The sequence below is a fragment of the Pseudomonas sp. HS-18 genome, assembly GCF_020401845.1.
Classification (GTDB): Bacteria; Pseudomonadota; Gammaproteobacteria; order Pseudomonadales; family Pseudomonadaceae; genus Pseudomonas; species Pseudomonas nitroreducens.
The window spans coordinates 6,385,669-6,441,728 of the sequence record NZ_CP084413.1 but is presented as its reverse complement, the minus strand read 5'-3'; the positions used below and the strand labels follow the sequence as shown (position 1 = coordinate 6,441,728).

At 66.6% G+C, this 56,060-nt stretch carries 49 protein-coding genes and 1 pseudogene (1 of these 50 running past the window's edge); 30 read left to right on the top strand and 20 right to left on the bottom strand.

The features are described from left to right. Both LDJ84_RS29875 and LDJ84_RS29870 read right to left on the bottom strand, forming a co-directional pair. Positions 1–247: the 5' portion of a DUF1348 family protein gene (locus tag LDJ84_RS29875; protein ID WP_226045688.1), read on the bottom strand. The gene continues 224 nt to the left of window position 1, outside the view; only the first 247 of its 471 coding nucleotides appear in the window; it begins with the start codon at positions 245–247; the stop codon falls past the left edge of the window. Positions 248–443: 196 nt separating this feature from the next. Continuing rightward, complete coding sequence (locus tag LDJ84_RS29870) at positions 444–1,403, bottom strand: GlxA family transcriptional regulator (RefSeq protein ID WP_226045687.1); 960 nt, start codon at positions 1,401–1,403, stop codon at positions 444–446. A 224-nt stretch (positions 1,404–1,627) separates the two neighbouring features. On the opposite strand from LDJ84_RS29870, the gene LDJ84_RS29865 reads away from it, so the two are divergent. From LDJ84_RS29865 to LDJ84_RS29840, 6 genes are all read left to right on the top strand, one after another. Next, positions 1,628–2,566, top strand: a complete 939-nt coding sequence (locus LDJ84_RS29865) for a choline ABC transporter substrate-binding protein (protein WP_226045686.1) — start codon at positions 1,628–1,630, stop codon at positions 2,564–2,566. A 73-nt stretch (positions 2,567–2,639) separates the two neighbouring features. Next, on the top strand, positions 2,640–3,524 hold the full coding sequence (locus tag LDJ84_RS29860; protein WP_226045685.1) for a 3-keto-5-aminohexanoate cleavage protein: 885 nt from the start codon (positions 2,640–2,642) through the stop codon (positions 3,522–3,524). Between the two features lie 127 nt (positions 3,525–3,651). After that, a complete protein-coding gene (locus LDJ84_RS29855; RefSeq protein WP_038803446.1) occupies positions 3,652–4,617 on the top strand; it encodes an L-carnitine dehydrogenase in 966 nt (321 codons plus the stop codon). An 81-nt stretch (positions 4,618–4,698) separates the two neighbouring features. Further along, entirely contained in the window at positions 4,699–5,172 is a 474-nt protein-coding gene (locus LDJ84_RS29850) for a thioesterase family protein (RefSeq protein WP_169889362.1), read from the top strand. Between the two features lie 7 nt (positions 5,173–5,179). After that, positions 5,180–6,109, top strand: coding sequence for an alpha/beta hydrolase (locus LDJ84_RS29845; protein ID WP_226045684.1), 930 nt, complete (start codon positions 5,180–5,182; stop codon positions 6,107–6,109). A gap of 262 nt (positions 6,110–6,371) precedes the next feature. Beyond that, the gene (locus LDJ84_RS29840) at positions 6,372–6,623 is read left to right on the top strand and encodes a hypothetical protein (protein ID WP_024766693.1); all 252 of its coding nucleotides are present in this window, start codon (positions 6,372–6,374) and stop codon (positions 6,621–6,623) included. A gap of 24 nt (positions 6,624–6,647) precedes the next feature. Here LDJ84_RS29840 and LDJ84_RS29835 read toward each other — a convergent pair whose 3' ends face one another. From LDJ84_RS29835 to LDJ84_RS29825, 3 genes are all read right to left on the bottom strand, one after another. Then, positions 6,648–8,105, bottom strand: a complete 1,458-nt coding sequence (locus tag LDJ84_RS29835; RefSeq protein WP_226045683.1) for a hypothetical protein — start codon at positions 8,103–8,105, stop codon at positions 6,648–6,650. A 161-nt stretch (positions 8,106–8,266) separates the two neighbouring features. Further along, positions 8,267–9,373 (bottom strand): GlxA family transcriptional regulator, encoded by a 1,107-nt coding sequence (locus tag LDJ84_RS29830; RefSeq protein WP_024766695.1) that lies wholly within the window; start codon positions 9,371–9,373, stop codon positions 8,267–8,269. Between the two features lie 383 nt (positions 9,374–9,756). Beyond that, positions 9,757–11,133, bottom strand: coding sequence for an L-serine ammonia-lyase (locus LDJ84_RS29825; RefSeq protein WP_024766696.1), 1,377 nt, complete (start codon positions 11,131–11,133; stop codon positions 9,757–9,759). Positions 11,134–11,467: 334 nt separating this feature from the next. Here LDJ84_RS29825 and LDJ84_RS29820 point away from each other — a divergent pair, with 334 nt between their 5' ends. The 4 genes from LDJ84_RS29820 to choV all read left to right on the top strand — a co-directional run bounded on the left by LDJ84_RS29820 (position 11,468) and on the right by choV (position 15,660). Next, a complete protein-coding gene (locus tag LDJ84_RS29820) occupies positions 11,468–12,406 on the top strand; it encodes a choline ABC transporter substrate-binding protein (protein WP_024766697.1) in 939 nt (312 codons plus the stop codon). A gap of 237 nt (positions 12,407–12,643) precedes the next feature. Next, positions 12,644–13,582 carry a choline ABC transporter substrate-binding protein gene (locus LDJ84_RS29815; protein ID WP_037010356.1) on the top strand — a complete coding sequence of 313 codons (939 nt, stop codon included), beginning with the start codon at positions 12,644–12,646 and terminating at the stop codon, positions 13,580–13,582. 54 nt (positions 13,583–13,636) lie between these two features. Next, complete coding sequence (choW, locus tag LDJ84_RS29810; RefSeq protein WP_038803445.1) at positions 13,637–14,476, top strand: choline ABC transporter permease subunit; 840 nt, start codon at positions 13,637–13,639, stop codon at positions 14,474–14,476. A gap of 5 nt (positions 14,477–14,481) precedes the next feature. After that, the gene (gene choV, locus LDJ84_RS29805; RefSeq protein WP_024766699.1) at positions 14,482–15,660 is read left to right on the top strand and encodes a choline ABC transporter ATP-binding protein; all 1,179 of its coding nucleotides are present in this window, start codon (positions 14,482–14,484) and stop codon (positions 15,658–15,660) included. Between the two features lie 423 nt (positions 15,661–16,083). Here choV and LDJ84_RS29800 read toward each other — a convergent pair whose 3' ends face one another. The 4 genes from LDJ84_RS29800 to LDJ84_RS29785 form a co-directional block, all read right to left on the bottom strand. Then, complete coding sequence (locus LDJ84_RS29800) at positions 16,084–17,094, bottom strand: alpha/beta fold hydrolase (protein WP_226045682.1); 1,011 nt, start codon at positions 17,092–17,094, stop codon at positions 16,084–16,086. Positions 17,095–17,313: 219 nt separating this feature from the next. Beyond that, entirely contained in the window at positions 17,314–18,183 is an 870-nt protein-coding gene (locus LDJ84_RS29795; protein ID WP_024766701.1) for a helix-turn-helix transcriptional regulator, read from the bottom strand. 53 nt (positions 18,184–18,236) lie between these two features. After that, positions 18,237–19,655 carry an aminotransferase gene (locus LDJ84_RS29790; protein WP_193452920.1) on the bottom strand — a complete coding sequence of 473 codons (1,419 nt, stop codon included), beginning with the start codon at positions 19,653–19,655 and terminating at the stop codon, positions 18,237–18,239. Positions 19,656–19,880: 225 nt separating this feature from the next. After that, the gene (locus LDJ84_RS29785) at positions 19,881–20,984 is read right to left on the bottom strand and encodes a polyamine ABC transporter substrate-binding protein (RefSeq protein WP_024766703.1); all 1,104 of its coding nucleotides are present in this window, start codon (positions 20,982–20,984) and stop codon (positions 19,881–19,883) included. A gap of 157 nt (positions 20,985–21,141) precedes the next feature. On the opposite strand from LDJ84_RS29785, the gene LDJ84_RS29780 reads away from it, so the two are divergent. The 15 genes from LDJ84_RS29780 (at position 21,142) to LDJ84_RS29710 (ending at position 40,316) form a co-directional block, all read left to right on the top strand. Next, entirely contained in the window at positions 21,142–21,789 is a 648-nt protein-coding gene (locus LDJ84_RS29780; RefSeq protein ID WP_037013083.1) for a TetR family transcriptional regulator C-terminal domain-containing protein, read from the top strand. Between the two features lie 110 nt (positions 21,790–21,899). After that, positions 21,900–22,646 (top strand): response regulator, encoded by a 747-nt coding sequence (locus tag LDJ84_RS29775; protein ID WP_089285798.1) that lies wholly within the window; start codon positions 21,900–21,902, stop codon positions 22,644–22,646. A gap of 3 nt (positions 22,647–22,649) precedes the next feature. Further along, positions 22,650–23,435 (top strand): substrate-binding periplasmic protein, encoded by a 786-nt coding sequence (locus tag LDJ84_RS29770; RefSeq protein ID WP_226045681.1) that lies wholly within the window; start codon positions 22,650–22,652, stop codon positions 23,433–23,435. Further along, positions 23,432–25,675, top strand: coding sequence for a hybrid sensor histidine kinase/response regulator (locus tag LDJ84_RS29765; RefSeq protein WP_065083766.1), 2,244 nt, complete (start codon positions 23,432–23,434; stop codon positions 25,673–25,675). Before LDJ84_RS29770 ends, LDJ84_RS29765 begins: the two co-directional genes overlap by 4 nt. Before the next feature lie 414 nt (positions 25,676–26,089). Then, positions 26,090–27,517 carry an amino acid permease gene (locus LDJ84_RS29760; protein ID WP_226045680.1) on the top strand — a complete coding sequence of 476 codons (1,428 nt, stop codon included), beginning with the start codon at positions 26,090–26,092 and terminating at the stop codon, positions 27,515–27,517. 391 nt (positions 27,518–27,908) lie between these two features. Beyond that, positions 27,909–28,697 (top strand): enoyl-CoA hydratase/isomerase family protein, encoded by a 789-nt coding sequence (locus LDJ84_RS29755; protein ID WP_065083765.1) that lies wholly within the window; start codon positions 27,909–27,911, stop codon positions 28,695–28,697. Positions 28,698–28,714: 17 nt separating this feature from the next. Continuing rightward, positions 28,715–29,875 (top strand): acyl-CoA dehydrogenase family protein, encoded by a 1,161-nt coding sequence (locus tag LDJ84_RS29750; protein ID WP_038803444.1) that lies wholly within the window; start codon positions 28,715–28,717, stop codon positions 29,873–29,875. Positions 29,876–29,885: 10 nt separating this feature from the next. Continuing rightward, positions 29,886–31,973 (top strand): acetate--CoA ligase family protein, encoded by a 2,088-nt coding sequence (locus LDJ84_RS29745; RefSeq protein ID WP_226045679.1) that lies wholly within the window; start codon positions 29,886–29,888, stop codon positions 31,971–31,973. Between the two features lie 93 nt (positions 31,974–32,066). After that, complete coding sequence (locus LDJ84_RS29740; RefSeq protein ID WP_226045678.1) at positions 32,067–33,677, top strand: 5-guanidino-2-oxopentanoate decarboxylase; 1,611 nt, start codon at positions 32,067–32,069, stop codon at positions 33,675–33,677. 55 nt (positions 33,678–33,732) lie between these two features. Continuing rightward, positions 33,733–34,923 carry a pyridoxal phosphate-dependent aminotransferase gene (locus tag LDJ84_RS29735; RefSeq protein ID WP_226045677.1) on the top strand — a complete coding sequence of 397 codons (1,191 nt, stop codon included), beginning with the start codon at positions 33,733–33,735 and terminating at the stop codon, positions 34,921–34,923. Next, positions 34,916–36,334, top strand: coding sequence for an aldehyde dehydrogenase family protein (locus LDJ84_RS29730; protein WP_024766825.1), 1,419 nt, complete (start codon positions 34,916–34,918; stop codon positions 36,332–36,334). Before LDJ84_RS29735 ends, LDJ84_RS29730 begins: the two co-directional genes overlap by 8 nt. A gap of 229 nt (positions 36,335–36,563) precedes the next feature. Further along, the gene (locus LDJ84_RS29725) at positions 36,564–37,268 is read left to right on the top strand and encodes an NAD(P)H-dependent oxidoreductase (RefSeq protein WP_038803440.1); all 705 of its coding nucleotides are present in this window, start codon (positions 36,564–36,566) and stop codon (positions 37,266–37,268) included. Between the two features lie 331 nt (positions 37,269–37,599). After that, positions 37,600–38,535: a LysR family transcriptional regulator gene (locus LDJ84_RS29720; RefSeq protein WP_037007681.1), complete on the top strand. Its 936-nt coding sequence runs from the start codon at positions 37,600–37,602 to the stop codon at positions 38,533–38,535. A 193-nt stretch (positions 38,536–38,728) separates the two neighbouring features. Continuing rightward, positions 38,729–38,923: a hypothetical protein gene (locus LDJ84_RS29715; protein WP_024766827.1), complete on the top strand. Its 195-nt coding sequence runs from the start codon at positions 38,729–38,731 to the stop codon at positions 38,921–38,923. Positions 38,924–39,311: 388 nt separating this feature from the next. Beyond that, a complete protein-coding gene (locus tag LDJ84_RS29710; protein WP_226045676.1) occupies positions 39,312–40,316 on the top strand; it encodes a hypothetical protein in 1,005 nt (334 codons plus the stop codon). Here LDJ84_RS29710 and LDJ84_RS29705 read toward each other — a convergent pair. Further along, a complete protein-coding gene (locus LDJ84_RS29705; protein WP_065083757.1) occupies positions 40,298–41,632 on the bottom strand; it encodes a sigma-54-dependent transcriptional regulator in 1,335 nt (444 codons plus the stop codon). The two genes, LDJ84_RS29710 and LDJ84_RS29705, sit on opposite strands and share 19 nt — an antisense overlap. Beyond that, positions 41,629–43,392 (bottom strand): sensor histidine kinase, encoded by a 1,764-nt coding sequence (locus tag LDJ84_RS29700; protein ID WP_037012776.1) that lies wholly within the window; start codon positions 43,390–43,392, stop codon positions 41,629–41,631. Before LDJ84_RS29700 ends, LDJ84_RS29705 begins: the two co-directional genes overlap by 4 nt. A 103-nt stretch (positions 43,393–43,495) precedes the next feature. On the opposite strand from LDJ84_RS29700, the gene LDJ84_RS29695 reads away from it, so the two are divergent. Together LDJ84_RS29695 and LDJ84_RS29690 are read left to right on the top strand one after the other, a co-directional pair. Continuing rightward, entirely contained in the window at positions 43,496–44,374 is an 879-nt protein-coding gene (locus tag LDJ84_RS29695) for an alpha/beta fold hydrolase (protein WP_226045675.1), read from the top strand. Further along, positions 44,371–44,724, top strand: a complete 354-nt coding sequence (locus tag LDJ84_RS29690) for a hypothetical protein (protein ID WP_024766832.1) — start codon at positions 44,371–44,373, stop codon at positions 44,722–44,724. Before LDJ84_RS29695 ends, LDJ84_RS29690 begins: the two co-directional genes overlap by 4 nt. Here the strand turns inward: LDJ84_RS29690 and LDJ84_RS29685 are convergent. After that, entirely contained in the window at positions 44,721–45,185 is a 465-nt protein-coding gene (locus tag LDJ84_RS29685) for a DUF3301 domain-containing protein (RefSeq protein ID WP_205896325.1), read from the bottom strand. The two genes, LDJ84_RS29690 and LDJ84_RS29685, sit on opposite strands and share 4 nt — an antisense overlap. Positions 45,186–45,332: 147 nt before the next feature. On the opposite strand from LDJ84_RS29685, the pseudogene pdxY reads away from it, so the two are divergent. Then, positions 45,333–46,196, top strand: a pseudogene (gene pdxY, locus LDJ84_RS29680) (pyridoxal kinase PdxY); the annotation flags it as partial. Between the two features lie 237 nt (positions 46,197–46,433). On the opposite strand, the gene LDJ84_RS29675 reads toward pdxY, so the two are convergent. The 6 genes from LDJ84_RS29675 to LDJ84_RS29650 all read right to left on the bottom strand — a co-directional run bounded on the left by LDJ84_RS29675 (position 46,434) and on the right by LDJ84_RS29650 (position 53,568). Further along, positions 46,434–47,018, bottom strand: a complete 585-nt coding sequence (locus LDJ84_RS29675; protein WP_024766834.1) for a YqaA family protein — start codon at positions 47,016–47,018, stop codon at positions 46,434–46,436. Positions 47,019–47,022: 4 nt separating this feature from the next. Beyond that, complete coding sequence (gene ybaL, locus LDJ84_RS29670) at positions 47,023–48,726, bottom strand: YbaL family putative K(+) efflux transporter (protein ID WP_024766835.1); 1,704 nt, start codon at positions 48,724–48,726, stop codon at positions 47,023–47,025. Positions 48,727–48,935: 209 nt separating this feature from the next. Then, positions 48,936–49,415, bottom strand: coding sequence for an acyl-CoA thioesterase (locus LDJ84_RS29665; RefSeq protein ID WP_024766836.1), 480 nt, complete (start codon positions 49,413–49,415; stop codon positions 48,936–48,938). A gap of 201 nt (positions 49,416–49,616) precedes the next feature. Further along, positions 49,617–50,375, bottom strand: coding sequence for an SDR family NAD(P)-dependent oxidoreductase (locus LDJ84_RS29660; protein WP_024766837.1), 759 nt, complete (start codon positions 50,373–50,375; stop codon positions 49,617–49,619). Positions 50,376–50,672: 297 nt separating this feature from the next. Further along, on the bottom strand, positions 50,673–52,040 hold the full coding sequence (locus LDJ84_RS29655) for a glutamine synthetase family protein (protein WP_226045674.1): 1,368 nt from the start codon (positions 52,038–52,040) through the stop codon (positions 50,673–50,675). Positions 52,041–52,173: 133 nt separating this feature from the next. Beyond that, positions 52,174–53,568, bottom strand: coding sequence for an aspartate aminotransferase family protein (locus LDJ84_RS29650; RefSeq protein ID WP_226045673.1), 1,395 nt, complete (start codon positions 53,566–53,568; stop codon positions 52,174–52,176). Between the two features lie 127 nt (positions 53,569–53,695). Between LDJ84_RS29650 and LDJ84_RS29645 the strand changes: the two genes are divergently transcribed. Continuing rightward, complete coding sequence (locus LDJ84_RS29645) at positions 53,696–54,484, top strand: SDR family NAD(P)-dependent oxidoreductase (RefSeq protein WP_065083751.1); 789 nt, start codon at positions 53,696–53,698, stop codon at positions 54,482–54,484. Between the two features lie 72 nt (positions 54,485–54,556). Beyond that, positions 54,557–55,222, top strand: a complete 666-nt coding sequence (locus LDJ84_RS29640) for a GntR family transcriptional regulator (protein WP_280048095.1) — start codon at positions 54,557–54,559, stop codon at positions 55,220–55,222. 8 nt (positions 55,223–55,230) lie between these two features. On the opposite strand, the gene LDJ84_RS29635 is transcribed toward LDJ84_RS29640, so the two are convergent. Together LDJ84_RS29635 and LDJ84_RS29630 are read right to left on the bottom strand one after the other, a co-directional pair. Then, positions 55,231–55,443: a YgdI/YgdR family lipoprotein gene (locus tag LDJ84_RS29635; RefSeq protein ID WP_017521498.1), complete on the bottom strand. Its 213-nt coding sequence runs from the start codon at positions 55,441–55,443 to the stop codon at positions 55,231–55,233. 103 nt (positions 55,444–55,546) lie between these two features. Then, positions 55,547–55,948 carry an SMI1/KNR4 family protein gene (locus tag LDJ84_RS29630; protein ID WP_024766840.1) on the bottom strand — a complete coding sequence of 134 codons (402 nt, stop codon included), beginning with the start codon at positions 55,946–55,948 and terminating at the stop codon, positions 55,547–55,549. Between the last annotated feature and the right edge of the window lie 112 nt (positions 55,949–56,060).

Here is a 56,060-nt window from a genome sequence, read left to right as displayed (position 1 = left end):
CGGTAAACGCCCAGAGTTCCTTGATCAGCCGGTACTGCTGCTCGCGCACCCATTTGGCGGTGAGGAACTGGACGATCTGCTCGCGGCCCTGGACGAAGGTCGCGCGGTTGCGCCAGCGGCTGTCCGCTGTGTAGGCCAGCGACACGCGGTGCGGATCGCGGCTGTTCCAGCCGTCCTCGGCGAGGCGGACTTTCTGGATGGCGGTTTCGCGGGTGAAGGGCGGAAGAGGGGGACGGGCTTCGCTCATGGTGGCCTCCGAAAGGCAGTGGGGTTTGGAGCCTGGTCTCCATACTCCGCCCGAGCTGCCATGGGGTAAATGACGGTAATCCCACAGATATTGCCAATCGCTTTTGCTCTTTGTAGGAGCGAGCTTGCTCGCGAACAGCGTCAACCGGCGGCGCTTTGGTTGGGCGGTTCGCGAGCAAGCTCGCTCCTACGGGTTTTCAGGCCTTGGCCACCGCCTTGCGCAACCCCACCCGATCCTGGCTCGGGCACACGCCGAACTTTGCCCGGTAACTGCGCGACAGGTAGGAAGGCGTCTCGAACCCGCAGGCCACGCCGATCTCCAGCACGCTCATGTCGGTCTGGCGCAGCAACTGGCGCGCCTTGTCCAGGCGCAGGCCGAGGTAGAAGTTCGATGGCGTGTCGTTGAGGTGCAGGCGGAACAGGCGCTCCAGCTGGCGCCGGGTGACCTGGATGCGTTCGGCCAGCTCCAGCGTCGTCAGCGGTGGCTCGGTGTGGCGCTCCATCTCGCCGATCACCTGCACCAGCTTGCGGTTGGAGACGCCATAACGGCTGGCGACCTGCAGGCGCTGGTGGTCCTGGCGGGGGCGGATGCGCCCGACCACGAACTGCTCCGACACCTGCACGGCCAACTCCGGCCCATGGTCCTGGGCGATCAGGTCGAGCATCAGGTCGATGGACGCGGTGCCGCCGGCGGAGGTGATGCGCGGGCCGTCGATCTCGAACAGCTCCTGGGTCGCCTGCACCTGTGGATAAGTCTCCCGGAAGGCGTCCAGCGCTTCCCAGTGCACCGTGCAGCGCTGGCGCTGCAGCAATCCGGCCTCGGCCAGCGCGAAGCTGCCGGTGTCGATGCCACCCAGCGTCACGCCGTCACGATCCAGCCGTTTGAGCCAATGCAGCAGCGCCGGCGTGCAGGCGCGCAGCGGGTCGAAACCGGCCACCACCAGCAGCGTATCGCCTTCGCGCAGCGCTTCCAGGCCGCTGTCGGCGTTCATCGACATGCCGTTGCTGGCCAGCACCGGGCCGCCGTCCAGGCTCATCAGGTGCCAGCGGTACAGCTCGCCGCGGAAGCGGTTGGCCACCCGCAGCGGCTCGACGGCGGAAACGAAACCCATCACCGAAAAACCGGGCAACAGCAGGAACCAGAAGTCTTGGGACATGGCGGGTACCGTGCGATTGGAGGGCGGCGTAGTGGCAGCCTGCCCATGCTTATGGACCATGGACGTCGCCCTGGCAATCGGGGAGGTCGCTGCTGTGCAAGAGCTGGTCGCCACTGTGCGACTCACCGGGGCGGCGCGTGCGTAATTTGTTCTCCAGCCCCCGTGAGGGCCGCATGACGTACAACAACGATAACCAACGCCGCAAAGGCCTTGAGGGAGAAGTCATGAAGCTATCGATCCGAGCGTTCGGCTGTGCCGCGCTCATGCTCGCCGCCAGCACCACCTGGGCCGCCGAGCCCGCCCAGTGCCAGAACGTGCGCATGGGCACGGTGAACTGGACCGACGTGGTGGCCAGCAGCGCCGTGGCCGAAGCCGTGCTCGACGGCCTGGGCTACAAGGTCAAGCAGACCAGCGCCTCGCAGCAGATCATCCTGGCCGGCATGGCCGACAAGCAGCTCGATGTCTTCCTCGGTTACTGGCAGCCGACCATGCAGCCGGTGGCCAAGCCCTACCTCGACAAGCAGCAACTCGACGTGATCACCCCGCCGACCCTGCCCGATGCGCAGTCCACCTACGCCGTGCCGACCTACGTCTACGACGGCGGTCTGAAGACCTTCGCCGACATCGCCAAGTTCAAGGACAAGCTGGGCAACAAGATCTACCTGATCGAGCCCGGCAGCGGCTCCAACCGCATCACCGCGAAGATGATCGCCGACGACAAGTTCGGCCTGAAGGGCTTCCAGATCGTCGAATCCAGCGAGGCCGGCATGCTCACCGCGGTCAAGCGCGCCATCAAGCGCAAGCAGTGGGTGGTCTTCTTCGGCTGGAAGCCGCACCCGATGAACCTGCAGATCGACATGAAATACCTCACCGGCAGCGACGACGTATTCGGCCCGAACGAAGGCTCCGCCACTGTCTCGATCATGACCGCCGGCGGCTACCAGGCGCAGTGCGGCAACGTCGCCAAGCTGCTGCACAACCTCAAGTTCAGCAGCCAGCAGGTGAGCCAGGTGATGGTACCGATCCTCGACCGCAGCCAGCCGGTGGATGCCGCCAAGGCCTGGCTGAAGCAGAACCCCGAGCCGCTCAGGGCCTGGCTCGACGGCGTGACCACCTTCGATGGCAAGGACGGCCTCGCCGCCGTACAGGCCTCGCTCAAGTAACCCTCTACCAGCAACTCCCTGCGCGTCGCCTGGCGCGCAGTGGGTTCGTTCGACCTCAAGAAGGACAGCCACCGTGAACTACGAAGTCATTGTCACCTGTGCGGTGACCGGCGCCGGCGACACCGTCGGCAAGCACCCTGCCATTCCCGTCACCCCGAAGGAAATCGCCGCCGCCGCCATCGAGGCTGCCAAGGCCGGCGCCACCGTCGCCCACTGCCACGTCCGCGACCCGCAGACCGGCAAGCCCAGCCGCGACGTGAAGCTCTACCGTGAAGTGGTCGAGCGCATCCGCGAAAGCGACACCGACGTCATCATCAACCTCACCGCCGGCATGGGCGGCGACCTGCAGATCGGCCAGGGCGAACAGCCGCTGGAGTTCGGCGCCGGCACCGACCTGGTCGGCCCGCTGGAGCGCCTGAAGCATGTCGAGGAACTGTTGCCGGAAATCTGCACCCTGGACTGCGGCACCCTGAACTTCGGCGATGGCGACTTCATCTACGTCTCCACCCCGGCCCAACTGCGTGCCGGCGCCAAGCGCATCACCGAACTGGGCGTGAAGGCCGAGCTGGAAATCTTCGACACCGGCCACCTCTGGTTCGCCAGGCAGATGCTCAAGGAAGGCCTGCTGGAAGACCCGCTGATCCAGATCTGCCTCGGCATCCCGTGGGGCGCACCGGCGGACACCACCACCATGAAGGCCATGGCCGACAACATCCCCGACGGCCTGACCTGGGCCGGCTTCGGCATCGGCCGCTCGCAGATGCCCATGGTCGCCCAGGCCATGCTGCTGGGCGGCAACGTGCGGGTCGGCCTGGAAGACAACATCTGGCTGGACCGTGGTGTGCACGCCACGAACGGCCAACTGGTCGAACGCGCCATCGAGATCATCCAGCGCCTGGGCGGCCGCGCCCTGACCCCGGCCGAGGGGCGCAGGAAGATGAATCTCAAGCCGCGCTGATCCAATCACCCTGCGTACGAACTGCTCTTCGTAGGAGCGAGCTTGCTCGCGAACCAGCCCCGCTGCGGACTTTGTTCGCGAGCAAGCTCGCTCCTACAGGTAATCCCTCATTCCTGCTGGAGCTACCATGCCCTTCATCACCGACATCAAAACCTTCGCCGCCCTCGGCAGCGGCGTCATCGGCAGTGGCTGGGTCGCCCGCGCCCTGGCCCACGGCCTCGACGTCGTCGCCTGGGACCCGGCTCCCGGCGCCGAAGCCGCTCTGCGCGCGCGCATCGCCAATGCCTGGCCGGCGCTGGAAAAGGCTGGCCTCGCCCCCGGCGCCTCGCAGGACCGCCTGCGCTTTGTCGCGACCATCGAAGAGTGCGTGCGCGACGCCGACTTCATTCAGGAAAGCGCCCCCGAACGCCTCGACCTGAAGTGCGAGCTGCACGCCAGGATCAGCGCCGCCGCCAAGCCCAACGCCCTGATCGGCTCCAGCACCTCGGGCCTGCTGCCCAGCGAGTTCTACGCCGACGCCACACACCCCGAGCGCTGCGTGGTCGGCCATCCGTTTAATCCGGTGTACCTGCTGCCGCTGGTGGAAGTGGTGGGCGGCGAGAAGACCGCGCCCGAAGCCGTCCAGGCCGCGATCAAGGTCTACGAATCGCTCGGCATGCGGCCACTGCACGTGAGGAAGGAAGTACCGGGCTTCATCGCCGACCGCCTGCTCGAAGCCCTCTGGCGCGAGGCGCTGCACCTGGTCAACGATGGCGTGGCCAGCACCGGCGAGATCGATGACGCCATCCGCTTCGGCGCCGGCCTGCGCTGGTCGTTCATGGGCACCTTCCTCACCTACACCCTGGCCGGCGGCAACGCCGGGATGCGTCACTTCATGGCCCAGTTCGGCCCGGCGCTGCAGTTGCCCTGGACCTACCTGCCGGCCCCGGAGCTGACCGACACGCTGATCGACCGCGTCGTGGAAGGCACCAGTGAACAGCAGGGCTCGCGGAGCATTGCCGAGCTGGAGCGCTACCGCGACGACTGCCTGCTGGCGGTACTCGGCGCCATCAAGGACACCAAGTCCAGACACGGCTTCGCCTTCGCCGACTAACCTCACGGTTCATCACCCGCTCCGAACCGCCCCTCTCCCTACTGGGAGAGGGCTGGGTGAGGGCCTCACGGACGCACAGCCATGCACGCCCTGAAAACCTGGGAAACCCCCATCCTCGCCGAATGGACCGACTACAACGGCCACCTGCGCGACGCCTTCTACCTGCTGCTGTTCAGCTACGCCACCGACGCCCTGATGGATCACCTGGGCCTCGACGCGGAGCATCGCGCCGCCACCAGCGCTTCCCTGTTCACCCTCGAAGTACACCTGAACTACCTGCACGAGGTGAAGGAGGGTGAAAAGGTCGAAGTGCGCACCCAACTGATCGCCCACGACCGCAAGCGCCTGCATGTTTTCCACAGCCTGCACCGCGCCGGCGAAGATCTCGCCCTGGCCGCCAGCGAACAGATGCTGCTGCACGTGAACCTCGAAGGCGGGGCACGTTCAGCGCCCTTCGAAGGCGTGGTGCTGGAGCGCGTGCTGGCGCTGGCCGAGGCCCATCGGCCGCTGCCGCGTCCGGACTACGTGGGCCGTGTCATCGGCCTGCCGGGTTGAGCGCTCCATGACGCGGCGCTATCCGCTGTCCGATGCCATGCAGGCGTTCGTCGTTCGCACGCAATCGATGGCCGTCGCCAGTCCCACCCTCGCCGCCCAGCGCGAAGGTTATCTACGCATGGCCGAGGCCTTCTGCCCGCGGCGCCCGGCTGGGCTTTGCATCAGCGAACTGCTGCTGGAAGGCCTGCCGGAAATCCGTCTTTACCGGCCCGCCTCGCTCGCGCCGGAAAGCGGCTGGCCCACGGTGCTCTATCTGCACGGTGGCGGCTGGACGCTGGGCAATGCCGGCAGCCACGACGTCATCTGCGCGGAACTGGCCGCCCGGCTCCAGGCCCTGGTGGTTGCCGTCAGCTACCGGCTGGCGCCGGAGCATCCCTATCCCGCCGCCCTGCACGACTGCCGGATCGTCTGGCAGCGCCTGCGCAGCGGCAGCCTGGGCGAACCGGTGGACATCGCCCGCCTGGTGGTGGCCGGCGACAGTGCCGGCGGCAATTTGAGCGCCGCGCTCTGCCTCGCCCTGCGCGACACGGGAGAGCCGCTGCCGGGGGCCCAGGCGCTGATCTACCCTGCTCTGGGCGACCAGCCGACACCCTCGCGCACGCAGTGCGCCAACGCGCCCCTGCTGACCAGCGAGGAGGTGGATAACTGTTTGAACGCCTACCTGTCGCGGCCCGCCGACCGTCGCGATCCCCTCGCGCTGCCGCTGATGGCCGAAGACCTGCGTGGTCTGCCGCCGGCCTTCATCGCTGTCGCCGAATTCGACCCGCTGCGCGATGACGGTGCTCTCTACCGTGACCGTCTGCGCGCGGCTGGCGTGGACGTGGAGTACTTCGCCGGGCCCGGCCTGGTCCACGGCTGCCTGCGCGCCCACGACGTGGCGGAAGTGGTGCAGTTGCGCGTCGCTCTGCTGGCATTCCTGCGCCGCCACTTGCGCTGAGCCAAAAAAATCCCCTGCGGCGCCCGACGCGCGGCAGGGGACAAATCGAGCCGATGCGGGCTCTCAGTGTGCGAGGCCCTGCAGCCGGTGCTGGTGCCGCCGCAGGGTGTGGAAGCCAGTCTGCGCGCCGCGCTGCCGCCCCGGTTAGCCGAAAACGACCTGCGCTTGCCCGCCGCGGACATTCCGCCGGACAGGTGCTTGCCGCGCCCCGCCGGGCTTACCAGAATCGAGGCAGACCCTGCCGCTCCCAAGGAGACCCGTGATGATGCACGCCGACCTGATCGACCAGGACGATTTCCGCGAACGCCTGCAAGCGCTGGGCTTCGCCGTGCCGCCGGATGTCACCGCGGAGCAGGCCTGCGAATACGCCGTGCGTGGTCTGACGCCGGAGCGCTCCCTGGCGCTGCGTCGCCTGGTGGAGGAAATGCTCGCCGGCAACGCCACCCTGCTGCCGGCCGTACGCGAGGCGATCTCCCGCCAGCTGCTGCCGGCGCTGGTACCCAAGGCGTTGTGATCGCCGCTGGCGCCGGCCCTGCCTTCAGGGCAGGTCGGCGGCCACTTCCAGCGGTGACAGCGGGAAGGTGTCGCCAATGGGATCGCCCAGCAGGGCCAGGTAGCGTCGGCCCTGGTCCTCCACCGTGACCTTTCGCCCGGCATCCAGCGGCAGTGTCGGGCAGAGCACGCGCAACCCATTCCCTTCAGGCAACAGCAAGCCGTGGCGCGGCGCGCTCTCCTGCAGTTTGCTGCGCAGGCTGAGGCGGCAGGGGCGCGGCTCTGAGGAAAGCCAGGCGCCGCGCAACTCGTAGCGTTCGCCGCCGAGCAGGCGGAGGCTTTCCACCTGCGCCAGGTACCAGGAGCCGCTGGCCGACTGGCGGATGCCAAGCAGCTCGCCGACGGTGGGTGGCGGCGAGCCTTCCCAGTGGCCGCTGAAGTGCCGTTCGCTGCTACGAGGCTGCGTCAGCGGCCAGGCAGGCGGGAGGCTGGCCTCGGACACCGGGCGGTTGAATTCGATGTCGTGCGGGTGCGCGACCATCTCGTCCAGCCCGCCACGGCCGCCGCGTTGCTGGGACCAGACATCGCTCACTTCTTGCTGGCGCTCGAAGTGGCTCGCATCCAGGCGTGTGTCGTCGGCGACGCCCAGGTGCGCGAGCAGTGCCGGGAAGCCCCGGCAGACCTGCCAGGGCTCGGTGCCGGTTTCGTTCCAGCAAGCGAGCAGGTGGGCATTCAGGTCAAAGGCTGAGTCGCCTGCACTCGCGTCGGTGAAGCGCTTGAGCATGTCCAGCAGTTCGTCGAGCGCCAGGGCGAGGCCCTGCTCACGGCTGGTCGTGTCGGGTTCGCGGAAGGGCCGGTCGTACTCGCGTTCGAGCAGCCAATGGCTGCCAGGTTGCTCCGGTCGGATGTGCACGATGGAGGAGAAGACCTGGGTCGATTCGATCAATGCCGGCAGGTATTGCGTGGGAATCTCCAACGGCCGGGAGCCAACCACGAGCAGGCAGTGCAGATAGCCACCGGCGACGGTCTGGCTGCGCGGCTCGAAGGCTTCGCCGTCGTCGATGGGCAGGTGCTGGACTTCGATTCGCAGGGCGCGCCCGTACACCTGGTGCAGCAGGCTCCACAGCCCTGGCGGGGCGGGGTGGTGGTTCTGCAGGCAGTTGAAGTGGATTTCCTGCAGGCTGCGGACCATGCGTTGCATCAGCAGGGCGGCGGTCTTGCGCTCGGCGCGGCGGGTGCGCAGCAGGTGCCAGTAGCCACTGAGCAGCCGGCGGTGGAGGGCGACGATGAGTTTTTCCGCCTTGTCGGCCCTGGCCTGTTCGAGCGCGCCGGTGTGCTCGCCGAAAAGGTCGGTGAGGTGGCGGCTGACGTCGAAGATTTCCGGGCGCAGGCGTTCGAGTTGGCGCAGCAGCTGGATGCCGGTCAGGCTTGCGTGATCCTGTTCGATGGCCTTGCGATAGAGCTCCCGCGTTCGCTGGGCCAGGTATTCGAGGGCGGTTTCCATGTGTCCCGAGGTTCCGAAGAATGCTGGCGAACCCTTCGGAGACTGCGAGATTCAGCGCGATTTGCGATTCAGACGAATCTGAATGATGGGGCGTAATGCGTCACAGGAATGAAAAAAGGGAGGCCATGGGCCTCCCCTTTTCGTTTCCCGCCTCCCTGGATTCAGAGCACCCGCACGCTGGCGAAGGTGGATTCGCCCTGGGCCTGACTGAGGGCCGAGATGGCCGAGGAGTTGGGCATGAGGGCGAGATCCTGCGGGATCGGCATGACCATGACCGGCTGGCCGATCGGCTGGCCCTGGCGCTCGTCGCGCGGCGGGATGCCGAAGTACTCGCGGTAGCACTTGGAGAAGTGCGGCGTGGAGACGAAGCCACAGACCGAGGCGACTTCGATGATGGACATGGAGGTCTGCTTGAGCAACTGGCGCGCGCGGATCAGGCGCAGCTTCAGGTAGTAGCGCGACGGCGAGCAGTGCAGGTACTTCTGGAACAGGCGCTCGAGCTGGCGACGCGAGACATTGACGTAGACGGCCAGTTCGTCGAGGTCGATGGGTTCCTCGAGGTTGGCTTCCATCAGCGCGACAATTTCCTGCAGCTTGGGCTGGTTGGTGCCGAGCATGTGCTTGAGCGGCACGCGCTGGTGGTCCTGCTCGTTGCGGATGCGCTCGTAGATGAACATTTCGGAGATCGCCGCCGACAGCTCGCGGCCGTGCTCGCGGCCGATCAGGTGCAGCATCATGTCCATCGGCGCGGTGCCGCCGGAGGAGGTGAAGCGGTTGCGGTCGATGGAGAACAGGCGGGTGCTCATGGCCACGCGGGGGAAGGCTTCCTGCATGGCGGCCAGGCATTCCCAGTGCACCGAGCAGTCGTAGCCGTCGAGCAGGCCGGCGCGGGCCAGGGCCCAGCTGCCGGTGCACACGGCGCCGAGCTTGCGACCCAGGCGCGCCTGGGCCTGGAGGAAGGTGGTGTGCTCGCGGGTGACGCTGCGCTGGATGCCGACGCCACCGACCACGATCAGCGTGTCCATCTGCGGAGCGCTGTCGCAGGCTGCGTCAGGAGTGATCTGCAGGCCGTCGCTGGCCCAGACCTGGCGGCCGTCGAGGCTCAGGGTGTGCCAGCGGTAGAGTTCACGACCGGACAGCTGGTTGGCCATGCGCAGCGGTTCCACCGCCGAGGCCAGGGAGATCAGGGTGAAGTTGTCCAGCAGCAGGAAGCCGATGGACTGCGGAGCTCGGTTTTGCGGGGGAACTCCGGGGTTGAACGCGTTCATTCGATCACCTCACGCTAGTCACAGTCGCCTCGCTGGAGGCGTTTCTTATGCTTGTTGTTCTGTTCGGGAACCTGACCCGGGCGCGGCCCGGACTGCTCCTCTGTTCTCTCTACCTATTAGCAAGGCAAATGCCGTGCCTAGGTTGAATGGGCGTTCAATTAAAAAAGAAAACGGCATGGGAATGCCGCTTTTGCAGGCCCGGATTGCGACGCCTCGAAGGTCGCAAATACGCATGGATCTTGGGCTGGGGTTTTTGGTAGCACTCACCGGTCACGCGACCGGCGGTGCTGTGCCCGGAACGGTAACGCCCCTGGTGCCGTCGGGACGGGCGTACCGCTTGCGCCATCAGGGGGCGCGCCAGGCCTGGCGTGGTCGATTGCGGGTCAGCACTCGATGATGCTGACGGCCAATCCGCCGCGCGAGGTTTCCTTGTACTTGTCGTGCATGTCGGCGCCGGTGTTGCGCATGGTGCGGATCACCTGGTCGAGGCTGATGAAGTGCTGGCCGTCCCCGCGCAGGGCCATTTGCGCGGCGTTGATGGCCTTCACCGCGGCGATGGCGTTGCGCTCGATGCAGGGCACCTGGACGAGGCCGCCGACCGGGTCGCAGGTCAGGCCGAGGTTGTGTTCCAGGCCTATCTCGGCGGCGTTCTCGACTTGCTCGGGGCTGGCGCCGAGCACTTCGGCGAGGCCTGCGGCGGCCATGGCGCAGGCGGAACCGACTTCGCCCTGGCAACCGACCTCGGCACCGGAGATGGAGGCGTTCTTCTTGCACAGAATGCCGACGGCCGCAGCGGCCAGGAAGTAGTTGGTGACGTCGTCGTCGCTGGCATCGGGGTTGAAGCGCATGTAGTAGTGCAGCACCGCCGGGATGATGCCGGCCGCGCCGTTGGTGGGCGCGGTGACCATGCGCCCGCCGGCGGCGTTTTCCTCGTTCACGGCGAGGGCGAAGAGGTTGACCCATTCCATGGCCGAGAGCGTCGAGCCGATGACGTTGGGTTTGCCGATTTCCTGCAGGTTGCGGTGCAGGCGTGCGGCACGCCGCTGCACGTTGAGGCCACCGGGGAGGATGCCTTCCTGGCTCAAGCCGTTGTTCACACAGTCGCGCATGGCCTGCCAGATGACCTTGAGGCCTTCGCGGATGTCGGTTTCGCTGCGCCACATGCGCTCGTTGGCCATCATCAGCTCGGACACGCGCAGGTTGTGGCGGCGGCAGAGCACGAGCAGTTCGGCGGCGCTGGCGAAGTCGTAGGGCAGCACGGTGCTGTCGGTGTCGAGGCTGCCGGAGGCGGCCTGTTCCTCGTCGACCACGAAGCCGCCACCGATGGAGTAGTAGGTGTCGCTGTGCAGCACCTGGTCGCCTTCGATGGCGGTCAGGCGCATGGCGTTGGGGTGGTAGGGCAGGTTCTCTTCGAGCAGGCGCATGTCGCGGATCCAGTCGAAGGGGATCGCGCGACTGCCGGCCAGCAGCAATTCGCCGGACTCGCGCAGCGTGGCCATGCGCGGTTCGATCTGGCGCGGGTCGATGCGGTCCGGCCATTCGCCCATCAGGCCCATGATCACCGCGCGGTCGGTGCCGTGGCCGACGCCAGTGGCGGACAGCGAGCCATAGAGGCGCACTTCCACGCGCGTGGTGCGTTCGAGCATCTGCCGCTCGCGCAGGGCGCCGACGAACAGCGCGGCAGCGCGCATGGGGCCGACCGTGTGCGAGCTGGAAGGGCCGATACCGATCTTGAACAGGTCGAACACACTGATTGCCATGCCGGACTCCGAGCGAGCTGCGCATCCGTAAGAGAGTGGGATAGGCACGTCCCTGTGCCCGCGATGCCCGGTCATGATCGACCCAAGTCCGGCACCGGCGACGTCCATCGACGACGCGGCCGTATCCAATAACGCCGCCTGTACACCTTGCCGGAGCAGGGCATGGGGCCGCCTGTTCCGGGGCCGACGAAAGCTTGCCTCTTTACGACGCGATCGCCGCGAACCACGACCGGTCGATAGGCGTGGACGGTCGCGCTGTTCCATGATCCGCCACCGACGAACGGCCGCGTTCGCCCGTGTCCACCCCCCTTCTCCGCAGTCAGAGGCTGGCCTCATGAAGAGTCTTGTGTCGTCGCTGTTGGCGTTATCCGTGGTACTACCGGGCGCTGTGCGCGCCGCCGAACCCGAATCCTGCTCCGTGGTGCGTTTCGCCGACGTGGGCTGGACCGATATCACCGTGACCACCGCGGTGACGCGACTGGTGCTCAGCCACCAGGGTTACCGTACCCAGGTGGTGCGGCTGTCCGTGCCGGACACCTACAAGGCGATGGCGGAGAAGAAGATCGACGTGTTCCTCGGCAACTGGATGCCGAGCATGGCGAACGACATCAAGCCCTTCGCCGACAAGGGCCAGGTGGAAACCGTCGGCGCCAACCTCGAAGGCGCCAAGTACACCCTGGCGGTGCCGCGCTACGCGTACGAGGCCGGGCTGAAGACTTTTGCCGATATCGCAAAATTCAGGGAGCAGCTGGGTGGGCGCATCTACGGTATCGAGCCGGGCAACGATGGCAACCAGCTGATCCAGAAGATGATCAAGGAAAAGGCCTTCGGCCTGGGCGACTTCAAGCTGGTGGAATCCAGCGAGGCCGACATGCTGGCCTACGTCAAGCGAGCCGGGGCCTTGAAACAGCCCATCGTGTTCCTGGGCTGGGAGCCGCACCCGATGAATACCCGCATCCAAATGAACTATCTGGAGGGAGGGGATTCCTACTTCGGTCCCAACTTTGGCGGCGCAACGGTCTTCACCAACGTCAGAGCAGGCTATCTTCAGGAGTGCCCCAATGTCGCGCGGCTGCTGAAGAACCTGAAGTTCGATCTGGCGATGGAGAACCAGTTGATGGATGCGGTGCTCAACGAGCGACGCAATCCCCGCCAGGCCGCCAAGAGTTGGTTGAAAGCCAATCCGCAGGTGCTCGATGGCTGGCTGCAGGGTGTCGCTCCCGGCTCATCGGGTGCGGCGCCAGGGGGCCAGAAAACCGCCGCCATGGATTGATCCGAGCTTCTGGAAGTCGCTGGAACCGGGCCTTTCCACTGGATGCGACATGGCTGGTGCTGAATACGACTTCGCCTGCACTGGATGCGACCCACCCGGTATGCGACGAAATTTTCCTGCTCCATGATCGTTTACGAAATGACAACAAAAGGGCCCGCCCCAGGCCCCAACCATAATTCAGACCGCCGCGCCCCACCGTGGGCAGCGCCGGCGCCCACCCCGCAGAGGAGTACGCTCATGAATGGTTTCAAGTCTTTGCTGCTGGCTGTGTCCATTTGCGCGCCGCTGGCGGTTCAGGCCGCTGAACCTGACTCGTGCGGCACGGTACGTTTCTCCGACGTCGGCTGGACCGACATCACCGTGACCACCGCCACTACCCGACAGGTGCTGGAGTCCCTTGGCTACAAGACCAAGGTGACCATGCTTTCCGTCCCGGTGACCTACAAGTCGCTGGCGAACAAGGACCTGGACGTCTTCCTCGGCAACTGGATGCCGAGCATGGCCAACGACATCAAGCCCTACGCCGACAACGGGTCGGTGGAGACGGTGAAGGCCAACCTCGAGGGCGCCAAGTACACCCTGGCTGTCACCCAGGCGGCCTATGACGGCGGCCTGAAGTCCTTCGCCGACATCGCCAAGTTCGCCGACAAGCTCGACAACAAGATCTACGGCATCGAGCCGGGCAACGACGGCAACCGCCTGGTTCAGGGCATGCTCGACAAGAACCAGTTCGGCCTGGGCAAGTTCAAGCTGGTGGAGTCCAGCGAGGCCGGCATGCTTTCGCAGGTCGGACGCGCCGACCGCCGCAACCAGTGGATCGTGTTCCTGGGCTGGGAACCGCACCCGATGAACACCCGCTTCAAGATGAAGTACCTCGAAGGTGGCGATGACGTGTTCGGCCCCAACTACGGCGGCGCGACCATCTACACCAACGTGCGCAAGGGCTACGCCCAGGAGTGTCCGAATGTCGGCAAGCTGCTGACCAACCTGACCTTTACCCTGGACATGGAGAACAAACTCATGGACGCCGTCCTCAACGGGGGCAAGAAGCCCGAAGAGGCGGCCAAAGCCTGGTTGAAGGACCATCCGGAACTGCTCGACGCCTGGCTCGCCGGCGTGACCACCCGTGACGGCAAACCAGCCTTGGCGGCAGCCAAGGTGGCATTCTCGAACTAAGAGCCGAAGTAATTGCCGTTGGCCGATTCCCTAAGCTTCTGATGGGCCCGCATTATGTTTCTGACTGACCACAAGCTACCGCTGGGTGAGCATATCGCCGCCTTCGTCGACTGGCTCACGCAACATGGCGCGTCGGTGTTCGACAAGATTTCCGACACCCTCGAGTTCCTCATCCACGGCGTCACCAACAGCCTGCTCTGGTTCAACCCGCTGGCGCTGATCGCGCTGATGGTCTTCCTGGTGTTCTACATCCAGCGCAGCTGGGGCCTTGCGGTATTCGCCCTGGCCTCGCTGCTGCTGATCCTCAACCTGGGATACTGGCAGGAGACCATGGAGACCCTGGCGCAGGTGATCTTCGCCACGGTGGTGTGTATCGCCATCGGGGTGCCGCTGGGCATCCTGGCGGCGCACAAGCCCTGGTTCTACACCGGGCTCAGGCCACTGCTGGACCTGATGCAGACGGTACCCACCTTCGTCTACCTGATCCCCACCCTGACCCTGTTCGGCCTGGGTGTGGTTCCGGGCCTGATCTCCACGGTGATCTTCGCCATCGCCGCGCCCATCCGCCTGACCTGCCTGGGCATCCAGGACGTGCCGGCGGAACTGATGGACGCCGGCAAGGCCTTCGGCTGCTCGCGCTGGCAACTGCTGACGCGCATCGAGCTGCCGCACGCCATGCCGAGCATCGGCGCGGGGATCACCCAATGCATCATGTTGTCGCTGTCGATGGTGGTTATCGCCGCGCTGGTGGGTGCTGATGGCCTCGGCAAGCCGGTGGTCAATGCGCTCAACACCGCGGACATTTCCCTCGGCTTCGAGGCCGGTCTGGCCATCGTCCTGCTCGCCATCCTGCTCGACCGGGTGTGCAAGCAACGTTCGCTGCGGGGGAGGTAAGCACTATGTCGGCGATTCGATTCGAACATGTGGATGTGATTTTCGGCACCCACACCAAGGAAGCGCTCAAGCTGCTGGACCAGGGCCTGGGCCGCGAGGAAATCCTCAAGCGCACCGGCCAGGTACTGGGCGTGGAGGATGCCTGCCTGGACGTCAATCGCGGCGAGATCTGCGTGATGATGGGGCTCTCGGGCTCGGGCAAGTCCAGCCTGCTGCGCTGCATCAACGGCCTCAACCGGGTCAGCCGCGGCAAGCTGCTGATCGAGCACGAGGGCCAGCAGGTGGATATCGCCAACTGCTCGCCGGCGACGCTCAAGACCATGCGCACCAAGCGCATCGCCATGGTGTTCCAGAAGTTCGCGCTGATGCCCTGGCTGACCGTGGCCGAGAACATCGGCTTCGGCCTGGAGATGCAGGGCCGCCCGGCCAGCGAGCGGAAGAAGGTGATCGACGAGAAGCTGGAGCTGGTCGGCCTGTCGCAGTGGCGCGACAAGCGCCCGGACTCGCTCTCCGGCGGCATGCAGCAGCGCGTCGGCCTGGCCCGTGCGTTGGCCATGGATGGCGACATCCTGCTGATGGACGAACCCTTCTCCGCGCTGGACCCGCTGATCCGCCAGCAATTGCAGGACGAACTGCTGGTGCTGCAACGGCAGTTGCACAAGACCATCGTCTTCGTCAGCCATGACCTGGACGAGGCGCTGAAGATCGGTACGCGCATCGCGATCATGAAGGACGGCCGCATCATCCAGCACGGCAAGCCCGAGGAAATCGTGCTCAGCCCCGCGGACGACTACGTGCGTACCTTCGTCGCCCACACCAATCCGCTCAACGTGCTCTGTGGTTCGAGCCTGATGCGTGGCCTGGACCAGTGCCGCCGCCAGGCCGACGAGGTGTGCTTCGACCAGGGCCGCGACTGCTGGCTGGGCCTGACCGAGACCAACCAGATCAAGACCGCGCGCCAGGGCAGCAACATCATCGACCTGCAGCAATGGCGCCCGGGCGACCCGGTGGAGAAGCTCAAGCACGAGCCGACCCTGGTGGACGTCAACATCCGCATGCGCGACGCGCTGCAGATTCGCTACCAGACCGGCCACAAGCTGGTACTGCAGGAGCAGAGCCGCGTGGTCGGCGTGCTCGGCGATAGCGAGCTTTACCACGCGTTGCTGGGCAAGAACCTGGGCTGATTCTTTCAGCTGAATGAAAACGCCGGCTCCCTGCGAGGGGAGCCGGCGTTTTTGTTGGCGCTGTCGACGGTATTCGCCTGTAGGAGCGAGGGGGACGCCCAGTCCTTGCTCGCGAACGGATTTACCGGCGGCGCTGGCGCTGCGCGGTTCGCGAGCAAGCTCGCTCCTACAACTTGTGCCCTGTGCCTCGGCAGGCCCTCACCCTAACCCTCTCTCCCAGGGGGAGAGGGGACTGTCCTCTGCGCTCGGGAAGCTTGGAGCTTTCCGGCTATCTTCGTTACCGATCCAGTACACCGAACGGCTCCCTCTCCCTTTGGGAGAGGGTTGGGGTGAGGGGCTCTCCCCGTACCGGAGCTTCAGGGGAACGTGGGAGCGGACTCTGTTCGCGATAGCCCCACGCCGGCACAGACCACGGAAGAAGCATCAGTGCTTCAGGTCCGCCAACCCCTTGAGCAGCGCCTCGTGGAAGCGCTTCGGGTCCTGGATCTGCGGCGCGTGGCCCATGTCGTCGAACTCCACCAGGGTGGCGTTGGGGATCGCCTTGGCGGTCGCCTTGCCCAGTTCGGCGTAGTTGCCCAGCTTCGGCTTGAGCTCGGCCGGAGCGATGTCCTTGCCGATGGCGGTGTTGTCCTTGGTGCCGATCAGCAGCAGGGTCGGCATCCTCAGCTGGCCGAATTCGTAGACCACCGGCTGGGTGAAGATCATGTCGTAGAGCAGCGCCGAGTTCCATGCCACGCGCTCGTGGCCGGCGCCGTTGAACAGGCCGGCGAGCATGTTCACCCACTTGTCGTACTCCGGCTTCCACTGGCCGGCGTAGTAGGTCGCCTGCTCGTACTGGCGGATGCTGTCGGCGCTGGTCTTCAACTCGCGCTCGTACCACTGGTCCGGCGTGCGGTAGGGCACGCCCAGGGCTTTCCAGTCTTCCAGGCCGATGGGGTTGACCATGGCCAGCTGCTCCACCTGCTGCGGGTACATCAGCGCGTAGCGGGCGGCGAGCATGCCGCCGGTGGAGTGGCCCAGCAGGGTGATCTTGCCGATTTTCAGGTGCTCCAGCAGCGCGTGGGTGTTGGTCGCCAGCTGCTGGAAGCTGTACTGGTAGCGCTCGGGCTTGGTGGATTTGCAGAAGCCGATCTGGTCCGGCGCCACCACGCGGTAGCCGGCGTCGCTCAGCGCGGCGAGGGTGGTTTCCCAGGTACCGGCGCAGAAATTCTTGCCGTGCAGCAGCACCACGGTGCGGCCGTTGGGCTGTTTCTTCGGCTTCACGTCGATATAGGCCATGTGCATGTGGTGGCCCTGGGACGCGAAGCTGTAATGGCCGACCGGGTAGGCGTAGTTGAAACGCTCCAGTTCCGGGCCATAGGTGGGTTTGGATTCGGCGGCGTGCAGCGGCAGGGCGGCGGCCAACAGCAAGGCGGGAAGCCAGCGGCGGGGCATCGGGAAGCTCTCCTGGTGGTGGGGCACGGGTCAGACAGCGGGAATGGCCATAGGTTGGCAGATTTCCGGGCGGGATGCCGCATCGGCGGGTAATGCGAGAAGCGCTTTTTTGTAGGAGCGAGCGTGCTCGCCAACCGGGTGGGTGCGGCCTAGGCGTTCGCGAGCAAGGGCTAGGCGCCCTCCTCGCTCCTACAGGTTTGGGCCAGCGCCGAAGTGGCGTCAGGCCGCGGTGGCGCCGCCGGTCAGCCAGTCGATGAACAGCGAGAACAGTTCCGCCTGGGAGTTGATCTCCAGCTTGGTGTAGAGGTGCTTGCGGTGCATGCGCACGGTTTCCGGTGAGATATCCAGCACCCGCGCGCTGGATTTCACCGAGTGGCCGCGCAGTAGCAGGTGGGCGATTTCCCGTTCGCGCTCGGTCAGCCGGTCGGCGCCGAAGTTCATGAAGGCGGCGCGGATATGCCGGTTCAGCGGCGCCTGCTCGTCCGGGTCGCTGACACTCACACCGCGCCCGGCCAGCAGCAGGTCCAGCCCGCCGTTGCGCTCGAACTGGCGGATCAGTTCGCGCACCAGCGGCAGGACGGTAGCCAGCAGGTCCAGCTGGGTTTCGCTGAAGCGCGCGCCGCTCCTGCCCTGGTACAGGCACAGCGAGACCTTGCGCGACTCGCCCAGGTCGATGATGAAGTGGCAGTCCTCGGTGCAGCCGAACTTGAGGTAGTAGGTCTTGTAGTACTCGCTGGCGAAGAAATCGTCCGGGGCGATATCGGCCAGTGGGTAGAAGCCTTCGGTGAGGCCGTCTTCCATGGCCAGGCAGAAGGGGTCGAGCAGGTAGCCGCGGGCGTAGTAGCGATCGATCAGCGCCTCGTGGTGCTCCGGGTCGATGCCGCGCTGGTATAGCGGTTGCGGCGGCTGGCCACGCTGTTCCAGGCCGAGCATCACCGACTCCAGTGGTACCAGGCAGCCCAGGGCGTCGGCCAGGCGTTCGACGAAGACGACCTCGCCGACACTGGCCATGACGCGCGCCAGCCCCGCATGCCAGGCATGCAGGGCCAGTGCATCGGACGTTTCGCTCAGTGCCTGAGATTCGCTCATGCCCGGCAGCATAAAGGGCTGCCGGGGTGTAGGCAAAATCCTCGGATCGATCATCAGTGCCCCGCGTAATCACCGCTGCGCTGGAGGTCAGCGGCGGCCTCCAGGATCGATTCGCGCAGGGTGTCGACGATCTCGTCGACCTGCGCGCGGGTGATGGTCAGCGGCGGCGACATCACGTTCAGATGCACGATGGGCCGCACCAGCAGGCCCTTGGCCTGGGCGCGCAGGTGGATCTTCTCGCCGATGTTCAGCTCCTCGGGGAAGAGCACCTTGCTGCGCTTGTCGGCGACGAACTCGACGCAGGCCATCAGCTTCTGGCAACGCACGCTGCCCACCAGCGGCAGGTCGGCCAGTTCCTGCAGACGCTGCTCCAGGTAGCCGCCGACGTCCTTCACGTGCTCCAGCAGATTCTCACGCTCGATGATCTCGATGTTCTTCAGCGCCGAGACACAGCTCACCGGGTGCCCGCTGTAGGTGAAGCCGTGGGCGAAGCAGCGGCCCTTGTCGGCCTCGCCGATCACCTTCCAGATGCGCTCGGAGAAGATGCACGCGCCCAGCGGCAGGTAGCCGGAGGTCAGGCCCTTGGCGGTGGTGATGATATCCGGCTGCATGCCGAACACGTCCTCGGAGGCGAAGAAGGCGCCCAGGCGGCCGAAGGAGGTCACCACTTCGTCAGCGACGTAGAGCACGTCGTACTTCTGGCATACCTGCCACATGCGCTGGTGGTAGCCCTTGGGCGGGATGATCACGCCGCCCGAGCCCATGATCGGCTCGGCGAAGAAGGCGGCGACCTTGTCTTCACCCAGTTCCAGGATCTTGTCTTCGAATTCCTTCACCAGGAATTCGAGGAAGTCCCCTTCGGTCATCCCTTCCGGCGCGCGGTAGGGGTTGGGGCAGGAAATGTGGTGGATGACGTCCTTGAGGAAGTCGAACTCGGCGGGGTGGTCGGCGACCTTGCCGCCCAGCGACATGGTGAGGAAGGTCGAGCCGTGGTAAGCGTTGACGCGGCTGATGATGTGCTTCTTGTCATGCTTGCCGCGGCAGTTCTGGTAGTACTGGATCAGCCGGTAGGCGGTGTCCACGGCGGTGGAGCCGCCGGTGGTGAGGAACACGTGGTCCAGGTCGCCAGGGGCGAGCTGCGCGAGTTTTTCGCAGAGCTGGATGGCGGTGACGTTGGCCATGTCGCAGAAGGGGTTGGAGTAGGCCAGCTGGCGCACCTGCTCGGCGATGGCGTCGGCCATTTCCGCGCGGCCCAGGCCGATGTTGGTGCACCACATGCCGCCCACGGCATCCAGGTAGCGATTGCCCTTGGTGTCGTAGATGTACGCGCCCTCGCCGGCGGCGATGTTCAGCGCACCGTTGACCCGGTGATCGTCGAACACGTGGTAGCCGTGCATGTAGTGGGCTTTGTCGGCGGCGACCAGCTGCTCGTCGTTGAACTGGGCGAAGAAGGCTGGGGTGGTGGTGGTCATTGTCTGTACCTCGAAATTACGGTTCGTCGTGCGAGTCCTTGCCCTCTCCCTGACCCTCCCCCTGAAGGGAGAGGGGACCGTTCGGAGTACTCGGTGACTACGACGGTCATTGCGGGCACGCAGTCAGCGACATCACAGGAAGACGACTTCCTTGAACGTGGCTGCGGGCTGCCCCCTCTCCCTTCAGGGAGAGGGCTGGGGAGAGGGGGCTGTGGTCTTGCGCTATCAGGTCCCGGTCTTCACCGCGTTCCAGGTACGGGTGATCAGGCGGGTGGCCTTGGGGGTCTGCACTTTCTGGGTGAACAGGCGGGCGCGGGTCTCGGCGTCGGGGTAGATCGCCGGGTCGTTGCGCACTTCGGCGGCCAGCAGCGGGGTAGCGGCGGCGTTGCTGGAGGCGTAGCGGATGTAGTCGGCGACACCGGCAGCGACCTTGGGCTGCAGCATGTACTCGATGAACTTGTGGGCGTTTTCCACGTGCGGCGCGTCGGCCGGGATGTAGAAGTCGTCGAACCAGATCAGCGAGCCTTCCTTGGGCACGAAGTAGCCCAGCTTGACCTTGGCGCCGGCTTCGTCGGCGCGGGCCTGGGCGGTGGCGTAGTCGCCGGACCAGGTCATCGCCATGCACTGGTCGCCGTTGGCCAGGCCGTTGAGGTAGCTGGTGGAGTCGAACTTGCGGATATACGGGCGGATCGATTGCAGCAGGTCCTGGGCGGCCTTCAGATCCTCGGGCAGCGCGCTGTTGGGGTCGCGCTTGAGGTAGGCCAGGGCCAGCGGGATCACGTCGGTGGGGGAATCGATGATGGTCACCCCGCAATCGGCGAATTTCGACACGATCTTCGGATCGAACAGCATTGCCAGCGAGCCGATGGGCGCATCGGGCATGCGCTGCTTGATCTTGTCGATGTTGTAGGTGATGCCGTTGCTGCCCCAAGTGTAGGGCGCCGAGTACTTCACGCCCGGATCGTAGTGGTCCAGGTGCTTGAGCACGTCGGGGTCGAGGTTGTTCCAGCTGGGCAGCTTGGACTTGTCCAGCGGCTGGAACACGCCCGCTTTCAGCAGCGGCGGCACCAGGGCGGCGTTGAGCACCACCAGGTCGTAGCCCGAGCGGCCGGGCAGCAACTTGCCCTGCACGGTCTCGTAGGAATCGAAGGTGTCGTAGACCACCTTGATCCCGGTTTCCTTCTCGAAGTCGGCAACGGTGTGCTCGCCGATGTAGTCGGTCCAGTTGTACAGCCGCAGCGTCTTCGCGCCGGCGGCATCCTCCCCGTGACCCAGTGCCGGCAAGGTCGCCAGCGCCGCGCTGAGCACTGCTGCGAGCGTTTTCTGCATGTCAGTCCCACCTTTGATTTTGTTATGGATTGGAGATATCGCGGATGAAGCCACTCTCGACCAGGGGCACAACCCGGACCATTCCCCGAACGGGTAGGTACTGGCGCCTAATCGAACAATCGTTCAGATTGGCCACCTGACACTTTAGGAGCCAGGCATGAACGAGGAAGTCCGCTTTACCCGACTGGAGCCGGAGCAGCGCAAGGCGCTGCTGATCGAGGCCACCCTCGCGTGCCTGAAGCGCCATGGCTTCCAGGGGGCTTCCATTCGCAAGATCTGCGCCGAAGCCGGCGTCTCGGTGGGGCTGATCAACCACCACTATTCGGGCAAGGACGAACTGGTGGCCGAGGCCTACCTGACCGTCACCGGGCGCGTGATGCAGTTGCTGCGCGAAGCCATCGCCGAGGCGGCGCCGGATGCACGCGCTCGGCTGTCGGCGTTCTTCCGGGCGTCGTTCTGTGCCGAACTGCTCGACCCGCAACTGCTGGATGCCTGGCTCGCGTTCTGGGGCGCGGTGAAGACCGCCGAAGCCATCAACCAGGCGCATGACCATTCCTACGGTGAGTACCGCACCTTGCTGGCGCAGGCGCTGAAGGATCTGGCGCAGGAACAGGCATGGTCCGATTTCGACGCCGACCTCGCCGCCATTGCCCTCAGCGCCTTGCTCGATGGCTTGTGGCTGGAATCCGGGCTGAACCCCAATACCTTCACCCCGGAACAGGGCGTGCAGATCTGCGAGGCCTGGGTAGACGGCCTCCAGCATGGCGGCCGGCAGCGTTTCAGCCGGTCGCCGGCGGCCTGTTGATCGATTGTTCAGCGAGCGGTAACCTGCGGCCATCTGCAGGACAGCTCCTACAGCTCTACCTCCACGTATAACAAGAATTGCCCCGCCACGAGCGGTGGCGTCAGCAGGGTATTGCGATGACTTCCCGTGTACTGATCGTCGACGACGATCCGGTGGTTCGCGAGCTCCTCCAGGCCTACCTGGGCGAGGAGGGCTATGACGTGCTCTGTGCCGGCACCGCCGAACAGGCCGAGGCGAGCCTGGCCGAAGCCGAACAGGGCGGGCAGCCCATCGACCTGGTGATGCTCGACATCCGTTTGCCCGGCAAGGACGGCCTGACCCTGACCCGCGAGCTGCGCGTGCGCTCGGAGGTCGGCATCATCCTGATCACCGGCCGCAACGACGACATCGACCGTATCGTCGGCCTGGAGTGCGGCGCCGATGACTACGTGATCAAGCCGCTCAACCCCCGCGAGCTGGTCTCCCGCGCCAAGAACCTGATCCGCCGCGTGCGCCACGCGCGCCAGCCCGCTGCCGCCTGCACGCCAGTCAATCGTCAGCACCACAAGCGCTTCGCCCAGTGGACCCTGGACCCGGACCGCCGCCGCCTGATCGACCGCGATGGCAGCGAAACCCCGCTGACCCACGGCGAGTTCCAGCTGCTCGGCGTGTTCCTGCGCAACACTGGCCACACCCTCAGCCGCGACCAGTTGATGGACCAGATCCGCAACCGCGAATGGCTGCCCAACGACCGCTCCATCGACGTGCTGGTCGGCCGCCTGCGCCGCAAGCTGCGCGACGACCCGGCCGAGCCGGAGCTGATCATCACCATCCACGGCGCCGGCTACCTGTTCACCGCCACGCCTGCCGACGCCTGAGACATGCGCTGGCTGTTCCTGCTGTGCCTGGCGCTATCTTTGCCGACTGCGGACGGTGTTGCTGGCGCCGCCCAACCCATTCGCTATTGCGACTACCCCGTCTATCCGCCCATCTCCTGGAGCGACGGCCACGAAGTGCGCGGCCTGGCGCCGCAAACCGTGCGCAGCGTGCTTGGCGAACTGGGCTACGAGGTGAAGACCGTGGTGCTGGGCAACTGGAAGCGCTGCCTGCTGGACGCCGCCGAAGGCCGCGTCGACGTGGTGCTCGCCTACCAGACCCCGCAGCGCGACGACGGCCTGCTGTTCTCCCGCGTGCCGGTGCTGCGCGAGGAAGTGGCGATCTTCTACAACCGCCGCAAGCCGGTGCGTTTCGACCAGTTGAGCGATCTGGCGAATTACCGCGGCGGGCTGCTCTTCGGCGAGAGCTACGGACCTGAGTTCGACCGTTTCGTCGCCGAGCACGGCAACGTCGAATGGGTCTCCGACAGCCGCCAGAACTTCGGCAAGCTGATCCGCCAGCGCATCGATTTCATCGCCCATGAGCGGCGCACCGGCACCCTGTTCGCCGAGCAACTGGCCGGCGGGCAGGACATCGCCGCGCTGCCCCGGCCGCTCACCGTGGATTACCTGCGCATCGCCGTCTCGCGCCATTCGCCGCTGGCCGCGCGGATGGACGAGATCGACGCCGCGCTGAAACGGCGCGTGGTCGACGGCAGCATCGCCCGCTGGCTGGACGAGAGCGAGCGCGGTTACCGCGCCATGCTCGCCGGCGACGGGGTGCCGCGTTGAAGCTGCCCGGCGGCCTGGCCCGGCGCCTGCTGCTGCGGGTGCTGCTGTTCAGCCTGTGCTTCACCGTGCTGGCCAGCGCCGCACAACTGTACTTCGAATACCGTCGTGAGATGCGTGACATCGATGCGCGCCTGGAGCTGATCCGCGTCGGCTACCTCGCCAGCTTCGAGCGCAGCCTGTGGGACCTCAACCAGGAGCAGCTCAACGTGCAGTTGCACGGCCTGGCCGACTTCCCCGACATCGCCCAGGTGCGCCTGCGCAGCGCCGACTTCAACCTGGTGCAGGACGCCGACGACACACGTGGGCCGTTCCGTACCGAGCGCTACGCCCTGGCCTTCCAGCCGCCGGACGGCGAGCGCCGCGACCTGGGCGAGCTGGAAGTCAGCATCGATCTCGGTGCCGTCTACCTGCGCCTGCTGCACGGCGGGCTGACCAGCCTGTTGTGGATGGGCGTGTTCCTCTGCGGCCTGGCGGTGGCACTGAGCTGGCTGTTCCACAGCCTGGTTACCCGCCACCTGCGCGCCATGGCCGAATTCGTCCGCGGGCTCACTGGCGGCAACCTGGGCACCGAGCTGGCGCTGGCTAAAAAACGCTCAGGCGAAGAGGACGAGATCGACACCGTCGCCGATGCCCTCGACGGTTTGCGCCGGGCCCTGCGTGCCGAGTTGCGGCGGCGCGAGGCTGACCGCGAAGCGCTGCAGAGCAAGCGTGACGAATTGCAGCGGCGGGTCGAGCGGCGCACCGCCAGCCTGCGCCGCGCCAAGGAGGAGGCCGAGGCCGCCAACCGCGCCAAGAGCCGCTTCCTTGCCACCATGAGCCACGAGATCCGCACACCGCTCAACGGCATCCTCGGCATGGCCGAACTGCTGCGCGCCGCGCCCCTGGGGGAGCAGGACCGGCGCCGGCTTCAAGCGTTATCCACAGCAGGCGAAGGACTGCTGGCGATCCTCAACGAGGTGCTGCACTTCGCCAAGCTGGAGGACGGCGCCAGCCAGCCGGAGCCGGTGGACTTCTCCCTGCGGCGCCTGCTGGACGACGTGGTGACCCTGCTGGAGCCATGCGCCGACGACAACGGCACTTGCCTGCGCTTGCGTATCGAACCCCAGGTACAGGACGGTTGCCGGGGCGCCGAGCAGTTCCTGCGCCAGGTGCTGAGTAACCTGCTGGCCAATGCGCTGAAGTTCACCGAGGAGGGCGAGGTGCTGCTGGAGGTCGCTGTGCTGGAGACCGGCGACGCCGGCCAGCGTCTGCGCTTCAGCGTGACCGACGACGGTATCGGCATCTCCGCCGAGCAGCAGGAAAAGATCTTCCAGCGCTTCACCCAGGCCAGCGACGAGGTAGCGCGGCGCTACGGTGGCACCGGGCTGGGGCTGGCGATCAGCAAGCGGCTGGTGGAAGCCATGGGCGGCGAGATTGGCGTGGAAAGCCTGGAAGGCGAGGGCAGCACCTTCTGGTTCGAGATCGTGCTGGCGCCGGGCGTAGTCCCGCGCTCCAGCGTGGCCGTCGAACAGGCGCCAGCGCTGGACGTGCTGGTGGTGGAGGACGTCGCCCTCAACCGCGAGGTCGCCCAGGCCCTGCTGGAGCGCGACGGTCACCGCGTGCAACTCGCCGAGGACGCGGCGCCGGCGCTGGCGCTCACCGCCGCGCGGCGCTTCGATCTGATCCTGCTGGACATGCACCTGCCGGGGATGAACGGCCTCGACCTGTGCCGGGCGATCCGCACGCAGGCCAGCGGACTCAACGCGACCACACCGATCCACGCCTTCACCGCCAGCGTTCAGCCGGGCATGGTCCAGCGCTATTTCGAGGCTGGCATGCAGGGTGTGCTGGGCAAGCCGCTGCGCCTGGACGACCTGCGCCGTGCGCTGTCCGGCGTGACCTGGGAGCTGTTGCCGGAGGCTGTGGATAACGGCCCGCTGGATCGGCAGGTCCTGGAGACCCATCGTCGTTTGCTGGGCGAGCACAAACTGAACGAGCTGCTCGCCAGCCTGTGGAAGCTGCTCGATGAGCAATGGCCGCTGCTGCTGGATGCGCTGCGCCAGGATGACGCCGTCGAGGCTGCGAGCTTGGCACATCGGCTGGCCGGGAGCTGCCGGTCCATGGGGTTGCGCGGGTTGGGGGATTGCCTGGGTGAGCTGGAGGAGGCGGCGTTGGCGGGGGCTTTGCTCGGTGATTGGCTGGAGCGGCTGGAGCGGGAGAGGGTGGTTGCTTCTGAGCTTTTTAAGAGCATCCGGACGTAGTTTCGGCGCGGGCGGACGGCCCTCACCCCAGCCCTCTCCCAGGGGGAGAGGGGGCCGTTCGGCGTAGTTGGCGCGTTCGGCATTCGCCGGCGAGCACCAATTTTGCAGCTTGCGCAGGACAGTCCCCTCTCCCTTTGGGAGAGGGCCAGGGTGAGGGGATCGCCCCAGCGTCTTGCCAGCCAGGGAGCGCTCTTACAAAAGAAACCCGCTGAAAGCCCAGCCCCACGCGCCCCGCACAAAATCCTTACATCTTTCTACAACTTCGATCCGTAGGAACAACCGGGTCTTACATCGCCTTCCAATAATCCGGTGGCATCCGTGCCCGAGCCACGGCCTCTGATTGATTGGAGATAACAATAATGATCCAACGTAGAGTTCCGCTCCGTCGCGCCCGCCGTTTCCCGGAGGTGCGCCATGTCTGAGTCCCATCACGCCCGTAGCGGCGAGAAGATGCAGCTCACCCGCGCGCTCAAGAGCCGCCACATCTTCATGCTGTCCCTCGGCGGCGTGATCGGTACCGGCCTGTTCATGGGCTCGGGCGTCACCATCAGCTCGGGCGGCCCGATGGGCGCCATCCTGGCTTACCTGGTTGCGGGCCTGCTGATGTACCTGGTGATGGTCTGCCTGGGCGAGCTGTCGGTGCAGATGCCCGTCTCCGGCTCCTTCCAGGCCCACGCCACGCGCTTCATCGGCCCGGCCACCGGGTTCATGATCGGCTGGGTCTACTGGATGAGCTGGGCCTCCACCGTCGGCCTGGAATTCACCGCCGCCGGCATGCTGATGACCCGCTGGTTCCCCGACGTGCCGATCTGGCTGTGGTCGGGCTTCTTCGTGGTCGTGCTGTTCTCCCTCAATGCCCTGGCCACCCGCGCCTTCGGCGAGGCCGAATACTGGTTCTCCGGGATCAAGGTTGCGGCCATCCTCGGCTTCATCGTGGTCGGCCTGCTGGTGATCTTCGGTGCCATCCCGCTGAACAGCGGCGAGGCCGCGCCGGGGCTGTCCAACCTGGTCGGCGACGGCCTGTTCCCCAACGGCCTGTCCGCCGTGTTCGCGGTGATGATGACGGTGGTCTACGCCTTCCAGGGCTGCGAGATCATGGGCGTCGCCGCCGGCGAGACCGACCAGCCGGAAAAGAGCATCCCGCGCGCCGTGCGCAACGTGGTGTTCCGCGTGCTGATCTTCTACGTGCTGGCGATTGCCGTGCTGTCCTGCATCGTGCCGTGGAAGCAGGCCGGGCTGATGGAAAGCCCCTTCGTGCAGGTGTTCGACAGGGTCGGCATTCCCTACGCCGCCGACCTGATGAACTTCGTGATCCTCACCGCGATCCTCTCGGTGGGTAACTCCGGCCTCTACGCGTCGACCCGCATCCTCTGGGCCATGTCCAAGACCGGCATGGCGCCGCGCAAGCTGTCCAAGCTCAGTGCCCGTGGCGTGCCGCTCTACGCGTTGCTGATCAGCCTCGGCTTCGCCCTGCTGTCGCTGCTCACCAGCGTGGTCGCCGCCGACACCCTGTTCATGGTGCTGATGGCGGTGAGCGGAATGGCCGGCACCGTCACCTGGATCGTCATCGCCTACGCCCAGTACCGCTTCCGCCGCGAGCACATGGCCAAGGGCGGCACCGTGGCCGACCTGAAATACGCAGCGCCGCTGTTCCCGTTGATCCCGCTGGCGTGCATCGTGATCTGCTGCTCGCTGTTCGTGTTCCTCGCCATGGACCCGACCCAGCGCCCGTCGCTGTACTGGGGCTTCGGCTTCATGGGCGCGTGCTATCTCGCCTACTACCTGCTCAGGCGCAAGCGTGGCCAGGTGCTGAGCGAGGAGGCGCTGCCGGGTATCGGTTGAGTCTTCCTGCATCGGAAAAGCCCCGCCTCGCGGGGCTTTTTCTTTGGCTCTTTGTAGGAGCGAGCTTGCTCGCGAACCCGCCCAACTCCGGAACCGCCGGAAAATCTGTTCGCGAGCAAGCTCGCTCCTACAAGGATTCCACCGCTCCCGGAGGCGCAGGAGTGGACTCTGTCCGCGAAGGCCCGCAGGGCCGTTTGTTCGAAGTTGTAACAAGCTCTCGGGGAAAACCCTGTGGAAACCCCTCAGCCCCCGCGTCGCGCGGCCTTCCCGCCGTTCGGCGGCACGTTACAAGCCCCCCATTCGGGTGGATTGCGAGCTTGCTGAACACTTGTTTAGTATTGCCTCCAACGCTTCATCCGCCTCAGCCAACGACTACAAGAACGAGGGCAGCATGACTCAGCCATCCCCGCTCAGCCGGGTCCAGGACGGTATCGCCTGGATCACCCTGAACCGCCCCGAGCAACGCAACGCGCTCGACGTCCCCACGCTCAAGAACCTGCTGGCCCTGCTCGATGCTTACGAGGCCGACGAAGCCGTGCGCGTCATCGTGCTCAGCGGTGAAGGCCGCAGCTTCTGCGCCGGCGCCGACCTCGCCGAATGGGCCGAGGCCGAGGCGCGCGGCGAGCTGGAAACCTACGGCTGGACCGAAACCGCCCACGCCCTGATGCGCCGCCTGCACAGCCTGGACAAGCCGACCATCGCCGCCGTCAACGGCACCGCCGTCGGCGCCGGGATGGACCTGACCCTGTGCTGCGATTTCCGCATCGCCGGCGCCTCCGCCCGCTTCAAGGCCGGCTACACCGGCATGGCCTACTGCCCGGACGCCGGCGCCAGTTGGCACCTGCCGCGCCTGATCGGCGGCGAAGCGGCCAAGCGCCTGCTGTTCCTCGACGAACTGTGGAACGCCGAGCGCGCGCTGAACGCCGGCCTGGTCGGCGAAGTGGTCGCTGACGATCAATTGCAGGCTCAGGTCGGCGAATTCGCCGCACGCCTGGCCGCTGGCCCGACCTACGCCTTCGGCCACACCAAGCGCCTGATCCGTGAAGGCGCCAGCCGCACCCTGGCCCAGCAGCTGGAAGCCGAACAGGCCGCCGGCTTGCTCTGCGGCCGCAGCGAAGACGCCGCCGAGGCGCTGCGCGCCGTGGCCGAGAAACGCTCCCCCCAATTCAAAGGCCGCTGACGGCTGCAGGTGATGTGATGGATTTCCAACTGACCCAAGAACAGGAAATGCTCGTCGAGGCGGTCAAGGCTTTCGTCGAGAAAGAGCTGCTGCCCTACGAGGAAGAAGTGGACCGCGCCGACGCGGTGTCCCCGGAACTGGCCGCGAAGATTCGCGGCAAGGCCCTGGCGGCCGGCTTCTACGCTTTCAACATGCCCGAGGAAGTCGGCGGCGGCGGCCTGGACTACCTGTCCCAGGCGCTGGTCGAGCGCGAACTGTCCAAGGTCTCCTGGGCCCTGCACGTGTTCGTCGCGCGCCCCTCGAAGATCCTCATGGCCTGCAAGGGCGAGCAGATCCAGAACTACCTGCTGCCGGTGGTGCAGGGCGAGAAGATCGACTGCTTCGCCCTCACCGAGCCGGGCGCCGGCTCCGACGCCAACTCGATCAAGACCCGCGCCGTGCGTGACGGCGAGGACTTCGTGATCAACGGTTCCAAGCACTTCATCAGCCACGCCGGCCACGCCGACTTCGCCATCGTCTTCGCGGTGACCGACACCTTCGAGCGCAACGGCAAGAAGCGCAACGCCGTGACCGCCTTCCTGGTCGACAAGGGCACCGCCGGCATGACCGTGCGCCGCGGCCCGAAATGCGTGAGCAACAAGGGCTACCACACCTACGAAATCTTCTTCGACGACTGCCGCGTGCCGGCCTCCCAGGTCCTGGGCGAAGTCGACAAGGGCTGGGAAGTGGCCAACGCCTGGCTCACCGCCGGCCGTGTGATGGTCGCCGCCAACTGCGTGGGCCAGGCCCAGCGCGCGCTGGACCTGGCGCTGCAATGGTCGGCCGACCGCAAGCAGTTCGGTCAGGCCATCGGCAGCTACCAGGGCATCTCCTTCAAGCTCGCCGACATGGCCACGCAGATTCGCGCCGCCGAGCTGATGACCCTGCACACCGCCTGGAAGATGGATCACGGCAGCATGACCGACGGCGAAGCCGGCATGGCCAAGCTGTTCGCCAGCGAAGTGCTGGGCAAGGTTGCCGACGAGACCGTGCAGATCTTTGGCGGCATGGGCCTGATGGACGAAGGCCCGGTGGAGCGCATCTGGCGCAACGCGCGCATCGAGCGCATTTGGGAAGGCACCTCGGAAATCCAGCGCCACATCATTTCCCGCGAACTGCTGCGTCCGCTGCTGCGCTGAGGCCCGTGCCATGAAACGCGAAAACCTCCAGCGCCTGCTGGCCCCCCGTCACGTCGCCTTCATCGGTGGCCGCAGCATGGCGCGCGCACTCAAGCGCTGCGCCGAAGGCGGCTTCGCGGGTGCGATGTGGCTGGTCAACCCGCAATACGACGAACTCGAAGGCGTGCCCTGCGTGCGCAGCGTCGCCGACCTGCCCGAAGGCCCCGATGCGGTGTTCGTTGCCACCAACCGCGACCTGACCCTGCAGGCCGTCGCCGAGCTGGCCGCCAAGGATGCCGGCGGCGCCATCTGCTACGCCTCCGGCTTCGCCGAAACCGGCGCCGAGGGTGAAGCGCTGCAGCGCCGGCTGCTCGAATCCGCCGGCGACATGGCCCTGCTCGGCCCCAACTGCTACGGCCTGCTCGACTACCTGCACGGCTCCGCGCTGTGGCCGGTGGCCCATGGCGGGCACATCGTCGAGAAGGGCGTGGCCGTTCTCACGCAGAGCGGCAACTTCGCCTACAACCTGTCCATGAGCGACCGCTCGCTGCCCATCGCCTACATGGCCTCGGTGGGCAACCAGGCGCAACTGGGCGTGGCCGAACTGATGGACGTGCTGCTCGACGAGCCGCGAGTCACCGCCATCGGCCTGCACCTGGAAGGCCTGAAGAACGTTCCCGGCTTCGCCCGCGCCGCCTTCAAGGCACTGCAGAAAGGCATCCCGGTGATCGCGCTGAAGACCGGCGTGTCCGAGATCGGTGCCGAGCTCGCGCTCAGCCACACCAGCTCCCTGGCAGGCTCTGACGCGTTGTACGACGCTCTGTTCGACCGCCTCGGGGTGATCCGCGTCAGCGGCCCGGTGAGCTTCATCGAAACCCTCAAGGCGGCTGCCTGCGGCAACCTGCCGGCCGGGCCGAGCCTGGCCGCGCTGGCCTGCTCTGGCGGTGACGCCGGGCTGATCGCTGACTACGCCGAATGCAATGGCCTGAGCCTGCCCAAGCTGGTCGACGCCCAGCGTACCGAGCTGGCGCAGGTGCTGCCGGATTACGCCAACATCGCCAACCCGCTGGACTTCACCACCGCCATCTGGGGCGACGGCCCGGCGCTCGACCGCATGCTCGACAGCGCGCTGCAGACCGAAGCTGACGCTGCCCTGCTGGTGCTCGACTACCCCGGCGAAGAGACCGGCGAGCGCCCGCAGTGCGACCTGCTGCTGGAGCTTTACTGCGCCGCGCTGGAGCGTCACGGCAAAGTCGGCTTCATCGCCTCCGCGCTGCCGGAGCTGCTGCCCAAACATGCGCGCGAACTGCTGCACTCCCACGGCGTCGCCGCGCTGCAAGGCGTGGAAGACGGCCTCGCCGCCTGGGGCCGCATCGCCCATTATCGCCAGCGTCGCGAAACCCTGCTGACCCGTGGCGAAGCCGCGCTGGTGCCGCTCTGCCCGCAGGCGCTGGAAGGCGAAGGCCGGCTGCTGGACGAATGGCAGTCCAAGCAGGCGCTGAAACCTTTCGGCCTGCCGTTGCCGCGCGCCGCGCTGAGCACCCCGACCCAGGCCCGCGAAGCGGCAACCGATGTCGGCTTCCCGCTGGCGCTGAAAGTGGTCAGCGCGCAACTGCCGCACAAGACCGAGGCCGGCGGCGTGGCGCTCAACCTGCGCAACGAGGCGGCGCTGGAAGCCGCGTTGTTCGACATGCGCGAGAACATCGCCCGCCACGCACCCGGCGTGCCCTTCGACCAGGTGCTGCTGGAGCGCATGGCCAATCCACCGCTGGCCGAGCTGATCGTCGGCATCAAGCGCGAGAACGGCTTCGGCCTGGCGCTGGTGCTGGGCGCCGGCGGCATCCTCGTCGAGCTGCTCAAGGACAGCCGCAGCCTGCTGCTGCCGACCACCGACGCGGCGATCCGCGACGCCTTGCTCAGCCTGCGTAGCGCGCCGCTGCTCACCGGCTTCCGTGGCCGCGCGGCGGTGAACCTGGAGACGCTGGTGGAAGCCATCCGCGCCGTTGCCGACTACGCCTGCGAGCACGTGGACACCCTGCTGGAACTGGACGTGAACCCGCTGCTGGCGGACGCCGAGGGCGCCGTGGCGGTGGATGCGTTGATCCGCACCGTTGAATGACCTGCCTGTAGGCACGGGCTGCCCGCGAACGAATCCACCGAGGAGCGTTCGCGGGCAGGCGTGTTTCTACGAAGAACGCTTCGAGGAGTGAACATGCAGAACGACAAGAAACTCACCGGCGGCCAGGCCCTGGTGCGCCTGCTGGCCAACTATGGCGTCGACACCGTGTTCGGCATTCCCGGCGTGCACACCCTGGAGCTGTACCGCGGCCTGCCCGGCAGCGGCATCCGCCATGTGCTGACGCGCCACGAGCAGGGCGCCGGCTTCATGGCCGACGGCTACGCGCGGGTCAGCGGCAAGCCGGGCGTGGCCTTCATCATCACCGGGCCGGGCGTGACCAACGCCGCCACCGCCATCGGCCAGGCCTACGCCGACTCGATCCCGATGCTGGTGATTTCCAGCGTCAACCACACCGCCAGCCTGGGCAAGGGCTGGGGCTGCCTGCACGAGACCCAGGACCAGCGCGCCATGACCGCGCCGATCACCGCATTCTCCGCCGTCGCCCTGAGCGCCGAAGACTTGCCCGAACTGATCGCCCGCGCCTTCGCCGTGTTCGACAGCGAACGCCCGCGCCCGGTGCACATCTCGGTGCCGCTGGACGTGCTCGCCAACCCCGTCGCGCGCGACTGGACCCATGAAGTCGTGCGCCGCGCCGGCCGCGGCCAGCCCAGCGCCGAGGCGCTCCAGCAGGCTGTGGATAAACTCAAGGCGGCCCAGCGCCCGATGATCATCGCCGGCGGCGGCGCGCTGCACGCCGCCGATGCCCTGGCTGCGCTGAGCGAGCGCCTGGCCGCGCCGCTGTTCACCAGCGTCGCCGGCAAGGGCCTGCTGGCACCGGAAGCGCCGCTCTCTGCTGGCGCCACCCTGTGCACCCAGGCTGGTTGGGACATGATCGCCGAGGCCGACGTGGTCCTCGCCATCGGCACCGAGATGGCCGACACCGACTTCTGGCGCGACCGCCTGCCGGTCAACGGCGAGGTGATCCGCGTCGATGTTGATTCGCGCAAGTTCAATGACTTCTACCCGAGCGCCGTGGCGCTGCTGGGCGATTCGAAAGCCACCGCCGAAGCCCTGCTCGCTGCACTGCCGAGCGCAGCCCGTGATGCGGCGAAAGCGCAGTCGCGGATCGCCGAACTGCGCGCGCAGATCGACGGCGGCCACGCCCCACTGCAACTTATCCACAAGTCGATTCTGGAGCGCATTGCCAAGGTCCTGCCGGACAACGCCTTCATCGCCAGCGACATGACCCAACTGGCCTACACCGCCAACTACCTGTTCCCGAGCAAGGCACCGCGCGGCTGGCTGCATCCCACCGGCTACGGCACCCTCGGCTACGGCGTGCCGGCCGGCATCGGCGCCAAGTTCGGTGCGCCTGAGCGCCCAGGCCTGGTGCTGGTGGGCGACGGCGGCTTCCTCTACACCGCGCAGGAACTGGCCACCGCGACCGAGGAACTGGACAGCCCGCTGGTGGTGCTGCTGTGGAACAACGATGCGCTGGGGCAGATCCGCGACGACATGATCGGCCTGGACATCGAGCCCATCGGCGTTCTGCCGCGCAACCCGGACTTCGCCCTGCTCGGCCGCGCCTACGGCTGCGAGATGCGTCAGCCGCAGAGCCTGGACGAACTGGAGCGCGACCTGCGCAGCGGCTTCGCCCATCCGGGCGTGACGCTGATCGAGCTGAAACACGCCTGCGCCCAGTAGGACCTGTTGCACCCGCCGGGGCCCCTGGGCCCTGGCGCCTTGAAGGATGAACACCATGCGCTACTCGAACTTCACCCAACGCATCGCTGGCGACGGCGCCGCCGCCTGGGACATCCACTACCGCGCCCTGGCGCGCATGGAGCAGGGCGACGACATCCTCCTGCTGTCGGTGGGCGACCCCGATTTCGATACTCCCGTGCCCATCGTGCAGTCGGCCATCGACAGCCTGCTGGCCGGCAACACCCACTACGCCGACGTGCGCGGCAAGCGCTCGCTGCGCGAAGCCATCGCCCGCCGCCACAGCCAGCGCAGTGGCCAGGCGGTCACCGCCGATGACGTGGTGGTGTTGGCTGGCGCCCAGTGCGCGCTGTATGCCGTGGCGCAGTGCGTGCTCAATCCCGGCGACGAAGTGATTGTCGCCGAGCCGATGTACGTCACCTACGAAGCGGTATTCGGTGCCTGTGGCGCCAAGGTCATCCCGGTATCGGTGCGCTCCGAGCACGGCTTCCGCGTGCAGGCCGAGGACGTCGCCACGCTGATCACCCCGCGCACCCGCGCCCTGGCCATCAACAGCCCGCACAACCCGTCCGGCGCCAGCCTGCCGCGCGCCACCTGGGAAAAGCTCGCCGAGCTGTGCGTGAACAATGACCTGTGGATGATCTCCGACGAGGTCTACAGCGAGCTGCTGTTCGACGGCGAACACATCAGCCCCGCCAGCCTGCCGGGCATGGCCGAGCGCACCGCGACCCTCAACAGCCTGTCGAAATCCCACGCCATGACCGGCTGGCGCGTGGGCTGGGTGGTCGGCCCGCGCGAGCTCTGCGCGCACCTGGAAAACCTCGCCCTGTGCATGCTCTACGGCTCGCCGGACTTCATCCAGGACGCCGCCTGCACCGCGCTGGAAGCCAAACTGCCGGAACTGGAAGCCATGCGCGAGGCCTACCGCCAGCGCCGCGACCTGGTGCTCGACTGCCTGGCCGATTGCGTCGGCGTGCGCGCCCTGCGCCCGGACGGCGGCATGTTCGTGATGGTGGATATCCGCGCCACCGGGCTCTCCGCCCAGGACTTCGCTGATGTGCTGCTGGACCGCCACGGCGTCTCCGTGCTGGCCGGCGAAGCCTTCGGCCCCAGCGCCGCCGGGCACATCCGCCTGGGCCTGGTGCTCGGTGCCGAACCGCTGCGCGAAGCCTGCCGCCGCATCGCCCTGTGCGCCGCCGAACTGCTCCAGGAGAAACGTTATGCGTGATCGTTCTCAGCTTTACATCGATGGCGCCTGGGTGGCGCCGCAAGGGCAGGGCGTGGCCGAGGTGCAGAACCCCGCCACCGAGGACTGCGTCGGTCGCGTGCCGCTGGGCGGCGAAGGTGACGTGAACCGCGCGGTGGACGCAGCCCGCCGTGCCTTCCCGGCCTGGTCGCAAACGCCGTCCCACGTGCGCGCCGGCTACATCCGCGCCCTCGCCGAACAACTGAAGAACCGCGCCGACGAAATGGCCGCGCTGATCACCGCCGAGCTGGGCATGCCGGTGCAGTGGTGCCGTATGGTGCAGGTCGACGGGCCGATCGAGGGCCTGGAAAGCTACGCCGCGATGGCCGCGCACATGGACGAAGTGCGCGAGGTCGGCAACTCGCTGATCGTCAAGGAAGCGGTGGGCGTCTGCGCCTTCATCAACCCCTGGAACTACCCGCTGCACCAGCTCATCGGCAAGCTCGCCCCGGCGCTCGCCGCCGGCTGCACCGTGGTGGTCAAGCCGAGCCAGGACACCCCGCTGCACGCCTTCCTGCTGGCCGACATGGTCCACGCCATCGGCCTGCCAGCCGGCGTGTTCAACCTGGTCAGCGGCCCCGGCTCCAAGGTCGGCGAAGCGCTGGCACGGCATCCGGACGTGGACATGGTCTCGTTCACCGGCTCCACCGGCGCGGGCGTCAAGGTCTCCGAAGCCGCGGCGCCGACGGTCAAGCGCGTGTGCCTGGAGCTGGGCGGCAAGTCGCCGTTCCTGATCACCGCCGATGCCGACCTCGCCGCCGCCGTGCGCCACGGCGTGCAGGACGTGATGATCAACTCCGGGCAGACCTGCACCGCACTCACGCGCATGCTGCTGCCGGCTCATCGCTATGCCGAAGCCGTGGAAATCGCCCGCGCCGAAACCCTTGCGCTGAAGATGGGCGACCCGCTGGACGCCGACAGCTTCCTCGGCCCGATGTGCTCGGGCGGCCAGCGCCGCACCGTGCTCGACTACCTTCGCGTCGGCCAGGAAGAGGGCGCGCAGCTGGTCTGCGGCGGCGCCGAACGCCCGGCGCATCTGGAGCGCGGGCACTATGTGCAGCCGACGATCTTCGCCGGGGTGAACAACCAGATGCGCATCGCCCGCGAGGAAATCTTCGGCCCGGTGCTGTGCCTGATTCCCTATGTCGATGAAGCAGAAGCTATCGCTATCGCCAACGACTCGCCGTTTGGTCTGTCCAGTGCCGTCTGGGCGGGCGATCGCGAAGATGGCCTGCGCCTGGCGCGGCAGATGCGCGCCGGCCAATGTTTCGTCAACGGCGGTGCCTTCAACTACCGTGCGCCTTTCGGCGGCTACAAGCAGTCCGGCAACGGCCGCGAATGGGGTGAGCAGGGCTTGCACGAGTTCGTCGAGCTCAAGGCCATTCAACTCTGAGCGCCTGAACAGCGCCCTCTCCCCAGCCCTCGGCTTTGCGCTCTACCTCCTGCAGCCATGCAGTCGTCTCCCGCAAGCGGGAGAGGGGCGCAAAAGCGCTTCGGCGCGACCGGCGGGAGACGGTGCATGAATACGAATACTCCCTCGCCCTTCAGGGAGAGGGCTGGGGAGAGGGTGCCGAGCCAACACACCGATCCGCCAAGAATTGCCTTTCCGGCCAGGAATCCACATGAACGTACTGATCGTCCACGCCCACAACGAACCGCAATCCTTCAGCACCGCGCTGTACCAGCTCGCCGAGGAAACCCTCCGCGGCCAGGGCCACGAAGTGCAGGTCTCCGACCTCTACGCGATGAACTGGAACCCGGTGGCCAGCGCCGCCGACTTCGGCGCCCGCGCCAACCCCGAGTACCTGGTCTACGCCCTGGAACAGCGCGAAGGCGCCAAGGCGAAAACCATCGCCGCCGACATCCAGGCCGAACTGGACAAGCTGCTCTGGGCCGACCTGGTGATCTTCAACTTCCCGATCTACTGGTTCTCCGCGCCGGCCATCCTCAAGGGCTGGTTCGACCGCGTGCTGGTCTCGGGCATCTGCTACGGCGGCAAGCGCTTCTACGACCAGGGCGGCCTGGCCGGCAAGAAGGCGCTGGTGACCGTGACCCTCGGCGGGCGCGACCACATGTTCGGCGACGGCGCCATCCACGGCCCGCTGGAAGACATGCTGCGGCCGATCCTGCGCGGCACCCTGGCCTACACCGGCATGAGCGTGCTGCCGCCATTCGTGGCCTGGCATGTGCCCTACATCAGCAACGACGCGCGCCAGGACTTCCTGCGTCAGTATCAGGACCGTCTGCAGAATCTGGAGAACGACCAACCGCTGGAGTTCGTGCGCCTGGAGCAGTTCGACGAGCGCCTCTACCCGCTGCCGCGCTAGACGCTTTTCTACAAGTTCTGCCTTCTGCCCGGTGTAATGGCTTGCGCCTGCCAATCAGCTGGCCAGAAACGAAAAAGGGCGGCCATCCGAAGAAGGCCGCCCCTGGAGAAAGAGTCAGCCGCTGCAGCCAGGTATGCGCGGGGGAGAGGGCCGTCGATTGGTGTATCGGCGGCCGTACGATGAGCCTGGTATGCCCAACGTTGCTGCAGCGACTTGTCCGGCACTATACGTGGTAACAATCGCTAAAAAACGACCCTATACTGCGATTCAGTTTTGCGGCGCGGACAATAATTGTCGTCGTCTCCTACAAGACGGATAAGCAGGGGGAAGGATGGACGTACTTCACGCGATGCGGGCTTTCGTCCGGGTGGTGGATGCGGGCAGTTTCACCGCCGCCGCCAACGCCCTGGGGTTGTCCACCGCCCAGGTCTCGCGCGTGGTTTCCGACCTTGAAGCGCAACTTGAAGCCCGCCTCCTGCACCGCACGACACGGCGCCTGGCGCTGACCGAAACCGGCGAGCGCTACCTGCTGCGCTGCCGGGAAATCCTCGCCGACGTCGAAGAGGCGGAAGCCGAGGCCAGCGGCGCGCACCTCAAGCCGCGCGGCCGGCTGCGCGTGCACTCGCTCACCGGCCTTGGCCAGCAGCATCTGATCCCGCTGATCTCGCGCTACTGCGAATCCTTTCCCGAGGTCTACATCGAGCTGACCCTGGCCCAGCGCCAGCCGGACATCCTCGAGGAAGGCCAGGACGTGGTGATCACCCGCGACCGCGAACTGCCCGACTCCGAGTTCGTCGCCCAGACCCTGGGCACTATCTACAGCGTGCTCTGTGCCAGCCCCGAATACCTCAAGCGGCGCGGCACCCCGACCAGCGTCGCCGACCTGCACCAGCACCAGTGCCTGCGCCTGCAGGACCCGACCTTCCCCGAGGGCTGGGCCTTCGAGGAGGGCAATGAAGAGAGCGTGATCCGCCCGCGCGACACCTTCATGGTCAACGTTGCCGAGGCGCTGACCGGCGCAGCTGCCGCCGGCATGGGCATCTGCCTGCTGCCCAGCTATGTCGCCGCGCCCGCCCTGCGGCGTCGCTCGCTGGTGCGCGTACTGCCCCGGCACAGCCTGCACGTGAGGCACATCTACGCGCTGTACCCGTCGCGACGCTTCCTCGACGCGAAGATCCGCACCTGGGTCGAGTTCCTCAAGATGGAATTGCCGAAGATGTTCGAAGAGGACGAAGCAGCGCTCAACGATCCCGTCAACTGGGCATAAGGCCATCTCGGACCTTGGGCGCTGGCGCGGCAGATCGTCGCAGCCGCTCTATATCGGTGTTCTCGGACGATCGGCGCGGATTGTTGCTTTTTAGGCAATGCTTTGTTGGTTAGCTAGCTATTTTTCTACCCACTGTTGCGCCGTAACCTTTCTCCAACCCCGACCAATCGGGTGTTCAGAAAGGATCACCGTCATGTCCCGTTCGCTTTATGTTGCTGCCCTGCTGTCCGTCTGCTCGCTGTCCTTCACTCAGCTGAGCTTCGCCGAAGAATCGCGCCTGATGACCGACAAGATGGTCAAGGCCAACGAAGCAGTGATCGCCCAGCAGCAGGCCCAGTCCGCCGAGCAGACTGCCAAGGCCGCTGCCAGCAGCAACGCCGATTCCTGATCGGCCGCTTCCCCCGGGAAGTCCGGAGCGTGAGCCGGGCTTCTCAACACCTTGCGCCGCATACGATATGCGGCGTTTTTTTGCCCGCGTTTCAGATGGTTTCCAGATGACTGTTACAGATGCTGTAACAGTCTTTCCCCGTCCGTGATCTGTATTCCTGTCTGATCGGTCAATATACTTGACCCAACAGCGCGGCTTTCGAGCAACGCCGTTACCGGCCTCACCGCCGGCAAGCTTCCCGACGCCGATTCTTGATTGCTCCAGATCGACGTCCGTCTCAAGGCCGCTGCTATCAGCGGCCTTTTTTTATGCGCGGTGGAAAAGAGCCGGCGGGCTGGTAGGCTGGGCACACTCCGCGCCGCAGGCCGGATTCGACAAGGATGCCGAGATGACCAGTGACAATCCCTTTGCGACACCCCAGGCACCGCTCACCGCATCGAAAGCCGCTTTGGCATCGGTCGGCCGCGAACCCCTGCAGTTCGTCGCCGCCATGATCGTGGCCGCGGCCGTGGTGTTCTTCGGCAGCAATGCCGTGCAGTGGATCTTCGACCTGGGCAACTACCGCGAGCGCCTGCCTCAGTACTTGCCGACCATGCTGGCGAACTGGCTGGGTGGGCTGGCTTTCTATGCCGCGGCAGTCCTGCTGCTGGTGCATTACCAGCGCGAGCGCCACGGTATCGCACGCTTCCAGCCGCTGACCGGACTGTTGGTAGGCTTCGGCGTGGCCTATCTGATCGCCACCATGGTCGTCAGCACCGCCGTGTCCTACCTGAGCGTGTCCTTCTACCAGTGGGCGTTCGAGCAGGGCTCCCGGACCCTCTGGATAGCCCTGTATGGCCAGGTCAATTCGCTGATCAATCTGGCCCTGGGTTGCCTACTGCCGCTCTGGCTGGTCCTGCACCTGGCGCGCTCACGGTGTGAACCGATGGCGCCGGGCCAGGCCGCCGCGCTGCCGTCCTGGCATGTGGCGCTGGCGGTTGCGCTGTGCTTCACCGCGGTGATCTACAAGCTGGTCACGGCACTGGGCTACGGAGTGCTCTACCTGTACAGCGGCGCTGACGGCTGGCAGTCGGTATTCATGCTGTCAAGCTGCGTACTGCCTTTCGCCATCGTCATGACGGCCGTGCGGACTCGCCTGCCCGCCCGGCTCTCGCGCTTCGCCGCCGGCCGCGTGCTGGCCTGCGCGCTGGTCCTGCTGGCGCTGTGGATGGTCGCTATCGTGCTGGCGTCGGTCCTGGTGGCCTTCGCCGCCTACAGCTCGCTGAACTCCAGCAGTCTGCCGCTCTACCTGCTTCCGCCGGCGATCCTGCTGCTGGCGCTGCTCTGGCCGCTGGCGCGCTGGTGTTCCGGCTGGTTCTTCGCCGAACAGATGGCTCAGTCCTCGCCCAGGTAGTCCCCACGGCTCAGCCCGTGGCGCTGCATCTTCTCGTTGAGGGTGCGGCGCGGCAGGCCGAGCAGCTCCATCACCGCCTTGATGTCGCCCTTGCACTGGCCCAGCGCCTGGCGGATGCACTGCGCCTCGTAGGCTTCCATGCGTTCGAACAGGCCGTTGCCGGCCGGCGCTTCCGGTAGCTCGGCGCGGTCCAGGCCGAGCACGTGGCGCTCGGCGGCGTTGGCCAGTTCGCGGACGTTGCCCGGCCAGTCGTGGGCGAGCAGGCGGGCCAGTTGGGTTGCCGACAGCGGCGCAGCTTCGCGGCCGAACTTCTCGCTGGCCAGCAGCGCGTAGTGCTCGAACAGCAGCGGGATGTCCTCGCGGCGTTCGCGCAGGGGCGGCAGGCGCAGCTCGGCGACATTCAGGCGATACACCAGGTCCTCGCGGAAGCGCCCGGCGCGGGCCTCTTCCAGCAGGTCCGGCTTGGTGGCGGCGATCACCCGCAGGTCGACCTTGATGCTCTGGTTCGAACCCAGGCGTTCCAGCTGCTGTTCCTGCAGCACGCGCAGCAGCTTGACCTGTTGGGCCAGCGGCATGCTTTCGATCTCGTCGAGGAACAGGCTGCCGCCGTTGGAGTGCTCCAGCTTGCCGATGCGCTTGCCCTGGGCGCCGGTGAAGGCGCCGCTTTCGTGGCCGAACAGTTCGGTCTCGAACAACTGCTCGGGGATCGCCGCGCAGTTCAGTGCGACGAAGGGCTTGCCGGCGCGCGGGCCGAAGTCGTGCAGGCAGCGCGCGACCAGCTCCTTGCCGCTACCGGTGTCGCCACGGATCAGCACGTTCACCGGCGTACCGGCCAGCGCCATGATCTGCCGGCGCAGGGTTTCCATCGGTCGCGAGACGCCCAGCAGGCGGGATTCGATCTGGTCCTTGAGCGCCGCCTGCTCGCGCAGCTGGCGGTTCTCCTGCACCAGCCGGCGTTTCTCCAGGGCGCGGCGCAGGCTGTCGAGCAGGCGTTCGGGGGTGAAGGGTTTCTCGATGAAGTCATAGGCGCCCTGGCGCATCGCCTGCACCGCCATGGGCACGTCGCCGTGGCCGGTGACCATGATCACCGGCAGGTCGCGGTCGAGCTGCTGCAGGCGGTCGAGCAGGGCCAGGCCGTCGGTGCCGGGCATGCGTACATCGCTGATGACCACGCCGGGAAGCTCGCGGGCGACGCCTTTCAGGCACTCGTCGGCGCTGCTGCACAGGCGCACTTCGAAACCGGAGAGTTGCAGCCATTGCTGCACGGCGTCGCGGATGGCGGCTTCGTCGTCGACGAAGAGAATGGTCTCGCTCATGGTCTGGATTCTTCGCTGGCGGCCGGCAGGCTGAGCCGGAATACGGCGCCGCCGGAGGGCTGGTTGGCGGCGCCGAGGCGCCCGCCGAGTTCGTGGACGATGCCGTAGGATACCGCCAGCCCCAGGCCCAGTCCTTCGCCCACCGGCTTGGTGGTGAAGAAGGGGTCGAAGACGCTGGCCAGGTGCGCCTCATCGATGCCCGGTCCGTTGTCGGCGACTTCCAGGCACCAGTGCTCGCCGTCGCGGCGCAGAGTCAGCTCGATGCGTGGCTGGGCGCTGTTGGCCACTGCGTCCAGGGCGTTGCGGATCAGGTTGACCAGCACCTGCTCCAGGCGGATCGCGTCGCCCAGCACCCAGGCCGGTGATTCCAGCGCCTGGCGGATGTCCACGCCTTCGGTACGGATGCGCACGGCCAGCAGTTGCAGCGCCTGCTCGACCACGTGGCCCAGTTCGATGCGCTCGCGCAGGCCGCCGGGGGTCTTGCGGGCGAAGGTCTTCAGGTGGCCGGTCAGCGCGGCCATGCGTTCGAGCAGCTCGTCCACGCGCACCAGCGCGGCGCGGGCGTCGTCCTGGCGGCCGGCATCGAGCAGCAGGCGCACGCTGGCCAGCTGCATGCGCTGGGCGGTGAGCGGCTGGTTGATTTCGTGGGCCAGCGCGGCGGACATCTGCCCCAGAGCCGCCAGCTTGGCAGCTTGCACCAGGCCGTCCTGGGCAGTGCGCAGGGCGGCGGTGCGCTGCTCGACCAGGCGCTCCAGTTCTTCCTGGTTGCGCTGGCGCAGGCGGGCCAGGCGCCGTCGCTGCTGCAGCCAGAGGACGAGGAATACCAGTGCCATCCACGCACCGGCGGCGGCCAGGCGGGCGCTGGTGACGTCCGACTGTACGCCGCGGGTGTCGCGCAGCAGGTGCAGGGTCCAGTCTTCTTCCGGCAGGCCGACCGATTGCCAGAGGTAGTCGCCGCTGATTTCCTGGCCGTCGACACGCACCATGCGCGCATGCTCGCCGAGGCTTTCCAGCGTCCGGTGCGGCAACGCGCTGAGCGGCTGCCGGTGGTACTGGCGGGTATCGGCCAGTTCCGCGCGGGCCACCGCGTCCAGCGGCATCAGCTCGCGGTAGCGCCAGCGCGGGTGGTTGGCGAGGAACACCACGCCCTTGCTGTCGCTCACCAGCACCACGTCCGGGGTCTGGCTCCACTGCCGTTCGAGGTCGGGAAACTCCAGCTTGACCACGATGGCGCCGAGGAAGGTGCCCGCGTCGTCACGCAGTGCGTTGGACAGGAAGTAACCGGGAATGCCGGTGGTCACGCCGACTGCGTAGAAGCGCCCGGCGCCCTGGGCGATGGTCTGGCGAAAGTAGGGCCGAAAGCTGTAGTTGTGGCCGACGTAGCTGGTCGGCAGGTTCCAGTTGCTGGCGGCCACGGCGAGGCCGCTGCGGTCCAGCAGCTCCAGCGTCGACGAGCGTGCCGCGCCGTTGATTTCCTGCAGCTTGAGGTTGAGCCGGTGCTGCACCTCGTCCGTCAACGGGCCACGCATGGCCGCACGCAGTTCCGGGTCCAGCGCCAGCACGGAGGGAATGCTGCGGAAGCGCTCGATCAGGGTATGCAGGGAACTGGCGTAGAGGCCCAGCTGCTCATGGGCGGTTTCCGCCTCGGCCAGCAGCGCGCGGTGCCGCGCCTTCTCGCCTGCCCAGAACACCGACAGCACCAGCCCGGCCAGCAGGAGCAGGCAGATCAGCAGCAGGCGAAGGGGGCGGGTAGGCGACATGTTCGACGGTGTTCGACCAAGGGTCGGCGACAATAGCATGACCGCGCGCTGGTCCGGCGCCCCGCTGCCTCGCTAAACTGCCGCATCCCGATGGAGAGCTTCGATGCAGTTGTCGTCCTGGACCCACGAAGGGTCCGCCGGTTTCACCCTGCGCGGCTGGCGCAGCGAGCCCAGTGGCAAGCCGCTGCTGCACTTCCTGCATGGCAATGGCTTCTGTGGGCGTGCCTACGAGCCGATGCTGAAAGTCCTGGCGGAGGATTTCGACCTCTGGCTGTGCGACGTCCAGGGCCACGGCGACAGTGACCACGGCGGGCGCTTCCATGGCTGGAACCGCAATGCCGAGATGGCGGTGGAGGCCTTCCAGGCCGGCAACAAAGCCTTTGGCGACGTGCCGCACTACGCCGCCGGGCACAGCTTTGGCGGCGTGCTCACCAGCCTGATCCTCGGCCGGCATCCCGAGCTGTTCCGCCGCGCGGTGCTGCTCGACCCGGTGCTCTTTACCCCGGCGATGATCGGCGTGATGGCGCTTTCCGAAGTACTCGGCCTGCACAAGCGCCGCACCATGGTGCAGAAGGCGCGCTCGCGGCGCAGCCAGTGGCCGGACCGCGAGGCGGCCTACGCCGGCCTGCACGGCCGCGGTATCTTCAAGGGCTGGGCCGACGCCGCGCTCCGGGCCTACGTGGAGAACGCGATGAAGCGCACCGAAGCAGGTGTCGAACTGAAATGCCGGCCCAGCCGCGAGGCGGAAATCTTCAGTTCCTTTCCCAAGCGCCTGTGGCCGTCGCTGGGCAAGGTGGTGACGCCGACCCAGGTGCTGTTCGGCGAGCGCACCTACCCGTTCGTGCCCAAGTCGGTGGCACGCTGGTGCGCTTCGAACACGGTGGTGAGCGGCCAGTGCGTCGACGGTGGCCACTGCTTCATGCAGGAGTTTCCCGAAGACAGCGCCGAGCGCGTGTCGCGCTTCCTGCTGGGCCACGAATGAACGACCCGGCCCGCGAGTCCGTCTGGCTGGCCCTGTCCGAGCTGTGGCTGGATACCGAGCTGGACGAGGCCGATCTCGCTACCATCGCGAGCACCCTGGCGATCAGCGGCTACCCACTGGACGAACTGGAGAAGATCTTCCGCCTGGAAGTGGCGCCGGTGGTCTGGAGCAATAGCTGGGTAACGGCGGGGGTGTGGGACGGCTTCGATCCCGACTGGCTGTTCGAGGGCTGCCGGCGCAACCAGAAGCGGCGCTATTCACTCTGGCATCGCGGGCGCTGCCGGCTGCTGCGCAAGGCGATGACTGCGGCGGTGGAAGAGGACTGGCGGAAGATCCGCGCGCGGCTCTAGTCGCCGACTTTCTTGCCCTGGTGCGCGCGGCGCCATTCGTCCAGGCGCACCACTTCTGCCTTGGCGCGCGGCGCTGCAGGGGTGTCGTCGAAGACCGCGTCGATAATCTCTTCGTCCACCGGCTGGGCGGTGGGATGGAAGGTAGCGACCGGCGAGAGCGGCATGCGCGGCTCCGGCTCCATGCGGAACGGCGCCAGCTCGACCCGGCCCAGGTGCTGGCCGAACATGGCGATGCTACCGGCGTAGCGTTCCTGGCCGGTGGCGGTGAACTCGAAGGCGTATTCGCGGGCCAGGCGCAGGTTGCCGCGGCCGTCGCGCTGGAAGCGGAAGCGCTGCAGGGCCATGGCGTCATCCAGCAGTTCCACGCCCTCGCGCGCGCAGTGCTGCTTGGCCAGGACCAGTGCACGCTCGCGGATGCCATGGGCGCGCCACCACCAGGCGGCGCCCGCGACAACCAGCATGAAAATGAAAAGATTGCCCAGGTCCACTTCGGCTTCCTCGGAATCGGCGCATCAGCTTACTCACTCCGCCGCCGGGCGGCGAGAGGGGGATGTTCACAGCGTGTGAATTGCGCCCCATACTGCCCCATTCTGTAGCAGGACACCGTTATGCCGCGCACTCCCCACGTTCTCGCCATCCAGTCCCACGTCGTCTTCGGCCACGCCGGCAACAGCGCCGCGGAGTTCCCCATGCGACGCGTCGGGGTGAACGTCTGGCCGCTGAACACCGTGCAGTTCTCCAACCATACCCAGTATGGCCACTGGACGGGCCAGGTGCTGCCGCCGGAGCAGATTCCGGCGCTGGTGGACGGCATCGCTGCCATTGGCGAGCTGGGCAATTGCGACGCGGTGCTGTCGGGCTACCTGGGCAGTGCGGCGCAGGGCCGTTCGATCCTCGAAGTGGTGCGCCGCATCCGCGAGGTGAACCCGCGTGCGGTCTACCTGTGCGACCCGGTGATGGGCCATCCGGAGAAGGGCTGCATCGTCGCCCCGGAAGTCGGTGAGTTCCTGCTCCACGAGGCCGCCGCGGTGGCCGACTACCTGTGCCCGAACCAGCTGGAGCTGGACAGCTTCTGCGACCGCCAGCCGACCTCCCTGGAAGACTGCGCGGCAATGGCCCGTGGCCTCCTCGTGCGCGGCCCGAAGGCGATCCTGGTGAAGCACCTGAACTACCCCGGCAAGCCGGCGGATGCCTTCGAGATGCTGCTGGTGACCCTCGACGAGACCTGGCACCTGCGCCGCCCGCTGCTGGCCTTCCCGCGCCAGCCGGTAGGCGTGGGCGATCTGACCTCGGGCCTGTTCCTCGCCCGTCTGCTGCTGGGCGACGACCTGCGCACAGCCTTCGAATTCTGCGCCGCCGCCGTGCACGAAGTGCTGCTGGAGACCCAGGCCTGCGGCAGCTACGAGCTGGAGCTGGTGCGCGCCCAGGACCGCATCGCCCATCCGCGGGTGAAGTTCGAGGCGGTGAAGTTGGGGGGATCTGAACGGGGTTTTAGGGGGGAATCCTGCGCTGGGTGCGCCCCTCACCCTAACCCTCTCCCGGGGGAGAGGGGACTGTCCTGAGCGGGTGGGCAGAGTGAAGCTCTCCGGCTGACGCCGAGTTATCCACAGAATGCTGATCGGCCCCCTCTCCCTCCGGGAGAGGGTTGGGGTGAGGGCATGTCCAGCTCGCTCCTACACCATCCCGCCTGCCGCCTGCCGCCTGCCGCCTCAGAGCATGTACTTGCCCAGCAGCAACCCGCCCACCACCATCGCGGTGAGCAGGCCGAACGCCAGCCCCAGGCGTTTCTCGATGGCCTCGCGCAGTGCCGGGCCGGCCCAGAACAGCAGGGCGCAGGTCGCCGCGAAACGCAGGGTACGCGCCACCACGCTCAGGGCGATGAACAGCACCAGATCGAGCTGGGTCACCCCGCTGGTGAGGGTGATCAGCTTGTAGGGCAGCGGGGTGAAGCCGCCGCCCAACAGCACCATCAGCCAGCCGAGCTCGTTGTAGCGCTCGGCGACCTCGGCGAAGTTCTCCTGCAGCCCGTAGAAGGCCAGGATCGCCTGGCCCACCGTCTCGAACAGCAGCAGGCCGATGAAGTAGCCGGCGATGCCGCCCAGCACCGAGCTGACAATGCAGATCGCCGCGTAGCGCCAGGCCTTGGCGCGGTTGGCCAGCACCATCGGCACCAGCAGTGCATCCGGCGGGATGGGGAAGAACGAACTCTCGGCGAAGGTCACTCCGCCCAGCGCCAGCTCCGCCCGCGGATGGCCCGCCAGGCGCATGGTCCAGTCGTAGAGCCGGCGCAGCATGGCGTCAGGCCGACTGCGGCAGGTGGTCGTCGCCCGGTGCCGCGGCGGCGTCCTCGCGTTCGACTCGCTCGACCATGCCGCGGGCGATTTCGCGCTCGCCCATGATCACCAGGCTGGCGCCGTTCTGCTCCAGGTAATCCACTTCGGCGTCGAAGTGGGCGCGGGCGATGATGTCAAGGTTCGGGTTGATTGCCCGCGCGTGGCTGGCGATGGTCCCGGCCTCGAAACCGTTGGGAATGGCGATCAGCAGCCAGCGCGCCGAAGTGATGTTGGCCTGGGTCAGCACATCGGGATTGGCGGCATTGCCCACCACCACGCAGAGGCCGTGCTCGCGCAGTTCGGCGGCCTTCTCGCGCTTGTCCTCGATGACCACCACCGGCACCTTGTCCTTGCGCAGCCGCTCGCTCACCAGCGCGCCAACGCGGCCGTGGCCGATGAGGATCGCGTGGTTGTGCTCCAGCACCGGCGGCGGCAGGTCCTGGGGCTCCACCTGGACCACGCCGGGCTCGCTCTCGGCCTTCTGCTCCTGGCGCGCCTGCAGGCGGTCGATGGCGATGAACAGCAGCGGGTTGACCAGGATCGACAGGATCGCGCCGGCCAGCACCAGGTCGCGACCGGCTTCGGGCAGCAGGTTCAGGGTGACGCCCAGGCCGACCAGGATGAAGGAGAACTCGCCGATCTGCGCCAGGCTGGCGGCGATGGTCAGCGCGGTGCTGTTGGGGTGGCCGAACATGCGCACGATGACGTAGGCCGCCACCGACTTGCCGAAGACGATGACCAGGAAGGTCGCCAGCACCGGCAGCGGCTCCTGGATCAGGATCGCCGGGTTGAACAGCATGCCCACCGAGACGAAGAACAGCACGGCGAAGGCGTCACGCAGCGGCAGCGAGTTCTCGGCGGCCTCGTGGCTCAGCTCGGACTCGTTGAGGATCATCCCGGCGAAGAACGCGCCGAGGGCGAAGGACACGCCGAAGATCACCGCCGAGCCGTAGGCGATGCCCAGGGCGATGGCCAGCACGGCGAGGGTGAACAGCTCGCGCGAGCCGGTCTTGGCGACGCGCTCCAGCACCCAGGGCACGAAGCGGCGACCGCCGACGATCATCACCGCGACGAAGGCCGCGACCTTGCCCAGGGTCAGCAGGATCGGCATCAGCAGGCCGCCGTCGCCACCGTCGGAGGTGCCGCCCAGGGAGCCGGCCAGGGCCGGCAACAGGACCAGGGTGAGGACCATCGCCAGGTCCTCGACGATCAGCCAGCCGATGGCAATGCGCCCGCGCTTGGTATCGATCAGCTGGCGCTGCTCCAGCGCGCGCAGCAGAACCACGGTACTGGCCACCGACAGCGCCAGGCCGAAGACCAGCCCGCCGCCGAAGTTCCAGCCCATCATCCACGCAAGGCCCAGGCCGAGCAGGGTGGCGACGCCGATCTGCACCACCGCACCGGGGATGGCGATGGCTTTCACCGACAACAGGTCCTTGAGCGAGAAGTGCAGGCCGACGCCGAACATCAGCAGGATCACGCCCAGTTCGGCGATCTCCACGGACAGCGCCTGGTCGGCGACGTAGCCGGGGGTGAACGGCCCGGCCAGCACACCGGCGAGCAGGTAGCCCACCAGCGGCGAGATACGCAGGCGGTTGGCCAGGGCGCCGAGGACGAAGGCCAGCACGAAGCCGACGGCGAGGGTGGTCAGTAACGGGGTGTGATGCATGGTCTGGGCTCCGGGCACTCAGGGAGCGACCGGACTGCGCATCAGCACCGGGTCGCTCGACGGTGGGTCACGGGGGCAAACCCGCGTGTGAAAAGTTTAGGCGTAGTAATCAATTCCTACCTTGCTTTCACGCAAGGGTAACCTGTTGACGCATTGGGAAATTTCCGCGACACGCGGGATTTCTTTTCAGGAAATGTCGCGAACGTCCGTCATTCGTCGCGAAGCTCCTTGTAGCGCTGTTCCAGCTCCTGGCGAATTTGCCGACGCTGTTGGGCCTGGGCAAAGCGACGTTTCTCGTCCTTGGTCTGCGGATCGAGTTGCGGCACGACGATCGGCTTGCGCTCGTCGTCCAGCGCCACCATGGTGAAGAAGCAGCTATTGGTGTGGCGCACGGACTTCTCGCGGATGTTCTCGGTGACCACTTTCACGCCGATCTCCATGGAGGTGCGGCCGGTGTAGTTCACCGAGGCAAGGAAGGTGACCAGTTCGCCGACGTGGATCGGCTGACGGAAGATCACCTGGTCCACCGACAGGGTCACCACGTAGTAGCCGGCGTAACGGCTGGCGCAGGCGTAGGCGACCTCGTCGAGGTACTTGAGCAGGGTGCCACCGTGGACATTGCCGGAGAAGTTGGCCATGTCGGGGGTCATCAGGACGGTCATGCTGAGCTGGTGGTTGCCAGGTTCCATGGAATTCTCGGGCAATTGTCTGGGGAAAAGGAAAGGGGCCTCACTCTGGACAACCCGAGCGCGGCTGGCGACACAGTTTTTTCTATATCCCTGATTGAGCAGCGGCGCCAGTGGACCCTTCGCCAGCGGTGTATCTGCCGTTCGAACAACGCCCTGAACGAAAACGGGCGACCCCTGGCCGCCCGTTCACGTCGCTGCGCTTCAGCGCCCGGCCGAGAGGCCGAAGTCGATGGCCAGGTCCGCACCGGTGATGGCTTCGGATTCCGGCTTGCAGAGGTACCAGACCAGCTCGGCGACTTCCTCCGGGCGGATGAAGCGCGCCACCTTGCCCTGTGGATAATCCTTCAGCAGTTCGCGCTTGTAGGCCGCCGGGTTGCCCTGGCCGTAGCGCTCGGCCTGGTAGTCGAGCATCGGCGTGGCGATGTCGGCCGGCGAGATGGCGTTGACCCGCACGCCGGATTCGGCGAGTTCCAGGGCCAGAGTGCGGGTGAGCATGGTCAGCGCCGCCTTGCTCGCACAGTAGGCCGCGGAGCCGCGATAGGCCTGGCGGCCGGAGTCGCTGGAAATATTGACGATGCTGCCGTGGTTTTCCTTGAGGTAGGGCGTCGCGGCCTGGCACATGTAGAACGCCGCCTTGAGGTTGACCCCCAGGACCAGGTCGAAGTCGTCCTCGTTGAAGTCTTCCACCGGGCCTTCGCGCCAGACGCCGGCGGCGTTCACCAGGGCATCGAGGCGGCCGGTGCGGGCGAGGATGTCGGACATCAGGCTGTGGCAGTTGTCCGCTCGTCGCAGGTCGCCGACGGCGGTGGCATCCAGCGGTACTTGCGCGTTCAGCGCATGCAGGCCGGCTTTATCCACATCGGTGGCGGCGATGCGCCAGTGGCTTTGGGCGAAACGTTTGGCGATGGCTTTTCCGAGGCCACCGGCAGCGCCGGTGATCAGTACGACGGGAGTGCTCATTGTCTACGGGTTCTCCCTGCCTGAGAGAGGACGGCGGCCGGCAGGCAGACCGGCGGCGCCGCGTTGACCACGGAAGCGCTCAGCCGCGCCCCGTGGAACTACTGACCAAGAAAAGACCAGAATCTTCACTCTGGCAGGGTAAATTTTTCGTAAGTCTTTTGCGTGTCGGCGGGTGAGCTGATTGCTGGGCGCAAAATGGCGGATAACGCTTCGCGTTATGCGCCCTACGGGAGCCCAGGGGACATCTTACGTAGGGCGAATAACCGTTCACGGTTATCCGCCGTTTCGGTCAGTCGTTCAGGCGTGATGCAGATACCAGCGCCAATCCTGCTCGCCGACTTCGCCCATGAACTGGCGGAACTCTTCCCACTTGATCGCCAGGAACACCTTGAGGAATTCCTCGCCCAGCGCGTCGCGGGCCCAGGTGGAGGACTCCAGCGCGCGCAGCGCGGTGAGCCAGTCGGTGGGGAGGAATTCGGTGGCCTGCTCGTAGCCGTTGCCGACGATGGGCGCGCCTGGGTCGATCTGCTCGCGGATGCCTTCATGGATCGCCGCAAGGATCGCCGCCGCCGCGAGGTACGGGTTGGCGTCGGCGCCGCAGATGCGATGCTCGATGTGCCGGCTCTTCGCCGGGCCGCCAGGCACGCGGAACGACACGGTGCGGTTGTTCACGCCCCAGCTCTTGGCCAGCGGCGCATAGCTGTTGGCCTGGAAGCGGCGGAAGGAGTTGGCGTTGGGGCAGAAGATCGCCAGCGAATCCAGCAGGCGCGCCATCATGCCGCCGATGGAGTGGCGCAGCAGTGGAGTGCCGTGAATGTCTTCGCTGGCGTAGAGGTTGTTGCCCTGTTCGTCGGCCAGGCTGACGTGCAGGTGCATGCCGGAACCGGCGCGGTCGCCGAACGGCTTGGCCATGAAGCAGGCCTGCAGGCCGTGCTTGTTCGCCACGCCCTTGACCAGGCGCTTGTAGCGCACGCCTTCGTCGATGGCCTGCATGACGTCGAAGCGGTGCTCCAGGGTCAGCTCGACCTGGCCTGGCGCGTACTCGGAGATCGCCGTGCGTACCGGCAGGCCCTGCACTTCGCAGGCGGCGTAGAGGTCGTCGAGGAACGGCTGCAGTTGTTCGAGCTCATAGACGCCGTAGACCTGCGGCGCTTCCGGACGGATGCCGTTCATCTGCAGCGCCGGCTGCGGGCGGCCGTTGGCGTCGCGCTGCTTGTCCAGCAGGTAGAACTCCAGCTCCACCGCCATCACCGGGTGGAAGCCGTTGGCCTTCAGCCGGTCGACCACGCGGGACAGCGCCTGGCGCGGGTCGGCGGGCGTGGCGGGCAGGCCCTGGGTCGGGTGCATGCTCACCTGCAGCTGGCCGGTGGGGCTGGCGCGCCAGGGTTGCAGGGTCAGGCTGCCGGGCAGCGGGTAGGTCCAGCAGTCGGCGTCGGCCACTTCCCAGACCAGCCCGGTGCCTTCGACGTCCTCGCCCTGCACGGTCAGCGCGAGGATCGAGCTGGGCAGCGGGCGGCCGTTGTCGTAGATCGCCAGCAGCTCGTCGCGGTGCAGCAGCTTGCCGCGCGGGATGCCGTTGGCGTCGATGATGAAGAGTTCGATGCTGCGCACGTCCGGGTGGGCGGCGAGGAAGGCTTCGGCTTCCTTTCGATCGGCGAATTGCATGGTGGTCCTCGGTGGGCGCGGGGCGCGCCGCAGAATGCTTTTCGTAGGAGCGAGCTTGCTCGCGAACGCTCTTTTGTAAATCCGCTGCGGGGCGGGTTCGCGAGCAAGCTCGCTCCTACAGGGGGAGTTTCGATCAGGCCTCGCGCGCGCCGGGGATCGCCAGCAGCTCGGTGATGCCGGCATCGAGGGTCTCGATCAGGCGATCCACGTCCGCGGCGGTGGTGTCCGGGCAGCACAGGGTCATGTTGTGGAACGGCGTGATCAGGATGCCGCGGTTGATCAGGTACAGGTGCAGCGCCATCTGCAGCTCGTCGTGGAAGGCCGCTTCGGCCTCGGCGCCCGTACGCGGGGATACGGGGCAGAACTGGAACTCGCTGCGCGCGCCCAGCTCGGTCACCGACCACTTCAGGTCGTGCTTGGTGATCAGCGTGCGGAAGCCGTCTGCCAGGCGCTTGGCCAGCGGCAGCATGTGGTCGTAGGCCGCCTGGGTCATCACCTGTTCCAGGTTGGCGCGCATGCAGTGCATGGCCAGGGCGTTGGCCGAGAGCGTGGTGCCCATGCCGCTGTGGCCGTGGCCGTGGCTGTCCTCCTGGGCGCTCTGGCGCGAGGCGGCCATGCGTTCGGCCATCTCCGCGCTGCAGCCGAAGATGCCGCAGGGCACGCCGCCGGCGATCGGCTTGCCGACCACGAAGAAGTCCGGGTCGAGGTTCCACAGCTGGGTGCAGCCGCCGATATTGGTGGAGATAGTGTGGGTTTCGTCGATGATCAGCAGCGAACCGTACTTGCGCGTCAGTTCGCGGCACTTCTGCATGAAGCCCGGATCGGGGAGGACCATGCCGATGTTGGTCATCGCCGGCTCGCACAGCAGGGCGCAGACGTCGCCCTGGGCCAGCGCGGCTTCCAGCGCTTGCACGTCGTTGAAGGGGATGGAGCGGCTGTGCTGGGTCAGGTCGTACGCCTGGCCGACCAGGCCGGAGCGGTGCACGGTTTCGCCGTCGCGGTAGCGCACCATCACGTCGTCGACGGTGCCGTGGTAGCAGCCGTCGAACACCAGCAGGGTCTTGCGCTGGGTCACCGCGCGGGCCCAGCGCAGCACGTAGCGGTTGGAGTCGGTGGCGGTAGCGGTTACCTGCCAGTAGGGCAGGCCGAAGCGCGCGGCGAGCAGCTCGCCGCAGACCACCGCGTCTTCGCCGGGGAGCATGGTGGTCAGGCCGCGCGCGCCCTGTTCGGCAAGGGCGCGGGCGATCGGCGCCGGCGAGTGGCCGAACATGCTGCCGGTATCGCCGAGGCAGAAGTCCACGTATTCATGGCCGTCCACGTCGTAGAAGCGGGCGCCCTGGGCGCGTTCGACGAACAGCGGGCAGGGCGTGGACCAGTCGGCCATCCAGTGCATCGGCACGCCGGCGTACAGCGACTGGTGCGCACGCTCGGCGAGGGCGACGGACTTGGGATTCTGTTCCAGGAAGCGCTGGCGCTCGCGGGCGGTGAAGAGATCCACGGCCTGTTGGGCGATTCCGCTGGCGGTCATGTTGCACACCTCGTTTGTTATTTCGCACATCTTCCATTTGTGATCACAAAAATGTCAATACAGCGAAGCGACTGCCTGATAATCTGCCCTGTAACGAATTTTGTGATCACAGAACAAGAAGATGCCCATGAAAGATGTCACGAATGAGTCCGCCTGGGCCGGCCAGGTAGCTCTGGTCAGCGGCGCCGGCAGCGAGTCCGGCATCGGCTTCGCCAGTGCCCGCCGGCTGGCGCGCAACGGTGTGAAGTTGCTGCTCACCGCCAGCAGCGAGCGGGTCCTGCAGCGGGCGCAGGAGCTTTGCGCCGAGGGCTTCGAGGCCCGCGCTCTGCCCGCCGACCTGACCGATGAAGGCGACGTCCTTGCCCTGGCCGAGTGGGCGCAGGCGCAATGGGGAAGGGTAGACGTGCTGGTGAACAACGCCGGCATGGCCATGCAGGGTAGCCCCGAACCCTTCGCCGAACTCGCGGCGATGGACTTGGCAACCTGGAACCTGTCGCTGGCGCGCAACCTGACCAGCGCCTTCCTGCTCACCCGTGCGCTGCTGCCGGGCATGCTGGAGCGCGGCTACGGGCGCATCGTCAACGTCAGCTCCACCACCGGCACGCGGGCCAGCAATCCGGGCGAGTCGGCCTACAGCGCGGCCAAGGCCGGGATGCTCGGCATGAGCATGGGGCTGGCGCTGGAAGTGGCGCAGCGCGGGGTGACGGTGAACAGCGTGGCGCCGGGCTGGATTGCCACCGGCTCCAGCAGCGAAGAAGAAATCCAGGCCGGGCGGCGCACGCCGCTGGGTCGTTCCGGGCGACCGGAGGAGGTGGCCGCCGCCATTGCCTTCCTGGCCTCGCCCGAAGCCAGCTACATCACCGGCGAAGTGCTGGTGGTGGATGGCGGCAACTGTCTGATCGAAAACAAGGGATAAGCGAGATGAAGCACGACTGCAGCCTGACCTTCGCCCAACTGCCGGCGCCGCCGGCCGGGCGGGAGTGAAACCATGGCCGACAACCTTCAGGAACAGCTCTACCAGAACCTGCGCCAGGCCCTTTTGAGCGGGCGCTTCCAGCCTGGCGAGCGACTCAAGATCCGCGACCTGGCTGACGAATGGGGCACCAGCCCGATGCCGGTCCGCGCCGCCCTGCAACGCCTGGTGGCAGAGGGCGCGCTGGAAGGTGAGCCGCAGCGCTCGCTACGGGTGCCGGTGATGACCCGCGAGCGCTACCTGCAGATCCTGCAGGTGCGGCAATCCCTGGAGGGGCTGGCGGTGGAGGATGCGGCGCGGCACCTGCGGCCCGCCGACATGGCCGTGCTGCGTGATTGCACCGAGCGCATGGAAGACGCGCTGAACGCCCGTGACGTCCATGGCTACCTGGAAGCCAACAGCCTGTTCCACCTGACGCTCTACCGCGCCTGTGGCAACCCCACGCTGCTGCGCATGATCGAGGCGCTGTGGCTGCAGGTGGGGCCGTTCTTCAACCGGCTGTTCACCGAGGCCGACCTGTCGCTGCGCCTCAACGACTTCCACGAAGACACCCTGCAGGCGCTGGAGCGTGGCGATGGCGCAGGCGCACGCAAAGCCATCGAACAGGACCTGGGCTACTGCGGCCAGTACCTGCTCAATCTGCTGGAGCTGGAAAGCGGGGGAAGGCTGGGGGCGCGCTAGGGCGCCCTTCAGGGGGTCTTGATGAAGCGGACGTTGTCCTTCTTGATCAGGATCGTCTCGCCGTTCAACTGCTCGAATTCGTAGTAGTCATTGTATTTGTCGTAGTCGGAGTGATCCTTCACCAGGATTTCGCTGCCGTCCTGCAGCGTCACCACGGCCTTGTCGGCGCATCCGGCGAGGCCGAGCAGCAACAGGCAGGTGAACAAGGCTTTCAACTTCATAGTTTCTCCACGGGGCATCGTACCCGCCCGGGCAGCAAGGGCTGGAGGTACGCTGGGTTGCCTGTGTGACCATGGAAGTTTCAGGAAATTCCGACATGGGGCTTCAAGTATCGAGCCATACGTCGCGTGCCCAGGTCCAGACGGAGTCCCAGGTTTCCTCGGTGAGCTCGCCGTCGGCCCAGAGAATCACCTCGCCGTCCTCGGCGACCGCGTAGTAGTCGTCACCGTCGGCGCAGAGCGGGATCAGCTCGCGCGGCAGGCCATTGGCCCAGGCCACGGCCGCGACTTCCGGCAGGTAGGTGTGGGACTGTGGATCGGTCGCCGTGACGGGTTCCAGGCGGCCATAGACGACGTCGCTGACCAGCAGGAGGAACTCGCGGAATTCCGACGGAATGCCGATCAGCAGCGCTTCCTCGATCTCCACCAGCAGTTCTTCGTCGGGCAGTTCCAGCGGTACCGGAACCGGCTCGTTCGCTTCACGCAGTTTCTCGATCACATCTTCCACAGACGGGGCCTCTCTATATTCGACGAATGGCGCGCTTTATACAGTAGTAGCCGGCCCTCCGCGCAAGACCACTGCGCGGGCGCCGTCCGGACGAGCGGCGGGGGCAGGGCAA

What these genes read in the sequence shown, in the direction of transcription:
- LDJ84_RS29820 (WP_024766697.1), top strand. Translation starts at nt 11,468, where the DNA reads ATGAAGAGTCTTGTGTCGTCGCTGTTGGCGTTATCCGTGGTACTACCG.
- LDJ84_RS29640 (WP_280048095.1), top strand. Translation starts at nt 54,557, where the DNA reads ATGGCCGACAACCTTCAGGAACAGCTCTACCAGAACCTGCGCCAGGCC.
- LDJ84_RS29865 (WP_226045686.1), top strand. Translation starts at nt 1,628, where the DNA reads ATGAAGCTATCGATCCGAGCGTTCGGCTGTGCCGCGCTCATGCTCGCC.
- LDJ84_RS29660 (WP_024766837.1), bottom strand. Translation starts at nt 50,375, where the DNA reads ATGAGCACTCCCGTCGTACTGATCACCGGCGCTGCCGGTGGCCTCGGA.
- LDJ84_RS29780 (WP_037013083.1), top strand. Translation starts at nt 21,142, where the DNA reads ATGAACGAGGAAGTCCGCTTTACCCGACTGGAGCCGGAGCAGCGCAAG.
- LDJ84_RS29750 (WP_038803444.1), top strand. Translation starts at nt 28,715, where the DNA reads ATGGATTTCCAACTGACCCAAGAACAGGAAATGCTCGTCGAGGCGGTC.
- LDJ84_RS29845 (WP_226045684.1), top strand. Translation starts at nt 5,180, where the DNA reads ATGACGCGGCGCTATCCGCTGTCCGATGCCATGCAGGCGTTCGTCGTT.
- LDJ84_RS29635 (WP_017521498.1), bottom strand. Translation starts at nt 55,443, where the DNA reads ATGAAGTTGAAAGCCTTGTTCACCTGCCTGTTGCTGCTCGGCCTCGCC.
- LDJ84_RS29725 (WP_038803440.1), top strand. Translation starts at nt 36,564, where the DNA reads ATGAACGTACTGATCGTCCACGCCCACAACGAACCGCAATCCTTCAGC.
- LDJ84_RS29760 (WP_226045680.1), top strand. Translation starts at nt 26,090, where the DNA reads ATGTCTGAGTCCCATCACGCCCGTAGCGGCGAGAAGATGCAGCTCACC.
- LDJ84_RS29645 (WP_065083751.1), top strand. Translation starts at nt 53,696, where the DNA reads ATGAAAGATGTCACGAATGAGTCCGCCTGGGCCGGCCAGGTAGCTCTG.
- LDJ84_RS29690 (WP_024766832.1), top strand. Translation starts at nt 44,371, where the DNA reads ATGAACGACCCGGCCCGCGAGTCCGTCTGGCTGGCCCTGTCCGAGCTG.
- LDJ84_RS29745 (WP_226045679.1), top strand. Translation starts at nt 29,886, where the DNA reads ATGAAACGCGAAAACCTCCAGCGCCTGCTGGCCCCCCGTCACGTCGCC.
- LDJ84_RS29850 (WP_169889362.1), top strand. Translation starts at nt 4,699, where the DNA reads ATGCACGCCCTGAAAACCTGGGAAACCCCCATCCTCGCCGAATGGACC.
- LDJ84_RS29790 (WP_193452920.1), bottom strand. Translation starts at nt 19,655, where the DNA reads ATGACCACCACCACCCCAGCCTTCTTCGCCCAGTTCAACGACGAGCAG.
- LDJ84_RS29665 (WP_024766836.1), bottom strand. Translation starts at nt 49,415, where the DNA reads ATGGAACCTGGCAACCACCAGCTCAGCATGACCGTCCTGATGACCCCC.
- LDJ84_RS29650 (WP_226045673.1), bottom strand. Translation starts at nt 53,568, where the DNA reads ATGACCGCCAGCGGAATCGCCCAACAGGCCGTGGATCTCTTCACCGCC.
- LDJ84_RS29830 (WP_024766695.1), bottom strand. Translation starts at nt 9,373, where the DNA reads ATGAACGCGTTCAACCCCGGAGTTCCCCCGCAAAACCGAGCTCCGCAG.
- LDJ84_RS29655 (WP_226045674.1), bottom strand. Translation starts at nt 52,040, where the DNA reads ATGCAATTCGCCGATCGAAAGGAAGCCGAAGCCTTCCTCGCCGCCCAC.
- LDJ84_RS29695 (WP_226045675.1), top strand. Translation starts at nt 43,496, where the DNA reads ATGCAGTTGTCGTCCTGGACCCACGAAGGGTCCGCCGGTTTCACCCTG.
- LDJ84_RS29855 (WP_038803446.1), top strand. Translation starts at nt 3,652, where the DNA reads ATGCCCTTCATCACCGACATCAAAACCTTCGCCGCCCTCGGCAGCGGC.
- LDJ84_RS29795 (WP_024766701.1), bottom strand. Translation starts at nt 18,183, where the DNA reads ATGAGCGAATCTCAGGCACTGAGCGAAACGTCCGATGCACTGGCCCTG.
- LDJ84_RS29840 (WP_024766693.1), top strand. Translation starts at nt 6,372, where the DNA reads ATGATGCACGCCGACCTGATCGACCAGGACGATTTCCGCGAACGCCTG.
- LDJ84_RS29785 (WP_024766703.1), bottom strand. Translation starts at nt 20,984, where the DNA reads ATGCAGAAAACGCTCGCAGCAGTGCTCAGCGCGGCGCTGGCGACCTTG.
- LDJ84_RS29720 (WP_037007681.1), top strand. Translation starts at nt 37,600, where the DNA reads ATGGACGTACTTCACGCGATGCGGGCTTTCGTCCGGGTGGTGGATGCG.
- LDJ84_RS29740 (WP_226045678.1), top strand. Translation starts at nt 32,067, where the DNA reads ATGCAGAACGACAAGAAACTCACCGGCGGCCAGGCCCTGGTGCGCCTG.
- LDJ84_RS29675 (WP_024766834.1), bottom strand. Translation starts at nt 47,018, where the DNA reads ATGCTGCGCCGGCTCTACGACTGGACCATGCGCCTGGCGGGCCATCCG.
- choV (WP_024766699.1), top strand. Translation starts at nt 14,482, where the DNA reads ATGTCGGCGATTCGATTCGAACATGTGGATGTGATTTTCGGCACCCAC.
- LDJ84_RS29825 (WP_024766696.1), bottom strand. Translation starts at nt 11,133, where the DNA reads ATGGCAATCAGTGTGTTCGACCTGTTCAAGATCGGTATCGGCCCTTCC.
- choW (WP_038803445.1), top strand. Translation starts at nt 13,637, where the DNA reads ATGTTTCTGACTGACCACAAGCTACCGCTGGGTGAGCATATCGCCGCC.
- LDJ84_RS29730 (WP_024766825.1), top strand. Translation starts at nt 34,916, where the DNA reads ATGCGTGATCGTTCTCAGCTTTACATCGATGGCGCCTGGGTGGCGCCG.
- LDJ84_RS29755 (WP_065083765.1), top strand. Translation starts at nt 27,909, where the DNA reads ATGACTCAGCCATCCCCGCTCAGCCGGGTCCAGGACGGTATCGCCTGG.
- LDJ84_RS29835 (WP_226045683.1), bottom strand. Translation starts at nt 8,105, where the DNA reads ATGGAAACCGCCCTCGAATACCTGGCCCAGCGAACGCGGGAGCTCTAT.
- LDJ84_RS29735 (WP_226045677.1), top strand. Translation starts at nt 33,733, where the DNA reads ATGCGCTACTCGAACTTCACCCAACGCATCGCTGGCGACGGCGCCGCC.
- ybaL (WP_024766835.1), bottom strand. Translation starts at nt 48,726, where the DNA reads ATGCATCACACCCCGTTACTGACCACCCTCGCCGTCGGCTTCGTGCTG.
- LDJ84_RS29710 (WP_226045676.1), top strand. Translation starts at nt 39,312, where the DNA reads ATGACCAGTGACAATCCCTTTGCGACACCCCAGGCACCGCTCACCGCA.
- LDJ84_RS29715 (WP_024766827.1), top strand. Translation starts at nt 38,729, where the DNA reads ATGTCCCGTTCGCTTTATGTTGCTGCCCTGCTGTCCGTCTGCTCGCTG.
- LDJ84_RS29685 (WP_205896325.1), bottom strand. Translation starts at nt 45,185, where the DNA reads ATGCTGGTTGTCGCGGGCGCCGCCTGGTGGTGGCGCGCCCATGGCATC.
- LDJ84_RS29705 (WP_065083757.1), bottom strand. Translation starts at nt 41,632, where the DNA reads ATGAGCGAGACCATTCTCTTCGTCGACGACGAAGCCGCCATCCGCGAC.
- LDJ84_RS29815 (WP_037010356.1), top strand. Translation starts at nt 12,644, where the DNA reads ATGAATGGTTTCAAGTCTTTGCTGCTGGCTGTGTCCATTTGCGCGCCG.
- LDJ84_RS29870 (WP_226045687.1), bottom strand. Translation starts at nt 1,403, where the DNA reads ATGTCCCAAGACTTCTGGTTCCTGCTGTTGCCCGGTTTTTCGGTGATG.
- LDJ84_RS29770 (WP_226045681.1), top strand. Translation starts at nt 22,650, where the DNA reads ATGCGCTGGCTGTTCCTGCTGTGCCTGGCGCTATCTTTGCCGACTGCG.
- LDJ84_RS29800 (WP_226045682.1), bottom strand. Translation starts at nt 17,094, where the DNA reads ATGCCCCGCCGCTGGCTTCCCGCCTTGCTGTTGGCCGCCGCCCTGCCG.
- LDJ84_RS29700 (WP_037012776.1), bottom strand. Translation starts at nt 43,392, where the DNA reads ATGTCGCCTACCCGCCCCCTTCGCCTGCTGCTGATCTGCCTGCTCCTG.